This window comes from uncultured Umboniibacter sp., assembly GCF_947497555.1.
Taxonomy (GTDB): Bacteria; Pseudomonadota; Gammaproteobacteria; order Pseudomonadales; family DSM-25080; genus Umboniibacter.
In genome coordinates this window covers 1-57,671 of record NZ_CANMGY010000011.1, presented here as the reverse complement: position 1 = coordinate 57,671, position 57,671 = coordinate 1, and the positions used below count along the sequence as shown (strand labels likewise).

46 protein-coding genes (1 of these 46 running past the window's edge) are annotated in these 57,671 nt (G+C 46.9%); 19 read left to right on the top strand and 27 right to left on the bottom strand.

Features of this window, described 5'->3' with window-relative positions:
- From Q0698_RS11770 to Q0698_RS11750, 5 genes are all read left to right on the top strand, one after another.
- Positions 1-908 carry the final stretch of a TonB-dependent receptor gene (locus Q0698_RS11770; RefSeq protein WP_298636839.1) on the top strand. 1,477 nt of this gene lie to the left of the window's left edge, so only the last 908 of its 2,385 coding nucleotides appear in the window; its start codon lies beyond the left edge, outside the window; the stop codon is at positions 906-908.
- 64 nt (positions 909-972) lie between these two features.
- Positions 973-1,773, top strand: a complete 801-nt coding sequence (locus Q0698_RS11765) for an SDR family oxidoreductase (RefSeq protein ID WP_298636838.1) — start codon at positions 973-975, stop codon at positions 1,771-1,773.
- A gap of 130 nt (positions 1,774-1,903) precedes the next feature.
- Entirely contained in the window at positions 1,904-2,893 is a 990-nt protein-coding gene (locus Q0698_RS11760) for an NADPH:quinone reductase (RefSeq protein ID WP_298636837.1), read from the top strand.
- Positions 2,894-2,897: 4 nt separating this feature from the next.
- On the top strand, positions 2,898-4,427 hold the full coding sequence (locus Q0698_RS11755) for a carboxylesterase family protein (protein ID WP_298636835.1): 1,530 nt from the start codon (positions 2,898-2,900) through the stop codon (positions 4,425-4,427).
- Positions 4,428-4,452: 25 nt separating this feature from the next.
- A complete protein-coding gene (locus Q0698_RS11750) occupies positions 4,453-6,036 on the top strand; it encodes a BCCT family transporter (protein ID WP_298636834.1) in 1,584 nt (527 codons plus the stop codon).
- A gap of 182 nt (positions 6,037-6,218) precedes the next feature.
- On the opposite strand, the gene rimI is transcribed toward Q0698_RS11750, so the two are convergent.
- The 4 genes from rimI to Q0698_RS11730 all read right to left on the bottom strand — a co-directional run bounded on the left by rimI (position 6,219) and on the right by Q0698_RS11730 (position 10,433).
- Entirely contained in the window at positions 6,219-6,689 is a 471-nt protein-coding gene (gene rimI, locus Q0698_RS11745) for a ribosomal protein S18-alanine N-acetyltransferase (protein WP_298636833.1), read from the bottom strand.
- On the bottom strand, positions 6,689-7,462 hold the full coding sequence (locus Q0698_RS11740; protein WP_298636832.1) for a hypothetical protein: 774 nt from the start codon (positions 7,460-7,462) through the stop codon (positions 6,689-6,691). The genes rimI and Q0698_RS11740 overlap by 1 nt, the downstream gene beginning before the upstream one ends.
- Positions 7,463-7,494: 32 nt before the next feature.
- Entirely contained in the window at positions 7,495-9,402 is a 1,908-nt protein-coding gene (gene glmS, locus Q0698_RS11735; RefSeq protein WP_298636831.1) for a glutamine--fructose-6-phosphate transaminase (isomerizing), read from the bottom strand.
- 71 nt (positions 9,403-9,473) lie between these two features.
- Complete coding sequence (locus Q0698_RS11730; protein WP_298636830.1) at positions 9,474-10,433, bottom strand: DHH family phosphoesterase; 960 nt, start codon at positions 10,431-10,433, stop codon at positions 9,474-9,476.
- 449 nt (positions 10,434-10,882) lie between these two features.
- On the opposite strand from Q0698_RS11730, the gene Q0698_RS11725 reads away from it, so the two are divergent.
- Positions 10,883-12,607 carry an SLC13 family permease gene (locus Q0698_RS11725; RefSeq protein ID WP_298636829.1) on the top strand — a complete coding sequence of 575 codons (1,725 nt, stop codon included), beginning with the start codon at positions 10,883-10,885 and terminating at the stop codon, positions 12,605-12,607.
- A gap of 163 nt (positions 12,608-12,770) precedes the next feature.
- Here the strand turns inward: Q0698_RS11725 and galE are convergent, their stop codons facing one another.
- Both galE and galU read right to left on the bottom strand, forming a co-directional pair.
- Complete coding sequence (gene galE / locus Q0698_RS11720) at positions 12,771-13,790, bottom strand: UDP-glucose 4-epimerase GalE (protein WP_298636828.1); 1,020 nt, start codon at positions 13,788-13,790, stop codon at positions 12,771-12,773.
- Between the two features lie 10 nt (positions 13,791-13,800).
- Positions 13,801-14,691, bottom strand: coding sequence for a UTP--glucose-1-phosphate uridylyltransferase GalU (gene galU, locus Q0698_RS11715; protein ID WP_298636827.1), 891 nt, complete (start codon positions 14,689-14,691; stop codon positions 13,801-13,803).
- Between the two features lie 230 nt (positions 14,692-14,921).
- Between galU and Q0698_RS11710 the strand changes: the two genes are divergently transcribed.
- Positions 14,922-16,400: a capsule assembly Wzi family protein gene (locus tag Q0698_RS11710; RefSeq protein WP_298636826.1), complete on the top strand. Its 1,479-nt coding sequence runs from the start codon at positions 14,922-14,924 to the stop codon at positions 16,398-16,400.
- Positions 16,397-16,921, top strand: a complete 525-nt coding sequence (locus Q0698_RS11705) for a hypothetical protein (RefSeq protein WP_298636825.1) — start codon at positions 16,397-16,399, stop codon at positions 16,919-16,921. Before Q0698_RS11710 ends, Q0698_RS11705 begins: the two co-directional genes overlap by 4 nt.
- Positions 16,922-17,091: 170 nt before the next feature.
- Here the strand turns inward: Q0698_RS11705 and Q0698_RS11700 are convergent, their stop codons facing one another.
- From Q0698_RS11700 to Q0698_RS11670, 7 genes are all read right to left on the bottom strand, one after another.
- Positions 17,092-18,126: a hypothetical protein gene (locus Q0698_RS11700; RefSeq protein WP_298636824.1), complete on the bottom strand. Its 1,035-nt coding sequence runs from the start codon at positions 18,124-18,126 to the stop codon at positions 17,092-17,094.
- Between the two features lie 60 nt (positions 18,127-18,186).
- The gene (gene cysC, locus Q0698_RS11695; RefSeq protein ID WP_298636823.1) at positions 18,187-18,786 is read right to left on the bottom strand and encodes an adenylyl-sulfate kinase; all 600 of its coding nucleotides are present in this window, start codon (positions 18,784-18,786) and stop codon (positions 18,187-18,189) included.
- 56 nt (positions 18,787-18,842) lie between these two features.
- Positions 18,843-19,901, bottom strand: a complete 1,059-nt coding sequence (locus Q0698_RS11690; RefSeq protein WP_298636822.1) for an MraY family glycosyltransferase — start codon at positions 19,899-19,901, stop codon at positions 18,843-18,845.
- 144 nt (positions 19,902-20,045) lie between these two features.
- Positions 20,046-21,458, bottom strand: a complete 1,413-nt coding sequence (cysN, locus tag Q0698_RS11685; RefSeq protein ID WP_298636820.1) for a sulfate adenylyltransferase subunit CysN — start codon at positions 21,456-21,458, stop codon at positions 20,046-20,048.
- A gap of 71 nt (positions 21,459-21,529) precedes the next feature.
- Positions 21,530-22,444 carry a sulfate adenylyltransferase subunit CysD gene (gene cysD, locus Q0698_RS11680; RefSeq protein ID WP_298636819.1) on the bottom strand — a complete coding sequence of 305 codons (915 nt, stop codon included), beginning with the start codon at positions 22,442-22,444 and terminating at the stop codon, positions 21,530-21,532.
- 165 nt (positions 22,445-22,609) lie between these two features.
- On the bottom strand, positions 22,610-23,521 hold the full coding sequence (locus tag Q0698_RS11675) for a glycosyltransferase family 2 protein (RefSeq protein ID WP_298636818.1): 912 nt from the start codon (positions 23,519-23,521) through the stop codon (positions 22,610-22,612).
- A gap of 4 nt (positions 23,522-23,525) precedes the next feature.
- Positions 23,526-24,251 (bottom strand): glycosyltransferase family 2 protein, encoded by a 726-nt coding sequence (locus Q0698_RS11670; protein ID WP_298636817.1) that lies wholly within the window; start codon positions 24,249-24,251, stop codon positions 23,526-23,528.
- Between the two features lie 630 nt (positions 24,252-24,881).
- Here Q0698_RS11670 and Q0698_RS13355 point away from each other — a divergent pair.
- Positions 24,882-26,090 (top strand): adenylyltransferase/cytidyltransferase family protein, encoded by a 1,209-nt coding sequence (locus Q0698_RS13355; RefSeq protein WP_366140340.1) that lies wholly within the window; start codon positions 24,882-24,884, stop codon positions 26,088-26,090.
- A gap of 126 nt (positions 26,091-26,216) precedes the next feature.
- On the opposite strand, the gene Q0698_RS11655 is transcribed toward Q0698_RS13355, so the two are convergent.
- From Q0698_RS11655 to Q0698_RS11600, 12 genes are all read right to left on the bottom strand, one after another.
- A complete protein-coding gene (locus Q0698_RS11655) occupies positions 26,217-27,953 on the bottom strand; it encodes a glycosyltransferase family 2 protein (protein ID WP_298636816.1) in 1,737 nt (578 codons plus the stop codon).
- A gap of 3 nt (positions 27,954-27,956) precedes the next feature.
- Positions 27,957-29,246: a hypothetical protein gene (locus Q0698_RS11650; RefSeq protein ID WP_298636815.1), complete on the bottom strand. Its 1,290-nt coding sequence runs from the start codon at positions 29,244-29,246 to the stop codon at positions 27,957-27,959.
- A gap of 1 nt (position 29,247) precedes the next feature.
- Positions 29,248-30,699: a glycosyltransferase gene (locus Q0698_RS11645; RefSeq protein WP_298636814.1), complete on the bottom strand. Its 1,452-nt coding sequence runs from the start codon at positions 30,697-30,699 to the stop codon at positions 29,248-29,250.
- Between the two features lie 52 nt (positions 30,700-30,751).
- Positions 30,752-31,858 (bottom strand): glycosyltransferase family 4 protein, encoded by a 1,107-nt coding sequence (locus tag Q0698_RS11640; protein ID WP_298636813.1) that lies wholly within the window; start codon positions 31,856-31,858, stop codon positions 30,752-30,754.
- Positions 31,855-32,916, bottom strand: a complete 1,062-nt coding sequence (locus Q0698_RS11635; RefSeq protein ID WP_298636812.1) for a hypothetical protein — start codon at positions 32,914-32,916, stop codon at positions 31,855-31,857. Before Q0698_RS11635 ends, Q0698_RS11640 begins: the two co-directional genes overlap by 4 nt.
- Positions 32,913-34,781, bottom strand: a complete 1,869-nt coding sequence (locus tag Q0698_RS11630; protein ID WP_298636811.1) for a glycosyltransferase — start codon at positions 34,779-34,781, stop codon at positions 32,913-32,915. The genes Q0698_RS11635 and Q0698_RS11630 overlap by 4 nt, the downstream gene beginning before the upstream one ends.
- 20 nt (positions 34,782-34,801) lie before the next feature.
- Positions 34,802-35,266 carry a hypothetical protein gene (locus tag Q0698_RS11625; protein WP_298636810.1) on the bottom strand — a complete coding sequence of 155 codons (465 nt, stop codon included), beginning with the start codon at positions 35,264-35,266 and terminating at the stop codon, positions 34,802-34,804.
- Between the two features lie 29 nt (positions 35,267-35,295).
- Entirely contained in the window at positions 35,296-35,748 is a 453-nt protein-coding gene (locus Q0698_RS11620; RefSeq protein WP_298636809.1) for a GDP-mannose mannosyl hydrolase, read from the bottom strand.
- A gap of 7 nt (positions 35,749-35,755) precedes the next feature.
- Positions 35,756-36,715, bottom strand: a complete 960-nt coding sequence (locus tag Q0698_RS11615) for a GDP-L-fucose synthase (RefSeq protein WP_298636808.1) — start codon at positions 36,713-36,715, stop codon at positions 35,756-35,758.
- A 65-nt stretch (positions 36,716-36,780) separates the two neighbouring features.
- Positions 36,781-37,896, bottom strand: coding sequence for a GDP-mannose 4,6-dehydratase (gene gmd, locus Q0698_RS11610; RefSeq protein WP_298636807.1), 1,116 nt, complete (start codon positions 37,894-37,896; stop codon positions 36,781-36,783).
- 148 nt (positions 37,897-38,044) lie between these two features.
- Positions 38,045-38,851: a hypothetical protein gene (locus Q0698_RS11605; RefSeq protein WP_298636805.1), complete on the bottom strand. Its 807-nt coding sequence runs from the start codon at positions 38,849-38,851 to the stop codon at positions 38,045-38,047.
- Between the two features lie 86 nt (positions 38,852-38,937).
- A complete protein-coding gene (locus Q0698_RS11600) occupies positions 38,938-40,362 on the bottom strand; it encodes a glycosyltransferase family 2 protein (protein WP_298636804.1) in 1,425 nt (474 codons plus the stop codon).
- Between the two features lie 204 nt (positions 40,363-40,566).
- On the opposite strand from Q0698_RS11600, the gene Q0698_RS11595 reads away from it, so the two are divergent.
- The 6 genes from Q0698_RS11595 to Q0698_RS11570 all read left to right on the top strand — a co-directional run bounded on the left by Q0698_RS11595 (position 40,567) and on the right by Q0698_RS11570 (position 50,207).
- Positions 40,567-41,490, top strand: coding sequence for a WcbI family polysaccharide biosynthesis putative acetyltransferase (locus Q0698_RS11595; RefSeq protein ID WP_298636803.1), 924 nt, complete (start codon positions 40,567-40,569; stop codon positions 41,488-41,490).
- A gap of 125 nt (positions 41,491-41,615) precedes the next feature.
- Complete coding sequence (locus tag Q0698_RS11590) at positions 41,616-42,944, top strand: hypothetical protein (protein ID WP_298636802.1); 1,329 nt, start codon at positions 41,616-41,618, stop codon at positions 42,942-42,944.
- A 261-nt stretch (positions 42,945-43,205) separates the two neighbouring features.
- Positions 43,206-44,033, top strand: coding sequence for a sulfotransferase (locus tag Q0698_RS11585; protein ID WP_298636801.1), 828 nt, complete (start codon positions 43,206-43,208; stop codon positions 44,031-44,033).
- Between the two features lie 135 nt (positions 44,034-44,168).
- Complete coding sequence (locus Q0698_RS11580; RefSeq protein ID WP_298636800.1) at positions 44,169-45,107, top strand: Hint domain-containing protein; 939 nt, start codon at positions 44,169-44,171, stop codon at positions 45,105-45,107.
- Between the two features lie 112 nt (positions 45,108-45,219).
- Complete coding sequence (locus Q0698_RS11575; protein WP_298636798.1) at positions 45,220-48,864, top strand: tetratricopeptide repeat protein; 3,645 nt, start codon at positions 45,220-45,222, stop codon at positions 48,862-48,864.
- A gap of 59 nt (positions 48,865-48,923) precedes the next feature.
- On the top strand, positions 48,924-50,207 hold the full coding sequence (locus tag Q0698_RS11570; protein ID WP_298636797.1) for an NDP-hexose 2,3-dehydratase family protein: 1,284 nt from the start codon (positions 48,924-48,926) through the stop codon (positions 50,205-50,207).
- A gap of 45 nt (positions 50,208-50,252) precedes the next feature.
- Here Q0698_RS11570 and Q0698_RS11565 read toward each other — a convergent pair whose 3' ends face one another.
- Both Q0698_RS11565 and Q0698_RS11560 read right to left on the bottom strand, forming a co-directional pair.
- Positions 50,253-51,377 carry a sulfotransferase gene (locus Q0698_RS11565; RefSeq protein WP_298636795.1) on the bottom strand — a complete coding sequence of 375 codons (1,125 nt, stop codon included), beginning with the start codon at positions 51,375-51,377 and terminating at the stop codon, positions 50,253-50,255.
- A 29-nt stretch (positions 51,378-51,406) separates the two neighbouring features.
- Positions 51,407-52,222, bottom strand: a complete 816-nt coding sequence (locus tag Q0698_RS11560; protein ID WP_366140338.1) for a nucleotide sugar dehydrogenase — start codon at positions 52,220-52,222, stop codon at positions 51,407-51,409.
- A 235-nt stretch (positions 52,223-52,457) separates the two neighbouring features.
- Here Q0698_RS11560 and Q0698_RS11555 point away from each other — a divergent pair, with 235 nt between their 5' ends.
- Genes Q0698_RS11555 through Q0698_RS11540 form a run of 4 tightly spaced genes read left to right on the top strand, consistent with a single transcriptional unit; the run spans position 52,458 to position 57,481 of the window.
- Positions 52,458-54,989: a hypothetical protein gene (locus Q0698_RS11555; protein ID WP_298636794.1), complete on the top strand. Its 2,532-nt coding sequence runs from the start codon at positions 52,458-52,460 to the stop codon at positions 54,987-54,989.
- Positions 54,976-55,611, top strand: a complete 636-nt coding sequence (locus Q0698_RS11550; protein WP_298636793.1) for a sulfotransferase family 2 domain-containing protein — start codon at positions 54,976-54,978, stop codon at positions 55,609-55,611. Before Q0698_RS11555 ends, Q0698_RS11550 begins: the two co-directional genes overlap by 14 nt.
- Before the next feature lie 5 nt (positions 55,612-55,616).
- A complete protein-coding gene (locus Q0698_RS11545; RefSeq protein WP_298636792.1) occupies positions 55,617-56,471 on the top strand; it encodes a capsular polysaccharide synthesis protein in 855 nt (284 codons plus the stop codon).
- Entirely contained in the window at positions 56,471-57,481 is a 1,011-nt protein-coding gene (locus tag Q0698_RS11540) for a hypothetical protein (protein WP_298636791.1), read from the top strand. The genes Q0698_RS11545 and Q0698_RS11540 overlap by 1 nt, the downstream gene beginning before the upstream one ends.
- Positions 57,482-57,671 lie beyond the last annotated feature (190 nt).

The following is a 57,671-nucleotide window of genomic DNA, read 5'->3' as shown; positions in this document are numbered from 1 at the left end:
CAACTATGGGTCTTCGCTACTTCGATACCGAAAGCTCATTATCGGGTGTTTCCGGCTACGGTGTTATCGCTCCGGGTTTCCCAATTATCAATGTTGATTCTTCAGTGAGCGATTCAGATGTACTGAAAAAATTCAATGTTGCGTATGACCTCACTGACAACGTCAACCTATTCGTAACTTGGTCTGAAGGCTATCGTCCTGGCGGTATCAACCGTGACGAGACGCCGATCGTCGAGCGTACCTATAAGGCGGATTTCCTGACTAACATGGAATTCGGTTGGAAGAGCTCTTGGGCTGGTAACACGGTTCGTTGGAACGGTGCTTTCTATAGCATGGACTGGGAAGATATGCAGTTCACTAAGTTCGATTCAAGCTTTGGCTCGCCAGTTGGCCTAACGCTTAATGTGGGCGAAGCGGAAATCCAAGGTCTTGAGACAGATTTAACCTGGATCCCAGTTGACGGCCTAACGCTTTCGGGTGCAATGGCTTACAACGACGCTTCCTTTGCTGAAGATTTTGTCATTGGCGGCAATTCTTCACCATCGGGCACGGCGCTTCCGCATGTTCCTGATGTGAAGTGGAATTTCGCTGCTCGTTACGAATTCCCAATGATGGGTTTTGAGTCTCACATACAGATGGCTTACGCCAATGTGGATCAAAGCTATAATGATATCTTTAAGTATGCCGGTGGTGACACCACTATGGATCAGCGTCAAATTCAGGCGGGTTATGACAACCTGAATCTAACCGCTGGTGTTGAAACCGATGCTTGGGGTGTTGAAGCCTTTATCAATAACGCAACGGATGAGCGTGCAGAAATCACACGTTTCACCAGCAGTTACGATACGTCGATTACCACTAACCGTCCTCGTACGATTGGTGTTCGCTTCAAGATGCGCTTTGAATAAGTCGAAAGACTGATCAAGGGCGCCGGTCCCGGCGCCCTTTTTACTACATTTTAGGAGTTCACATATGGAACCACGAGTACCGGGACTATCCGCTGGTAGTACGGTTTTTATCTCGGCGGGTGCCTCGGGCATCGGCTTGACTATGGCAAAGCGCTTTCTCGCTCAGGACTGCTTAGTCCACGTGTGCGACATTAATGAGCAAGGCGTAGCGGATTTTATCGCCTCACACCCTAATGCAACGGGTGACGTGGTTGACGTGAGCGACTATCAACAGGTTAAAACGATGTTCGAAGGTATCGCAACGCGCTTCGGTCATCTTGACGTACTGATCAATAATGCCGGGATCGCTGGGCCAACCGCATCGGTCGAAGACATGGACCCCGACGAATGGGATAAAACCATCGCCATTGACCTCAATAGTATTTTTTATGTTACTAAGGAAGCAACGCCTCTCATGAAAGCGAAAGGCGGCGCCATGATTAACATTGCCTCCAACGCGGCGCTGTTTGGCTTTCCCATGCGCGGACCCTATACCGCCGCCAAGTGGGCTGTTCTAGGCTTAACTAAAACTTGGGCTATGGAGCTCGGCGTTAACAAAATTCGCGTTAATGCTATTTGCCCTGGCAGTGTCAACGGTCCCCGCATTGAAGGTGTGATCGAACGCGATGCCGCCGGACGAGGCATGACCACAAACGAGATCCGCACGGTTTATCAGCGCCAGAGCTCAATGCGCTTGTTTGTCGAAGCCGACGACATTGCCAATACGGCGCTATTTTTAGCGAGCGACATGGGCAAGTCGATATCCGGACAATCTATTGCGGTAGACGGCCATACCGAAGGCCTCTCAAACTTCTTAGAGCCATAGTTTGCCGACGCTTAGCTAACTTTGCTAAGTCTGAGATAACGCTTTGGCTTTACAGAAAGCGAGAGCACCAATTTTTTAAGTACTGGGCGGCAACGTCAACGCCGCCAATGACACTATTTAGGAGCGACACATGAAAGCTGCATGGTTTGAATCATTTGGAACAGCTGCGGATACACTGATCATCGGTGAGCAGGAAAAGCCTACCCCCGGTGCTGGCGAAGTACTCGTCAAATTGGAATATACCTGCCCGAACCCGTCGGATGTGAAGAAGCGCGCTGGCGCCTTCCCAAACTTGCTTGATAATGGTCACGTTATTCCTAACTCAGATGGGTCGGGCGTTATTGAAGCAGTCGGCGAAGGTGTTGATGCCTCGCGCATTGGTGAGCGAGTGTTTGTATACCAAGGTCAGTACGGACGTCTACTCGGCACCGCCGCGGAGTACATTGCCATTGAGAGCAGCCGAGCCCCCACATTACCAGACGAAGCCCCAATGGAAGTGGGCGCACTGATTGGCATTCCTGTCATGACGGCCCACCGCTGTGTGCATGCCGACGGCGATGTCGCTGGCAAGACCATCCTCGTCACCGGCGGCGCTGGTCGCGTTGGTTACTACGCTATCCAGTGGGCCAAGGCAGCGGGCGCCAAGGTTGTGGCTACCGCTTCAAACCCCGCGGATGAAGCTACCTGTAAGGAAGTGGGCGCTGACTTGGTGGTGAATCACCGCGAAGCCAATTGGGGCGAAGCTGTGGTAACAGCCTTGGGTGGTGAGAAAGTTGATCGCGTTGTGGATGTGGAATTTGGTGCCAACCTTCCCGAGGTACTTAAGTGCCTCAAGATTAATGGTGTCATTGCCACCTACTCCTCTACACAAGTTAAAGAACCCCAGCTGCCGTTCATTCAGATGATGTTCATGGACCTAACGCTTCGCATGGTCATTGTTTACGCCATGCCTGAAGAAGCTAAGATGCACGCTATTGCCGATACTCAGCGAATGTTGAGCGAAGGTAAACTCAAGCACCGCATTGCCCATAACCTTCCGTTCAGTGAGATGGTTAAGTCTAACGAACTGATTGAGCAAGGTGGCTTCGGCGGCTGTGTGGTAGTTCAGGTGACCGCGTAATCGAATGATGTTGTTGCAGTCAGTTAAGCGCATCGCTGTCATCGCGGTGCTACCGAGTGTGCTCTTGGGTTGTGGGGACGAAGAACTTAACTCGGTTAGCACCGCGAGCGGCGGTACTTACACAGGTGTTGTGGAGGCTCAAACGCTGAGCTTCCGCGGCATTCCCTTCGCCAAGCCTCCGGTAGGAGAACTTCGTTGGCAGGCACCGCAGGCAATTAGCCTCAGCGGTCATTACAACGCCACAGAATTTTCCAGCGCCTGCGTTCAGAATGACGGTAATGCTAATTGGTATCAGAGTGTGGCAGACAATTTCGACGGCCCCGCCGGCGTTATCACGACTCCAACTATTAGCGAAGATTGCCTCTATCTCAATGTTTGGACGCCAAAGCCCATTTCGCCCGACGCTTCCCTGCCGGTGATGGTGTGGATTCACGGCGGTAGTAATGTTAACGGTTGGGGCTTTGAACCGAATTACCTCGGAACGGAATTTGCCAAACGCGGCGTAGTGTTAGTTTCCATTAACTACCGCTTGGGTATTTTTGGCTACTTCTCACACCCGGATATGAAGAGCTCGCAAATGGCGCAAAACAATTTCGCCCTGCTCGATCAAATTGCCGCCTTGGAATGGGTGAAGGGCAATATTGAAGCCTTTGGCGGGGACGTTAATAACGTAACTATTTTCGGTGAATCCGCTGGCGCTGCAAATGTAGGATCGCTGCTTGCGGTGCCACAGAGCGACGGCCTATTTCACCAAGCTATCAGTCAAAGCGGTGGTTTTCAGCTATTGGATAGCGCTACGCTGACAGATGCCTATACCCAGGGCGAATCCATTGCCGCAAAAGCCAGCACTAACCTAGAAGGTTTGCGAGCGCTCACACACGAAGAGATTTCCACCCTAGCTGCAGAAATTGGTGACTATTCGCCCGTGGCGGGCGGGCCTACGCTGCCGCTCACGGTGGCTGAAGCGGCAGACTCTGCTCAGCTTCGTAGCGTGCCACTCATGATTGGCACCAATCTAGACGAGTGGTTGATGTATTTGCCGGCTGAAGTCACTGAGCAGGACGTTGCTGAGTTTCGCGCAACCTACCTCGCTGATACAGCGTCAGAACAAGTTGATCTCGCTTTAGCAGGTTTAAGCCCTCGTCAGCAGCTAGACCGACTAACCACCGCTCAACAAATGCTTTGCCCGAGTTTGGAATTTGCCGACTATAACGCTAACGCCGCGCCTACCTACGTGTATCGCTTCGATCGTGCCCGCGAACATCCTAGCAATCAGATTGGCGCCTATCACGGGGCTGAAATTGCCTATGTGTTTAACACTCACGACGATTGGTTACCGACCTCTGCGGTGGATACTTCGCTTAGCGAAGCGATGATTCAGTACTGGGTGAACTTTGCCTACACCGACAATCCTAATGGCAATGTCTTAGCCGATTGGCCCCAGCTCAGCAGTGGCCATCAGGCTGTCTTCAATACATCAGTGGAGAGCGCAGTAATTCAGCGCGCAATCTGCGATAATTTACTTACAGAATAATGAAAGCATCCATTAGGAGGTTGCAGTGACTCAATCAACGCAAGCCGTATCCCGCGTCGATCGCCCTTTGTTTATCGCCACCTTGGCCGCTATTTTACTGGTGAGCATTCCCATTATCGGTTTCCATGAAACCGCTGGCGCCGTCATTAGTCAGCTCTTCACTTTGCTTACGCAGCACTTTGGTGTCTTCTATATCTGGTACGGCTGTGGTGCCGTCGTGATTCTAATTTGGTTAGCGTTTGGCAAGTATGGTGATATCAAACTCGGTGACGTTGAGCACGAACCTGAATTTTCCCTGTTCAGCTGGATCGGTATGCTCTTTAGTGCCGGTGTTGGCGCAGGGTTGCTGTATTGGGCGGTAATTGAGTGGGGTTTCTATATTGACTCCCCAGCCCGAGGTTTCGCGGCAAGAAGCACCGAGGCCATTGAGTACGCTGCCGCCTATGGAGTGTTCCATTGGGGTATCACGGGTTGGGCCATCTTCTGCCTACCCACGCTGGCCATTGCCTATCCCTACTATGTTCGCAAGATTCCCTACCTTCGCTTAAGTACAGCCTGTGTGGCGCATCTTCCAAATGGCGTTAACAGTAAGCGCGGACGATTTATTGACTTCATCTACATGATTAACCTGGTTGGCGGTTCTGGTACCTCACTAGGTCTTGCTACGCCTGTGATTGCAGCGAGTTTGGCGAGTATTTTTGGCATTACGCATGACTTTGCCCTGGAAGTTGCGGTGGTGGTGCTATGTGTTGCCATTTTCGGTACCAGTGCCTTCCTAGGCTTGAGCAAAGGCATTAAACGCCTTGCTGATTTGAACGTTTTCGCAGCCCTCGCATTACTATTTTTCGTGCTAGCCGTGGGCCCAACGCTGTTTATTCTCAAAATGGGAACCAATAGCGTTGGTTTGGTACTGCAGGAATTTATTCGCTTTAATACCTGGACAGATCCCGTTGAGAGCAGCGGTTTTGTAGAAAGTTGGACAGTATTCTATTGGGCTTGGTGGATTGCCTATGGGCCATTCGTCGGGATATTTGTGACCCGTATTTCCCGCGGTAGAACGATTCGCTCAGTAATTTTGAATATGTTGCTGTGGGGCTCGTTGGGTGCGGCACTGTTCTTCATTATCTTCGGCAACTATGCCATGTACTTGGATCTTAATAACATCCTGAATGTTACCGGTATTATGAGTGATCAATCTCCTGAAGCGGCCATTACTCAGGTCTTCCTCACTCTACCTGCCGGTGAATGGGCGCTCATTCTCTTCGCGTTGGTCGCTATTATTTTCGTTGCCACCACCTATGACTCGGCGTCCTATACGCTGGCTTCGGTGGCCACCGACCACCTCCATGCTGGCGCACACCCAGCACGCTGGCATCGCATTTTCTGGGCAGTTGGCGTTGGTATCTTACCCTGTGCACTGATGTTCATTGACGGCGGCATTCAGGTAATGCTCTCCACGACCATTGTAGCAAGTCTACCGCTGTTAGTTGTGGGTGTGATCATGACAAGCTCACTACTGAAAATGCTCCGCGAGGACTACCAACTCTACGGCTGCATGACGACTCCTGCCGCCCGCCAGCGCCACGCCGCAGCGCTAGACCGTAACTGATGCAATTAGGGGTCGGGTACATAACTAAATACTCGCCCCTAATGAACTCACTAGAAGATGAGGCCTATCCAATACTGCTAGGCTTTTAGGTGGTATTTTGAAGCTGATAACACTGTTATGTACCCGACCCCTAATTGCCTCTAATTGCCTAACGGCTGGTAACACTATTATGTACCCGACCCCTAATTGCAGTCATCCAGGCGGGTGAGGGCCATGATGATGGCGTCTTCGCGGCCTTTACGATCGCAGGGGTAATAGCTGTCGCGTACGCCCACTTCTACGAAGCCTAGCTTGTCATAAAGGTTGATCGCCGCGCGATTGGACTCGCGCACTTCCAGAAATTGCGTTTTCGCAGCGGGAAAATACTGCCAGGAACTGGTGATTAACTGCTCGGCTAAGCCACGGCGGCGAAAGGCCTTCGCCACGGCAATGTTCTGCAGGGTCATCTCATCCACTACACCATCGAACACCGCATAGGCAGCTAATTCGCTGAGGTTAGGAGACAACAGACCCAGCACAGTGGTGCGATTGCCGCTGAGGGCAGACATTATATTGGCGTCGGACCAGGGATGTGAGTGGGAACCCTGCTCAAGCTGTTTTAGCCGCTCAAAATAGGATTCATCTAGAACATGTAGCGTGAGCTTTTCAGCCATCAGGATAGCACGTGCGCTGCCAGCTGGTTGGCTAGCTTGAGTCGGTGTTCGGCGTCCTCAAACAGCGTGTCGAAGCTAGCTGCCGGGATAATATCCAACGAAGATAAAGCCAGAAGTTCATTAGCATCACTACCAAAACAGAGCACGAGCTTTGGCGCTCGCACATCCACAAAGCCATTCAAAATAGCTTGAATATGATCCCATCTATCGTGATTGCTGGCCGTACGGGGAAGTGTTTGCTGAATCAACTGACTATCAATTTCATCCTCACTGACATTCTCACGTCTAAAGCTGGGCGAGAGAATTCTTAGTGCATCATTGAGTAAGACTCGGTGCGGATACTGCAGACCTTTGACGCCATTTTGAATAGGCTGCTCCGCCACCAGCAACACATCGTCCACGCTCAACAGCGACAATGAAGGAATTTCGCGAACGCCTTCCGCGAGCACAGCCTCATCGGTACTGGCTACTGCTGCAGGCTCTTCAGCCGACTTAGCAGTCGGCTGTATAGATAACGATGCCTTCAGCGCGTCAATGGAAGCCGATACCGACTCAGTGCTCGCCGCCTTATTAACTGCTGTCGGTGCTGTGCCCAGCGCATTGCGCATTGCGGCCAAACCGGAGGCACCCTCTAACGCACGCTCCTTACAGGGCTGTTGCCCCTGCGGAACGAGACGGATGCTTGGCTTCGCCCCAGGCAATTGCTCACGTGGAACCCATGAGCGAATACCCATAGCCTCTAAGTACGAAAGTCTCGCTTTCTCATTGATCATGAGAACATTCTAACCTCTGCCTGAATCTCAGATTACTCAACCGTTACACTCTTCGCCAAGTTTCGAGGTTGATCAATATCAGTACCCTTAATCAACGCCACATAGTAGCTCAGTAATTGCAATGGGATATTGTAAACCAGCGGCGCCAAGGTATCCGAGACGCGGGGGACATCCATCATCATGATACCGTCACCACCCGCGAACTTGGCCTCAACGTCCTTAAATACCACCAACTCACCACCGCGCGCTCTAACCTCTTCCAAGTTACTGCGCAGCTTATCAAGGAGTTCATCATTGGGCGCCACCGCAACCACCGGCATATCTTCATCTACTAGCGCTAGTGGTCCGTGCTTGAGCTCTCCGGCCGCATAGGCCTCAGCATGAATATAGGAAATCTCTTTTATCTTAAGCGCTCCCTCCATGGCCACGGGATACTGCACACCTCTACCCAAAAACAAGGCATGCGCTTTATTAATAAAATGCGCGCTTAATTGCTCGACACCCGCCGCCATTTTAAGGGTTTCGCTAAGCACCGCGGGAAGCTTGTGCAGCTCATCGCACAAAGCGCTTTCCGACGCGGGGTCTAGGCCGCGGGATTTTGCTAGCTGCATGGTCACTAACAGTAAACTTACCAACTGAGCAGTGAAAGCCTTTGTTGACGCTACGCCTACCTCGGTCCCAGCGCGCGTCATAAATGCGGCATCACTCTCTCGGACAAGGCTGCTACCCGGCACATTACAAATGGTCAGACTACTCACAAAACCACGCTCTTTGGCAACACGCAATCCCGCCAAGGTATCAGCAGTCTCGCCACTCTGCGAGATAGTGATTAACATTGCATTCTGCGGCGAAGCAATTTTTCGATAGCGAAACTCACTGGCAATTTCTACATTACAGGGAATTCCAGCTAGCTCTTCAAGCCAATATCGTGCCACCAGACCTGCGTGATAACTCGTGCCACAGGCAATCAGAGTGATACTGTCAATACTCTTAAACAGCGCCTTAGTGTGATCATCGAAGGCTTCCGGCAACAGCCCCTGAGCGCCAATTCTACCCTCGAGAATCTTTTGCACGACACTAGGCTGCTCAAAGATTTCCTTCAGCATAAAATGACGATACTCACCCTTCGAGACCGCCGTATTGAATTCAGTATCCGGTGCTTGGTCTCTTAGAACATGCTCTCCGCGGTCATTATATATATCACAACCGAAGGCATTAATACGTGCGACATCACCTTCTTCCAAGTAGGTGAACTTTTGAGTTTCCGCAGCCAGCGCCAAGGGGTCTGATGCCACATAATTTTCGCCGTCTCCATGACCAATAACTAGCGGTGAGCCACTGCGTGCCACGACCATTTCTTCAGGCGTTTGTGCATCTACTACAACCATGCCGTATGCGCCATGAAGTAAACGACTTGCCCGCTGAACCACCTTCAACAGCGAAACGGGTTGACCGTTTACCGTCTGTTGTCCATCCGCTGACACGGGTCGTAATTCAACCTCGCCAGTCTCCAGGAGATAGTGGACTAAATGGGCAATAACTTCAGTATCCGTATCGGAACTAAAGCGGTAGCCATGACCTTCAAGTAATAATCTCAGCTCGGCGAAATTCTCAATAATGCCATTATGGACCACCGCTATACGCCCACTCATATGGGGATGTGCGTTCGCCTCAGTAGGCTTTCCGTGGGTTGCCCAACGAGTATGGGCAATGCCGAGTGTGCCGGAGACAGGATTAGCGCTGATTGAATCGGCAAGGTTTTGCACCTTGCCAACTGTGCGACGCCGTTGGAGTGAATCGATGCTCGAAGCCGGACTTGAGGCTCTATCGATCAACGCAACACCTGCGCTATCGTAGCCCCGATACTCCAGCTTGCGCAGGCCCTCCACTAACAGCGAGGTGACATCTCTCTGGGCAACCGCCCCCACTATTCCGCACATTTTTAATCTTTATCCTTAGGGTTAAAAATAACTCAATTTCAAATTCGATTGATGCTCAACAACAGCCGATACTAGGTGTAGTAACGCTCAACCACACTCAAGAAGTCCATCATCATTGCTTCGGGCAGCTTATTAACTCCCGCTGCAGCCGCGCGACCTCCGCCAGTTGGGAACTGACTGCAAATATCGCCTGCGCCTTGCTTATTATTCAGCGGAGCCCTGAGGCTAACCATTAATGTTCCATCTGAATTATCACTGAAAACGACATGGGCACGATTGGGCGCACTATTGGCTAATTCGTTACCAAATACACCACTAACACGCTTCGCCCAGGGCTTATGAGGCAATCTGAATGCTTCTACTATCTCTGTGTTGTAGCAAGCCTCAATATGATCAAGCTCAGCCATATCGGATTTATACGCAGTCTGAAGCTCATAAAAAACAGAATCCTGGTCTTCTCGTAACTCAAACGGGGATAGCGATGTAACCAGGCGCTTGAATAACTCCGCTGGGTGAAAGTGTAGGTCATCAATGCGCTCACCATAGCCATTGTAGTTCACCAGGGTACCTAGTTCCTTCAGAAACTGACGCTGCTCGTCATCGTATTCCGCTACGGTTGCGAGTTCATCAGCCCTAGCCACTAGGTTGTCACCATAGGCCGCTGCAATGGCCCATGCATGGTAGGTACCTTGCAAAATTTCATCCACAATTAACGCCGTACAGGTATTGGCATCTAAATTGATATGGGCAGAAAGCGATCCATGCGCCGGAATATGCCCCGAACGGTGATGATCAACATAGGTCACCTCGGCACCTAAATCCAACACACTGTCGAGTGCTTCGGCATTCTTTTCCATACTAATATCTAGTACCGTGATGGTATCGCCTAGATCCGGGGAAACCTGTTTGAGCAGGGAGATATCTCGCTTTACGCCGGTAATCAACACACTGTCAGTGGGGTGAGCCAAGCGCAGCTGTACTAGGGACAGAATACCGTCCGCGTCACCGTTAAATACGTCGTAATGAGCCAAAATAATACCTCTATTTTTATATGAAATTTAAATGTTTACCCACTCCCCAAGGGATATGAACTAAGCACTGTCAGCGAGCTTCGATAGCAGCTAGAACCCAGAGCAATTCAACAGGATGATTTACCGCCCATAGATGAGCGAGCCATTTCATAGGTCTCGCCACAGTCCAAGCCCGAATAGCACTAAAGTCACAGCACAAGATTAACTTATATCCGCAGAATTGGCGATGGTAATCATTTCTTTATCACGCAGAACTGGCAATGACCCTCACTAGCGAGGCCCGCCAAGATGGCTTCCAGAGTCAATCCAAAATAAGTACGGGTGGCAACCTGCGGAAGTCAGCGGTAACAATAAATTCATGTTCTACCGCCAGAATCAAAAACTAACGTTTCGCGGTTTCAGCAAATTCGTTTAAACTCGGAAATATAATATTAACTTTTGGCGTTTACATGGATCAACAGCTTCAGCTTGTGTGCATTATTGCACTCTTACTCTGTGGGATTATCTACGAGCAAAGACGAGCACCAGCTTTATTTATCTTGGGCGCGCTAGCCTGTTATGCGCTGACGCTTGTCAGCACCGATCGTTTTTTGGGCGTGCTGACTAACCAGGGGGTCATCACGCTTGCACTGCTACTCACCTGTTCTTTTGCCTTAGAAAGAACCGAACTCGTCACGATTGTCAGCCGAAAGTTATTCAGTCGTAAACCCAAACACATCAAAATAAGTTCGCTGAGTTTGACTGCTGTACTCTCAAGTATTCTCAGCAATACGGCGGTTGTGGCCGCCTTTCTAAGCCCTATCAAGCGCAATACTAAAGTCGCTCCCTCAAAGCTTCTTATCCCGTTAAGTTATATTTCCATTGCCGGCGGCACGCTAACCCTCGTGGGGACATCAACCAATCTGATCATTAACGCCCAGGTCATCGAGGTTGGCATGCCGAGTTTAGGCTTCTTCGATTTCACGCTTGTCGGGCTCGCGGCCCTGGCCGCGGTGTCATTGGCAATGATCGTAGTAAACCGACTGTTACCAACCGAATGGCCGAAGGGTGATGAAGAAGAACATTATTTCGTAGAAGCGCATGTTACTCCTAACTCGCCGTTAATTGGTAAGAGTGTTGAGGATGGTGGGCTACGCGCTTTGGAATATTTCTTCTTGGCGGAAATTATTCGTGGCGGGCGACTCATCACTCCGGTCCGTCCCTATCATCATATCCGCGAGGGAGACCTGCTGCTATTCTCCGGACAGGTGAGTCAGTTAGACTCTTTAGCGATTGTTGAGGGCATAGAAATCTTTGCTCATCGCGAAGGCTATCCTACCGCTAACCTTGTTGAAGTATTAATTCGCCCCAACTCCATTCTGGTGGGTAAGACGCTCAAACTAACTAAATTCAGATCGCGATTCGATGCGGCCGTTGTCGCAATTCGTCGTCAAGGTGAAACCATCTCCGGCCGTTTGGGGGATACAACTCTGCGAGCGGGTGACTTCCTGACGCTAGCGACGGGTGAGGACTTTAGGTCTCGACAGAACCTACTGAGAAACTTTTTCATACTCAGTGATGTGACCACTGAAAAGGTCATCAAAGGATGGCGTCAGTTCTTAACCTTTGGCGGATTCTTTACCGCACTCGGCTATTCAATTGTAACCAGTGAACCACTAATTAAACCGCTAATTTTCTACGTTACGGCGCTGCTACTCAGTCGTACCTTATCCACGAATGACATTAAACACCGCTTCCCGTTTGACCTAATCGCCATTGTGTTGGGGGCGCTGGTGATTGCCGCTGCCTTCTCTAGCACAGGTCTCAGCGAGACCATTGCCGCGGCGGCCCACACGGTATTACAGCATCAGGCGTTATGGGTTGCGCTCCTTGGCGTATATTTAATCACGCTTCTCACCACTGAACTAATCACTAATAACGCTGCCGCGGCAATGATGTTTCCCGTGGCAGTTGGTGTCGCCGAAGGGCTGGGTGCTAGCCATATGCCATTTATCATGGCCACGGCGTTCGCAGCCAGCGGTAGCTTCATTAGCCCCTTTGGCTATCAGACCAACTTAATGGTTTTCAACGCCGGACAATATAAGCTAAAACACTTCATGTATTGCGGCGTGCCTACTAGCATTTGCTATGGTACCGCGGTACTCATTACCATCCCCATGGTCTTCCCATATTAGATTGCCTGCGGCTCAGTCGCCGACTATGCCGGCCACTCAATATATGAAAATCGATACCTAACAATTAATCCAAGCTTGGAACACGTCGCTTAAATCGATAGCGACTGACAAAAAATGGGTAACCTAAGGCTGCCCATTTTAGAAACTGTGTGGTCATCTTTGGCTAGCTGGGAAGGTAGCCATTTGGATTGCCATGCTGCCAACGCCAAGTATCAATCATCATTCGCTCCAAACTGAGTTTAGCCTTCCAGCCTAACTCCTGTTCAGCTAAGCGAGAGTCAGCCCAAAAACCTTCCAAATCACCCTCTCGTCTTGGGACTATTTCGTACGGGATCTTAACGCCAGAGGCCGCTTCAAAGGCTGCTATCATTTCTAAAACACTGGTTCCGTTACCGGTTCCGAGGTTAAATGGTTTTGCCCCTTGATTGTTAGCCACCCAGTCCAATGCTTGGACATGGCCTACTGCAAGGTCTACAACATGCAAATAATCTCGTAAACAGGTGCCATCTGGCGTATTGTAATCACCGCCAAAAACACTCAGCTGTGAGCGCTTTCCTACCGCCACCTGAGCAATGAATGGCATCAGATTATTGGGAATTCCTTGCGGATCTTCACCAATCAAACCTGATTCATGTGCGCCAATGGGGTTAAAATAACGGAGCATCGCCACCGATAAAGCAGGATTAGCTTTGGCGCAGTCAAGCAGCATATTTTCGATAATCAACTTGGAAGAGCCATACGGGTTAGTCGTGCCTCCCGTAGCTTGATCTTCACGGTAGGGAACCTTAGCCGATGAACCGTAAACGGTTGCCGAGGAGCTAAACACTAGCTTACTAACCCCTGCCTTGTTCATAGCCGCTAATAACGCTAAGGTGCCGCTAACATTGTTGTGATAGTAGTCGATTGGCCGACTGACACTCTCCCCAACCGCTTTGAGCGCTGCAAAATGGATAACACTGTCTATGTTGTGACTGGCGAAGACCTGATCCAACCAGTTAGCATCACAAATATCACCCTCGATAAACGTCAGCTTTTTACCCGTAAGCGCCTCAACTCGACGTAGTGATTCCCTGTTACTATTGCAGAGGTTATCCACCACAACCACATCGAAGCCCGAATCAAGAAGTTCTACTGCGGTATGGGAGCCAATATAACCTGCTCCGCCTGTTACTAACACTGACATAAATTAACCTTTAGTTGGCGGCGTTGACCACAGATTCAATGGCCTCTTGATAGGCTTCATTTCGCATCGCGTAACTGACGAAGGCTTTGATGTAACCGCGTTTACTGCCGCAATCGTGGGCAACACCCTCCATATGGAAAGCCTCTACCGTTTCCTGCTCAATAATATGGTCTATCGCGTCAGTTAGCTGAATCTCATCTCCCGCGCCGGGAGGTGTGCGCTGAAGTTCACTCCAGACGGTTGGAGAAAGGACGTAACGCCCTACTACCGCAAGATTCGACGGAGCATTTTCAACCGCAGGCTTTTCAACCATACGCTTAATGACTGCCGTTTGACCTGCGGAGAACTGTTCGCCGTTACAGTCGACAATGCCGTAATTAGAGACTTGCTCTTTCGCCACGGGTTCAACCAAAATCTGTGAAGCTTGAGTTGCTTCGTAGCGCGCAACCATGGCTGCTAAATTAGAGGTTTTTAAGTCCGACGTATACTCATCCAAAATAACATCGGGGAGCACGACGGCAAAGGGGTGATCTCTAACAATAGGATGTGCACACAGTACCGCGTGTCCCAATCCCTTGGCGTGACCTTGGCGGACATGCAAAATCGTCACACCTTCCGGCGTAATGGCTTGCACCTCTTCAAGGAGCTGTCGTTTCACTCGCTTCTCAAGCGTAGCCTCCAATTCAAATGAGGTGTCAAAGTGATTCTCGATCGAATTCTTAGAGGAGTGAGTCACCAAAATGATTTGAGTAATACCTGCGGCGGCGCATTCATTCACAATGAACTGAATTAATGGCTTATCAACAATTGGCAACATTTCCTTTGGAATCGCCTTGGTGGCGGGTAACATTCGTGTCCCCAACCCGGCAACAGGTATAACGGCAGTAGTGACTTTGTGCATAGTAACTCATCTCTTTTATATCACGCTGAAGAACAGCTTAGAATTGTCTCTAGAGTTTAACCTAAGCTAAAATTCGTTACCATCTCTCAGCTTGGTTCCCGCTTATATTCATTCCCAAACAACGCACTGCTAGACGGCAATAGGTGGAACTCTCTATAATGATTTACCAGGCTGAATCAGCTGACTGAATACCCGTTCTGCCATAATAATTATCAATAGAGGCTACCCCTTTGATAAAACATGTTACTGCGTCATTACTCATACTTGCTCCACTAAGTGCCTGGGCGGGCTTGTACATCCCCAGCCAAGATACTCAGCTCAATGCTAGGATTGAACAAATGCTGCTTCTTGCAGGAGCTCCTACACTCAGCAAGCCCTATAACCTGGAGTTAGTTGAGCATTACTTGGAGAAGTCCCGTTATCGGCACCCACGCGTGTTCGCCAGTATTGAATCACAGCTTGAGCGCTATCGAGATAGCGTAGGTATTTCGGTAGCGAAGGTATCAACTTCCTATACAGACGTATCGTATGACAACGAGCTGATTGACCGCCTAGAGGCTAATCAATATGGCGAGCAGCTTTCGTCAGAATACAACGGCCACCTTGTCGGCTATGCCAAGCTAGGTGACTGGATGAGCATTTCCGCCGGGGCTAGTTACTACGAGGTTAATAGTAAAGGGGAAGAAGTCTCCGTTCCCAGTAACAGCTATGTCAGCTTTCATGCTTTTAACACCCAACTGGACATTGGCTATCGCGATAGCTGGATGTCGCCCTCATTTGATAGTGCGCTGCTTCTCTCCACAAACGCCGCCCCATCACTAGGGGTCACGTTGAGTAATGTTTTGCCCTATGAATCGCTTTGGAATTTGCGTTATGAGCTAGGTTTCAGGCAACTCAGTGAGTACGATGAAATTCTGTACGGCAACACGGTTGAAACGGGTGAGCCCGCTCTGGTTAGCACTCATTTGTCCTTAGAACCTGTTGATGGTTGGACGTTTGCCTTTAATCGGACGATGCAATTTGGCGGCGGTTCTCGCGAAATCACTGCGAAATCAATCCTTCAAGCTTTCTTCAACCCGGTGGATTACGATAATAATGGCGATGACGGCATTGAAGGCTGTGGCGCCACTGTTCAAAACACGTGTGAGTTTGGTAATCAACTTGCATCGGTTAGCACTCGTATGGACTTTAAGGGCTCTACCCCATTTTCCATCTACGGCGAATACGCCGGGGAAGATACGGCAACTGACAAAAATACCCGCTTAGGTAACTTAGCAATCACTGGCGGACTGATATTCCCTTCGCTCCCTGGGATTGGACGGGCGGCTAGCTCTACGCTGGGTATCGAAGTATCCAGCTGGCAAAATGGCTGGTACACCCATCACATCTACCAAGATGGCTATGTTAATCATGGTGCGGGAATGGGCCACTGGTTTAATAACAATCGCACTACCGCACGAGGCGTCTCGGGTCAATCCGCCACGATCCGAGCACAGTTTTTCCAAGGCCTAGACACTCAGTACACGGCCACTTTTCGATATATTAGCAATGACTCCGAATGGTCATCCTATGGTTACCAAGATGGTTACGAGCTAGATTTGGGGACCTCACTTCCCTGGAACAGCCACTACCTCGAAGCGCGCCTGTATCTGGGTAAGGATGTTTTCGACCAATCATTTGTTAAAGCTCAAATAGGAATCAGCTTATGAAGTATCTTGCACTCGGAGTATTTTGCTTAAGCGCTGCCTCACCCACCTTTGCAGCAACGAAGTGGTCCACAGGTATTGGCGCTACCGCGCTTTATCACTCTAATAATCTTGCCACCAATACCAGCGGCCGCGTTAGCCTTCAGGGGCACGTTGCCATGAAGACAGGCATCGAAACAACGTTAGGTATGGGGATTGAACTGCTTCCTGTTGGTATATCCGAGAATGATTTCAGCGAAATGCTAATCACCTGGCGTGTGGCGGAATTTACTCATTCCCTGTCAAATCGCTTCGCTATTCGAGGGTATGCCGGCGCTTCAAGATACGAACGCGAGGCCACCGGCCTAGGCTACACTGTCGGCTTTGGTGTTGACTACAAACTGCAACGCTTCAGTCGGTGGGATATCGGCGCGGAAGTTTCCTTTACGAGTACTGATGTTTCGTACGATACCGAGGCCATGACAGGGAGAAGTAAATTTGACGACTTTTCCTGGGCCAGTATCGTTTTAAGATATCGCTTCTAAACGTTAGCGCTCAGTGTTGGGTGGTGAGCACTAAGTGTTGAGCGTTAAGTGTTGAAACGTCCATCGCGTTACAAGATAGATTGCTGCACAAAGCTTCTAGCGTTGGGGCCGAATAAGGCAGCTATCAAGCTGATATGAGCATCTCAGATAAATAAAAGGTATGCGTCGGTTTACCTTTCAAGACTTGCCAGAAGACGCTGCTTGAGCTCATCACGGATCGCAGCAGAACTAAAGCTATCGTTGTATAGGTCCATATATTTGGAACTCTTCTCCAGAGAAATTGAAAATTTTCGTTCAATCGCTTTACCTTCACTATCGAGCTGCTCGGTTAAGTCATCAGCCAATGACTTACTTAAGAGTAACCCTTGGGAACATAGCTCCTCGTTGTGCACTAGCTTCTCAATAAACCCTGATTTACTTCCCGGAGCATTTTTCTTAGCCAGCTTCATTTGCTTAATCGCTTGATTCATTTTATCGCGGGGATTGGCAACATCATCACAGACGCCACTGGATAAAATTTTATTACGAATTAACAGTGCGAGCACCTGATAGCTATTCAACGAATCGTTCGGTGCCTTTGGGCGCTTCAATGAGCCAACATCAATAACTTCGCCCGTGATAGCCTCAAGCTGCTGGGCAATATCCATCACCACGTCACCGCCCAACAATTCTGCTCGATCATAGCGTTTACAGTGAATACGATCCCAACCGATGACATCAGCCCAACGCGCTAGATTTGAATAATATTTAGCGCTCGAAAAATGTGCGGCAATAAAGTCTTCCGCTTCCCCACTAAACCATTGTCGCCGAATCCACTCGCGATACTTACTATCGAGATACTCCTCAAACGGGCGCAGGTAGCAAATTAAGTAGACATCGAAGTGCGCTGCAATTAGATTTAAAAATTCTGGACGAGGAACGTCTGAACCAACAAGCCTTTCATGCGATATAAACACAGCATTTGAGCGCTTTGTCTCTCGTATCAACTGTCCCCAGTTATCAATGTTATTCCTGCGTCCCCAGAAAAGCTCCTGACTCAACCAAAAATGTCGAACACCCACTCCATTGCCGTGTTTTAGACCAGTATCGGGGTATAGGATGCCAGTGCTAGCGTGGATTGCTTGCCGGTTTAAATGGAAGAAATTCTGGATCGCCGTTGAACCCGTTTTGTAGGTTCCACCGTGAATAATTAGCTTCGGCTTCATAACTCCTCTACCTCTCACAGGTTGAAGTAAGTAAAGCTAATCGCCAATTCAACGTAATCATCAGGAAATATAATGACTCGCCTGAAGGTGATCAACAATTTGCGCTGCACACTCTTCAATAGAATAATCATTCGTTTTTACATGAATATCGGGATGAGTTGGCTCTTCGTAGGCTGAATCGATCCCAGTGAAGTTCGCAATTTCACCTGCACGAACCTTTTTATAGAGTCCTTTAGGATCACGACTTTCACAGACTTCTATAGGGGTATCAATAAATACTTCAATAAACTCGCCCTCTGGGAGCATTTCGGCCACGCGTTGGCGATCAACACGGAAGGGAGAAATAAAGGCCGTTAATACTAGCAATCCAGCATCGATAAATAACTTCGAGACTTCAGAGATTCTGCGAAGGTTCTCAATTCGGTCTTCGTCACTAAACCCCAAATCTTTATTCAAGCCATGGCGTACATTGTCACCATCAAGTAAGTAAGTACGCACCCCTCTTCGATGCAACTCCTGCTCAACTGCATTGGCAATAGTAGATTTTCCTGACCCGCTTAAGCCAGTAAACCAAAGTACAGCAGGCTTTAAACTATTCAGTGAACTACGATCGGACTTTGAAACCGATGACGAATGCCAAGTAACATTAGATGAGGACACAAAAAAACCTTACATTTGAGCGGCGCGTGAAGAGTGCACGCAGCCGCATGAAATACTTATGATTGAAAGAGCAGCCTAATATTTCGAGCTCGCCTTACGAATCGTGAAGCTCTAAAAAACACGAAGAAGTAAGCTAACGATAAAGCTAATAGCATATAGACACTTGCCCACGGTGCGACAGTTTTAACGAGTAAGCCACAACCTAAAAATAACAGGGCAATCATTACGATGACACACCACGTTGCTCGAACACTAAAACCGGCGAGAATCAAAAGATGGTGCAAGTGGCTGCGATCTGCAGCGAAGGCCGACTGACCCTTTACTAACCTGCGAACAATCACCATTAATGCATCGAGAATCGGTAGGAGGACGCAAAACAATGCCTCGACCCAACCAAACTTATAACTGCCGGCTTCCATTTGAAAATTGTACAGCAGCACTGCCGCAACAAAAAATCCAAGTAATGTACTCCCTGAGTCACCCAGGAATATTCGCCCTCGTTTCGTTACGCCGGTATTCTTCAGCCAAAATACGAAGGTTATTAGGAGCAATGCTTTGATAAACCATTCGAGAATATGTATGCCGGTGATTGATTGAAAGGCGAGCAAGCCCACTAGCGCTACCATCACCATACTTGCAGCAGCGCCGTCAATCCCATCAATAAAATTGAAGGCATTAATGATGGCAATAATAAAAATCAGTGAGAAAAGTGGCTCCAAGAAACCCGGAGATAGGTTAAGACTGAGATTTGGCGCTATTTGAATAATGAGGTCATAGTGCTTACCCGAAACAAATAGGAACAATGCACAGAATGCTATCTGCAAGGTCAGACGGGCTCGTGCGCCAGCCGTGTAAACGTCATCGTAAAGCCCTAAAAATAGCAGCGCGCCACCCGCAACCAGCAGGGGGAGCGGCGCCATCTGGTATTCGGGGAATAACGTAGTGATCCAGCAAACCATCCCAAATACCAACACTCCACCAATGGTAGGGGTTGGGTCTTCATGGCGCTTACGTGAGCAAGGATAATCGACTAGCTCAAATTTATGAGCGAGCGGACGCAGTAAGCTAGTAAGCAATAGCATGGGGACTACGGTAAATAAAATAAGTTCAATCATATAATTCTAAAAATCCATCCTTGTGACAACAAGCTAACACAAAATTTTCACTATCCATCCTATGCGCCTAGGCAACATAGGATAGATAAGTTGATGCGATGCTTACTGGGCGAATCCATTCGTCCTAAGCTGTCGTATAACTATTTAAGCGCGCGAGATATCTCGGGCGCCCCAATGTGGATAATGCTCTCGTATATATTTATTCAGTTCAAGTTCGGCGGCGGAATAAGAAACCCCGGCACGCGCGCCCTCTTCTGCCGAATCAACAATCATGCCGGCACCAACTGTATTGTTGGTCAAGCGGTCAATGATGATAAATGAACCCGTCTTTCTATTGTCGGCGTAGCGATCAAACTGAAGCGCTTCATCTAAATCAAACAGTACTCGACCAATCTCATTTAATTGCAGCGACTTGGCCTCGCTACTCGCTAGCGTATTCACATCTACTTTAAATTCAACAGCCCGCGCGTGGCCATTAACTTCGTGAGCGCCTACCTTGATGTAGTAGTCACGATCAACCTGAAGTTCCTTTTCATCCATCCACACAACATTGGCGTGGAAAGAACTAGAAGCCATTGGCTTCTGGTGAGGTCGAACCAACATATTACCGCGAGAACAATCAATTTCATCCTCTAGGGTAATTGTTACGGCCATACCCGCGCTCGCTTCTTCCAACTCACCATCGAAGGTCACAATTGACTCAATCTTCGATTCCTTTCCAGAAGGCAGGCTTGACACGGTATCGCCAACACGAATAGAGCCACTAGCTACTGTCCCCGCGAAACCACGGAAATCTAGATTCGGACGACAGACATACTGCACCGGAAATCTAAAATCGGAGAACGCCTCAACGGTGTTAACGTTAACGCTATTCAGCAAACGCATTAACGTAGCACCTGGGTACCAAGGCATACTCTCACTAGGGTTTACGACATTATCACCCTTAAGTGCAGACAAAGGTACAAAGCGTACGTCTTCAAAGCCTAATGATTCTGAAAACTCACGGTACTCAGCTTTAATTTTTTGATACTGCTCTTGATTGTAGTCAATCAAATCCATTTTGTTAATGGCAACAATAATATGTTTGATGCCCAGCTGGCTACAAATGAAGCTATGTCGGCGAGTCTGCGTTTGCACACCGTGACGTGCATCAACTAAAATCACGGCTAGGTCACAGGTGGATGCGCCGGTTGCCATATTACGCGTGTACTGCTCATGCCCAGGCGTATCAGCAATAATAAATTTGCGCTGCTCCGTCGAAAAATAGCGGTAGGCTACATCAATCGTAATACCTTGTTCACGCTCTGATTGAAGACCATCAACAAGCAAAGCCAAGTCAAAGTCTTCATCCGTGGTATTAAAACGTTTTGAATCGCTCTCGATAGCAGCCATTTGATCTTCGAAGATCATTTTGCTATCGAATAACAGACGACCAATCAATGTCGACTTACCATCATCGACACTTCCGCAGGTGATGAAGCGGAGCATATCTTTATTTTCGTGAACTTTAAGATATCCTTCGATATCAGTGGCGATTAAATCAGAGCTATGAGTCATTACAACGTCCTAAAATTTTATATTTTCCTAACCATTTACCGGCTAACAGTCGCTTTAGCTGTTAGCAACGATTAGAAGTAACCTTCCATTTTCTTCTTCTCCATTGAACCCGATGAATCGTGATCAATGGCGCGACCTTGTCGCTCGGAAGTGGTTGTTAATAACATTTCCTGAATAACCTCAGGCAACGTTGCAGCAGAAGATTCTACTGCACCCGTTAGGGGGTAGCAGCCAAGCGTTCTGAAACGTACGCTCTTCATTTCCGGCTTTTCGCCTTCATGTAGTGGCATTCTTTCATCGTCTACCATAATCAGCATGCCGTCACGCTCAACGACTGGACGCTCCTTCGAAAAATACAATGAAGGGATATCAATATTCTCGAGATAGATGTATTGCCAAATATCAAGCTCCGTCCAGTTTGACAGCGGGAATACTCGAATGCTTTCGCCTTTATTGATCTTCGCGTTATAGGTATCCCAAAGTTCTGGGCGTTGCACCTTTGGATTCCAACGGTGCTTGGCATCGCGGAACGAATAAACACGCTCCTTAGCTCGGGACTTCTCTTCATCGCGACGAGCGCCGCCAAAGGCAGCATCAAACCCATATTTATCAAGTGCTTGCTTAAGCCCCTGAGTTTTCCAGATATCAGTATGTGTTGAACTACCATGATCAAATGGATTAATACCCGCCTCAACGGCCTCAGGATTACTATGAACTAGCAAGTCACAGCCATACTCTTTCGCGACTCGATCACGGAATGCGATCATCTCTTGGAATTTCCAAGTGGTATCAACGTGCATGAGTGGGAACGGAATTTTGCCCGGGAAAAACGCTTTTCGAGCCAAATGGAGGAGAACAGAAGAGTCCTTACCCACGGAGTACAGCATGACGGGATTATCAAATTCAGCCGCTACTTCACGAAAAATAAAAATTGATTCGGCTTCTAGCTGCCTAAGATGCGTAATTCGCTCTTTAGATGACTGCATGGTTCTCCCCAGTTAAGCATTAAATTACAGTTAGGCGGATTTTATAGGAACTCGAGAAATGATACTAGTTCAGAGTTCACCATTTCACTGCCAAATAATACCTTTTGGCGCGTGAAGTAGCGTTCAGGGAGAAGATTCAGTCTAGGCCTTTGCAGTTAGTCCTGCCTACACACGACCAAGCAACACGACAACTGAAAAGAACAATCTGGCATACCATGAGGAGCGCAAAATCCCGCCGTTCAAAATAAAACGTAGGCGTTTAGTAAAACTCGCATTACTACGCAATAATTCAATGTGCTTCGTCGATTCGCCATATTGCTGACTCAGCGATTGGGCTTGATCAACCGAAGCCCAAAAGTTGTCAATTACTTTGCGCAGATAGCCTTTGCTCATTAACCGGGAGATCATACTGACATTCGGCGCGCCGACGGCATTGTTATCATGCTGTCGATAGAGCACCAGCGGCTGATCAACAAACTTCAGCTGTCCAAAACTACGCGCAACCAGCGCTAACCACCAATCATGCATACACGCTGAGGAAGGGACAGGGAGAGCCAGGTCAATGAGTTGACGATTGACTACCATTGTACAGCCCGAGACTACATTTTGCTGAGCGAGCTGATTAAGCGATGTCGCGCGCTCAGGAGAGATTGCACAATGAGTGAAGTAGGACGGGGATATTTCCCGCAATTCTTGATTCACAACCACGAGGTCGGAAAACAAAGCAGCTGGACTGTCTGGAGGCAAACTTTCAAGTTCGCGACGCATGACTACCAGCTTGCTAGGCAACCAAACATCGTCTTGATCTGCGAGACAAACCCAATGGGCCGACGTCAAGGACAAACCATAGGCAAAATTGCCGGTAGGACCTAAACCCCTTGCGTGAGCGTAAACTTCAAAACGCTCGTCAAGCGCCCGGTACCTTTCTAAAATTTGAACGGTTGCGTCTAACGAGCCGTCATCCACCACAATGACTCGCTCAACCAACTCATTAAAACCCTCAACCTCAAGAATAGAATCTAGCTGCGCTTTTAGAAATCGTTCGCCATTATAGGTAGCGATGACAATATCGAACACACCGCTATCCTCGATTAATTTTTGGTTCGGGCTTTACCCTAGTTAATACGGGCTTATCTCGCACTCCCGACAGTGAATAGCGAATGACGCTTCGAACATGCCAAAAAAAGTATTTCGTTAGGAAGCGCTTGCTATCTCTGCGCCTAAAGTGCACGCCTTTCGCTCGCTTACACAGGGCCACTAACACACCTTGTCGGCGAGCACGACGGCAGAGATCAATATCCTCACAGTACATGTAAAAACGCTCATCGAAGCCGCCCAGGCGTTGATACCACTCCGCACTCAATAAAATACAGGCCGCGCTGGCCCACACACGACCGGGTTCAAAATGATCTTTTTTCTTATTGATCATCGTGACACGGTGATTGAAGATATAGGTGCGAATGAAGTCCGAGAAGCGAGGATAAAAGCGGATATTATCGTCTTGGAATATATATTCTTTATCCAAATATAGATCCGCCGCAATAATAGAATCTGGCTTTTTCTCGGATTCTACCAACATTGCCTTCAGCGAGCTTGGCTTCAGCAGTACATCCGGATTCAGAACTAAAAAACGGTCATCGGGCTGCGGATCTAGGGTTTCCTGGTATAACCGGAAGTTGGCATTATTGTTATGAGCAAAGCCATACTCGCGCTCATTCGCCACATAAATAATACCGTATTTTTTACAGTAGCCTTCCAAATTCCTTACCGGATCATTGTCGCGACAAATTACTACCGTATTATCCATCGACGATAGTTTTTTTATTGATTCTAGGTTAATCAAAACGTCGTGGTGTCTGTGTGAGACGACTGAAACAATTGTTCTCAAAAGAATTTCCTATCTAACCGCAAATCCCTATCAGAACATCGTCAAACTGTTAGAACTTCAAGTTCTTTTAAAAAACTTGAAGTTAACCGAACACCTGAAACGGGGGAAGTTAGTTTAAGTTAGCATATCTCTCTGCGAAAATCAGTCAAATACATCAAAATGAACGCACTAAGTTGGAAACTGAGGCGCAGTGCAACCGACGTTTGCCTAGGTGGCACCAACATTCAAATAAAAAACTGTCAGAACTAGCGATTGCGCGCGCAGTTCTGGCATAATCAACAACGAGTATAAGGCTCTGGGTTTGAGTCGCTATACTTATTTTCATTCGTACCAGTAAGCACGCGTTGATATACCCAGCTTGGTAGACAAGTGCTAGTAAAGGCGCAACAAAGCAGCGCTCGAATATACAAAGTAGACTAATCAGACAATGTGAATAGGCGGATAAAGTTATCTGCCTAATTCGGCTTATTGTGGTGGCAGTAATTCAACCTCAGAGGTTGACACGTGACGACCAAGTAGCAAAAACCTAACCAGATAAGAGTAGCCATAATGAGTACAGAGAACCCTCTCGACAGTTTTATTGAAGATGTCATCCTGCCCAAGCGCATGATGCGAGGCTACTATCGTCTGCTGTATATTTTTCAGCATGTCATGAATCAATACGACATCGAATTCTTCGCCCATTCTGGCACCATGCTTGGCGCAGTGAGGCATAAGGGCATTATCCCCTGGGATGACGACCTTGACGTAATGATAGAGGAGAGCTTTGAGGACCTTTTAATTGAGGCATCCACGGAGTTAGAGCGCTACGGTATCATGCTTAAAGAAATGGAGCACGACCACCTCTATCAATTCAAGTGTAGTAACCCAAACGTTGTCGGAAATGGATACTACTTACAAATTGATGTCTTCATCGGCAAGCGTGAAGTCATCGGCGGTGATCTAGTCCTGCATTATAAGAGTCCTAAGTTTAAGCAGTGGTTTAGTAAGCGATTCATCAGAATTGAAGATCTGTACCCGCTCAAAACCTACGAATTTGGGCCCATCACTGTAAAGGGTGTTGGCAACCCAACCAACTACTTCAATAACAGTGGTTTTGATCTAGACACCGCTATTGTGGCAAGGCATCAGGGGTTTGATAAATTCCTACCGGTAATTGAGGCGCTGAAGCAGCAAGGTCTTTACCCTATTACCAACCACTATTCCCTTCATTACCGTCACAAGATTGCCCAGCGGTATGTTGCTCAACCTATCGAAAATTACTTGCTCCAGCGTGAGAGTAGAACGGTCATTACCTACGGCACTTTCGATCTTTTCCACGTTGGTCACGTGAGACTGTTAAAGCGCCTTAGAGCGCTTGGAGACCGTTTAATTGTCGGTGTTTCATCCGATGAATTTAACCTGAGTAAAGGTAAGAAATCTTTCTACTCCTTTGCAGAGCGCAAGGAAATCCTCGAAGCTACCGATTACGTAGACTCGGTGTTCGCGGAGAATGACTGGGAGCAAAAACGTGGTGACATCATTCGCTATAAGGCATCGATCTTCGGCATGGGTGACGACTGGTCAGGGGAGTTTGACTCACTGAAGGATATCTGTGATGTCGTATACCTACCTCGAACGGAGGAAGTTTCGACCACTGACATCAAAAACGCCCTCGCAAAAATATCTGAACAGGATGTCGAGCAACTCGAGTCTTCGCTTCATGCCGCACTGGAAGTGGTGAGCTCTCTTGCCAACTCAGTGAAGGGGCATCGCTAGCAGAAAGGCCTTTCTTAGAAAAAATCCTAATCAGGCTAAGGGATAATTCTTTAGCCTGATGAGTGTTCGTCGTTCACGCTGGACGCTAATTTAGTTCACACTTCTAGGCGACTAGAAGAATAGTTGTCAGGAATAACTGGTTCGAATACGAAAATCTTCACCGTTACGAGTTAGGTGAGGACTGTACATAGGATCATTATCAATAACCCCCTGCCATTTCTTAGTTAATAACGCCTTCTCATTATCGAACCGAGCTCTTTTTTCCGGAGTATCGTCTAAGCCACGACTCTTTGATTCATAGTGATACAATTCAGCGGAAGCGCAATAGACGTTTTGGTAACCTGCTTTGATAACCTGCAAACAAAAATCAACGTCATTATAAGCCACGGCGAATTCCTCATCTAACCCCCCTACAGACCAGAACACTTCCGTTTCCACGGCAAGGCAAGCGGCAGTCACTGCGCTCACCGAATGTGTTAAGTGCGAAAAATAGAAGTAGCCAGGCTCATCGGGCTCTATATAGCGATGGGAGTGGCCCGCATAACCACCCGGCCCAAGGCTCACCCCCGCGTGTTGAATGCTGCCATCGTGGTAGAGCAGCTTAGCCCCGACACAACCAACTTTAGGCATGGCGAGTATACCCAACATATCATCCAGCCACTCGGGTGAAATGACTTCAGTATCGTTATTAAGTAAAACCAACACCTCCCCGTTCGCAACTCGGGCGGCAAAGTTATTAATTCGTGAATAGTTAAATGGCAGGCTGTATTGAAGAACCTGAACTGCTTCATGGGTTCGTAGCACGTCCAGATAGGCTAATGTCTCTTCACAGGTCGAACCGTTATCAACCACAATTAGTTCAAAATTTTCGTAGCGAGTTTTTTCAAAAACACTTTCAACACATAGCTTCAAATCCGTGTAGTGGTCTCGTGTAGGGATCAAGATGCTAACCAACGGTTGGTCTGCTCGGCGATATTGATTATTCATAACGCCCAAGGAAGGCTGGTTTTTAGTGTTCTCCGCTGCCGACTGATTGGCTAGACGAAGCGCACTGGAGCGCGTGTTCGACGTAAGTAGTTGACTCGCAAGATCATCTTGGTTATGAAATAGCACACTGGTTACGTGATGTATCTGGCTTCTTAATTGATCATTATCCTCTAAGCGTTGAATAACCGCGACATCAAGTGGGAGCTTAGCTTCAATTAGCATACTCAGAAGGGCCTTAGCCTCACTGTCTGTACCTATTGCGACCACGCCACCTAGGTAATTAACTTGCCTGAGGAGAAATTCATTAAAATCGGTTTTAAAGAATGGTTTCTCTCGCCTATTACGCTTAGCTAATTGGTCCTCATCGGCATACGCTAGGCTAAAACCATGATCTCTTCTCGCCCTGGCGAATTCCATCAAAGCGGACTCACTTAACTTACCCGGCGCCGCTATCCAAACACAAACCCGCTGATTAGACTCAGCGATTTGCGACAGCGAACTAGAATTAACAACGTGAAGCGGCTGAGGCCCTTGAGGTGACTCCCATAACAGATCGCACTCACTGCTTCCGACTACTGACACACGACGTGGAAGTAACGTTTGCTGCTCAATGGAAGCTATGATTTGGCTACAATCTGAGTGCGCTAAACTACGAAGATCAATAATTACATCGATTTCTTCGCGCAATAAAGCTTCATCGATTGGCTGTACAAGGGTGGGCTCACAATACTTAACCCATAGTCGATATTCCGCCTTGGGAAAGAAGCCAGGAATCGTATGACGAAGATGATGAATAAGCCACGTGTATAAGCCGTGTATTAATGGGATTCGCTTTAAAATATTTACGGCTCGATCGCCCAATAATTGACGTATCATTAATTAAATTCCATTTCTCTTAACTATCAGTCTTTTTAACTTGCGACCCACTCGACGCGTGTATCGACTAAGCTTATCTCTACCACGAGCCTGAGGAAGTGGGTAGTATTTAAACAACAGCTTTCTAGCTTCTTTATGGTAACGATTACGACTGAGAATTTGTTCTAATGGCTTGCGCGCATTACGTAACTCAGCGTTAGCAAGATACGCCTTTGACTGTGCCAATAGAACCTCCGTCGATTCGCAATCTGGCCCCTGTTTTGCTACTGAGTCTACGTCCATCAAACCCAGAGCACGCGAAAAACCTTGCACGACGAAGCCCTTTAACGGTGAGCTCATGAACTCCCTCTGCAAGCGCTTATAAAGTGCTGCATCGTGTTTTTGTATTAGTCTACAGATGCTTCTAAAGTCCACATCAGCGCTGTCTTGCTCGCAGTATTTCATCGGCCTTTTTGTGGCGATAAACTCCGCCAGTGGTAAAAGCTGCGGCTGATTATAGCGCTCGACAAACTTTTTAAGTTCCGCAGCAAGATTGTTACTCAGTAACCGATGAGTCTGCTCGTTCAACAACGAGTAACCTTCAGCATCGGCTGCTATGGCTTGGCAAGCTCTATCCACTTCAACGGACAATTCGGGTGAACAGAAATAATTTGCCGCTCTCTTGAATTCTAGCGCTTCGAAGGAATAGGAGTGGTTCACCCCCCTATCTTCAACACTAACGTTAACGTCTATGGCGGAGAGAAAATCCGTCACGAGATTGCCGCCGGAGAATAATTCAGCACCGTAAGGACGCAGATCCAACTGCGGAAGCAATCCTTTATTGATTAACTCACCAACTTGCCTCAACACCCTAAATCGAACCGCGCGTTCAGTATCAATTGGTTTAAACTGGCCGTGGCGCTTAACACTTTGGTTATAGTTGGACTCGAATATTTCTATTTGATTTCGGACATAAAATACGAACCTTGCTTGCGGCAGTAATCTAGCGAGCTCGGGGATATGACGATAGAATCGCTCAGAGGAAAACACTAAACTACGGTAGTTTGACGCTTCAAACTGCGCGATTAAGCGCTGTATCTTGGCCGCATCAACCTTAAACTCACCTTGCTCGTCAATGCTGAGCAACTCGGCACGATTACCATCACTCACACCATTGCTGTCGATAGCATGGGCTGGATACCACACTCCAAATTCGGACTTAAGCAGGTCACGATGACTATTCAGCCAATACTGAATTGCTGAGGTACCGGTCTTGCCAGGCCCTACGTGAATATATATGGTTTTATTCACCATGCTAAAAGCTTACTCCCAACTCTCGAAGCCTTTTTAAATAGTGGCATCCTATGGAAGCTACATTGCGCCTATCGAATAGTTTGCTGGCTGCGTCTGCGGTGATTCTGGATCGCTGATTATCGCTAGCTTCGTACACGGCTAATAGCTTCTCCGAGGCGTCATCCAAGTCCGCATCAGCCCACAGCTGTCCTTCACTCTTCGGGTAATCCTCCACTGGGATTAGCTTATAACGAACCGCCCACGGGTAACCCTCCGGTATTAGATCACAGTGACCGGACCAATCCGTTACGACAACCGGGAGGCCCCGAAGAATCGCTTCCGCAACATTGCGCCCTAAACCTTCCGAACGAGCTAAGGATAAATAGCAATCCGCTCGGTCGAAAAGACTCTCCATTAACTTAGAAGAAAAATTAGCGGTGAGTAGCTGTATACGACCGTCGCCAGCGATAGCGTGAAGCATTTCCGTGCGATCGCTAACCTCAAGATTCATTGACTTAATACTTAACCGACAATTTGGGAACTGTCCCGAGGGAAAAGCTTGTCGAAAGGCGCGTATTGCACCCGATGGGTTTTTGCGACTTGCGCGTGACGCGCCATCAAAGATAGTTAGTACCGAAAAGTCGTCATCACATCGATTATTTAAACTAGCAGGAATTCGTGGCTGATCGAGGGGTGTCCCAAGATTGTAAACCCTGAGTCCGGCCTGTTTGAATGCCTCATAACAAAAGTCGGATATTGCCCACACTTCGCTAAACACATCCAGCGAATCACCTTCAGGCCAGTTTGGAAGCTCCCAAGGAAGAATCCCTATATTTAAACGCCCGTTATCGAACAGCGGTGCGCCACTCTTGCGGAGCCTCTCAACTTCTAGAGGGCTGATACAGAAAATTGAAGTACTGAAGGCTAATCGTCCCTCTATACCCCAAAAATCACTACTCTTTACGGAGTCACGATCACCAACATGATCTAATGCCACGCGAGAAACATTAATACCCTGCTGCGCTAAAGATTGCGCCACTAATCGAGCATCCTCACCCAAGCCACTGCTACTATTAAAGTAGCCGACGAGGTTAACGCCAGAGGTTAACATCCCGCCGAATTTACGCTTCGTGATTACTTTAAAGGTTCGTGATAGATCCGTGCTCTGAACATAACAATTTAGCAATTCGCCAAGGTTACTTTGGGCAATCAGCCGAAGCATTTCCCCAGACTTAACCGGTCGCGTTGGCTGCAACGGATGGAGAAAATTAAAAGCCAGCACGTCGATTTGCCTAACCCCAGTCACATTCAGCGACGGGGACTGCAAGAACATCTGCACCGCTGGCGTGACTAGATCGAATTGACCAGTCTTCGGAATCTGTCGAAAGAGGATTTCTGAAAGCGATTGCTCAGCGGGGAAGATTCTTCGTAGCGCGGCTAAGTCCTGCTGTAATTGCGAGTCATCGCTCATCATTTTACCCTCTTAGCCCTGGCGAAATGCGCCTGAAGTAACCTCACTTCAGAAATCAACGCGACATCACCGCTACCAATGACTCAATATTTACCAGCTGTTGATGACAGTAGTCCTGGTAAACACTCCGCGCCAAATTGGTTTCATCAACAAGACGTGGAGCAGAATACTCGTTGGCAAACTGAACCAAAGACGTTAAAGACTCAAACAGATGGCTCTCTGCCGTGGTATTGATTCCCACCATGGCATCCGGTGTTGCTAAGAGGGGCTTGCCATAGGATAGCGCCTCAACGGATTTAATCTTCAAACCCGTACCTCCCACCATGGGATTGACGATAATATCCATTTCTCGGTAAAAGTCATCAAGGCTATCTACAAAGCCCCAGTTTTCAAAGATACCGTCTTTGTTATTAATTGCGCGAGTAATCGAACCGGCGAGGCACCAACTAATATTTGTGTTATCAACTCCGTTTAAAGCTTTTTCTAATTCTTCGATGGAAGCCACATTAAATGGATTAGCGCTGCCCAAATAACCAATTCGCAATTGTTTCTCATTGCGCTGCGGCAGGAAAGTCGGCGGTATTACATGGCCGATTTCGATAACCTGGCGATGAGTAATGAGTTCGAAATAGGCCGCCTCCTCACTTTGAATAGCGAGTACGACATCTGCCCGACTCAGACCTTTACTCTCCAATTCTACCGTAGTATAGAACCAAACGGGCTCTAACCCTGCGGCTTTAGCAACAATATGACGATCACCGAAAACGTCATGGGTATCGATCACCTTCACCACACTGTCTGGAAGATAATCTAGCACTTTGGAAAACCAAACGTAGTTAACAATGCACGATCCGTAGTCATAGCGCTTTGAAAGTTCGGATACCTGAAAGCCTACTTTATCATCAAACCAGTCATCGATATCGTAATAGTCGTCATGGCTTGGAGCTGGAGCCGCGCGATTGGGTGAAATATAGTAAAACTCATCCCAAAACTCAGACATTTCTCGGCGTTGCAGATCAGTGAGGCCTTCCATGCCGTAGTAAACGAAGTGCAGAGGGAAACCAGAAGATTTTAGCCATTTAGCTAACGTGAAGATCCGCTGACTATTTCCCTGTAACTGAGGATGCGAGGGGATGGGCGAGACGATAAGAATAGGTTTCATTTACTATCCTCTAACGTCAATAGTGCCACGCTTTTTATGGCGATACCCACCCAACGGTCGTGGTCTTCCTGGTAACTCCAAGTTGGCAGAATAAATGTTATTGGAATAATCTCATTGGCGACTACGTCAATAGTCAGTTCAATGGATTTGTCATTAGGCTTATAAATAATGGGTGAGCGGCCCGCGACGATTGCTACGTGTTTATCCTTGAGATCGGAACCTACCTCGCCAACCTCAATTAACAGCTGGTAGCTTCCTGTTACCGGGGCAACCAAATATAAGGTATTCGCTTCATTGGGTTTAGCCCAATTCAGTCCATCACCACTATCAGGGTAGAAACCTAACCTCGGCATCGCACCTACGGGCAGGCTAGTTATTTCTTCTTTGAAGGAAGTTAGCCAGTTAACTGCCGGCGTGACATGAATCAGTGAGCGCGCCCCATGACTCTGCATCAGCGCTATATCCACAGAACCCTTCGGCACGGCAATGGCGAACGCAGACTCTGCAGCAGTTTGTGCCGCTATCGTGCCCCCGGCAACCGTTTCAAATGTTTCATTAAGCCAGTCGAATTGATTTGCAGTGTCTGACGTAACCAACGCAGCGGCCGTTGTAGTCAGCGTACATAAGATATTGTGAGCCGCGGCAAAGCTAAGCACTGCGTTCACCACAAAGCGATTCTGACCACCTAGATGGATTGCACTCGGGAGACGAAATTGCGGTAGTACCTGGGCAGGTGTTTTTACCTTCGCGCTTGTCAATCTACCAAGATATTCAGATGCTCCGGGCTTAAGCGACTCATGACGAAGTATCTGACCTTGAGCCTCTCCAAGGAATACCGACGATACCAAGCAAGCGCTGTTTGAACGGTAGTCATCGAAGACTTCTAAGGGAAGTTCCGACACTAGATCCTCGGTAAACACCAGCGTCGTGTTTTTAGTATGATTCAGCTGAAGGTAGGCGGAGCCAGGCGAGAATAGGTCACCAACGCACAAAAAGCTACCTGAGGGGACTAGGTGTTCGAAGACAACTTGGAACGCTCGTAATTGCTTGGAATTCAAACCCTATCCTCCAACGCATTTAGCGGACTATTGGAAAATTGACCCTTAAGCAATGCCACGGTTGCGCTAGTCAGCAACTGCGCCTTGACGGATTCCCCAGCCAAACTGGCCGTCATCCGGGAAATCACCCGTGCCGAAAGTAAAAACCTGTCTACCGATTGGAAACTGAGACTCTGACGATTACCCGAACTCAACGAGGATGACTGCAGTTCGAGTCCCGCCTCAGACACTAAGGTCGCTATTTCGGTTTGAAGCGGCAGGCCGGCTTCCGGCGATACGCTATAAATCACTAGCTGAAGCGAAGCACCTATTTCTAGCTGCCAATTGATAAATTTCAGCACGGCACTGCCATACTGAATAAAATCGGCAGCTTCAATGGCCATAAGTACTTGGTGATAACGCGATTGCTCATTGTCAGTTTCAGCCAATTCAGCCCATCGACAAAAATGAACATGCGGTAGATGAGACGCTAGAAGCTGCTCAGAGGCTTTACTGGGATTCACAACTAGCGTGGTCTCGCTGTTAAACAAACGCTGTGTTTGACCATTGCTTAATAACGAACACCAAGGGTCTTCCTCAACTAAACCATCTTTTAAGCTATTTGATAAATTAAGACTAGCGGTAATTCTGCATGTTAATTGAGATACCTGTGAAACCGCGCTTAAGTTAACGGCCTCTGTTGTGTTCTCTACCACCGAGAGGTAAGACTTAACCGTATCAGTAATTCGGTGTGATTCGTTAACCCAATCCTGCGCGGCCTGGCCAACCTTAAGCGCTTCATCTGGCATTTGAATTAGGCGCTGAAGTGCTGAGGCCAGTTGTTCATGAAACTCTTCATGATAATTGAGTTTGATTGCGCAGGACTCAGGGATCTCTGCGAATGGCCCAGTGTTTATGACTACACAGGCAAGCCCCATACCTAGAGCTCGAGTGAGCGTACCAGAGCTTTCACCGCCACTTGGATAACGTAAATTAACAATAAAGTCCGATGCGCCCAAGTACTGGTAAAATTCTGTTTCCGTTAAAAAGCCAGTAACTAAGACATCATTCTCTAAGCCCAGTGCTTTGATATCAGCGAAGACATCATACTCGTGTGGCTTACACTGTCCGGCCAGTACATAGAGTACCGCCTCACCCTGATCCTTTAGTGTTTTAACCGCCTCGAGGACAGCGCGAATTTGCTTCGCCTTGGCGATAAAGCCCATGGACGTAAAGATAGCTTTATTACGAGGCAACCCAAGTTCATCACGGTAGCTCAGCTTATTGGCAATATCATATTGATCAATCTCAGGCGCCAAGTGGTGGGGGATAACGGTCACTTCCCGCTGCCTGGCTGAAACAATTCGAGCGGCGTAATTTGAATGAACAATCACTCTATCCGCGTTATCAATGACACTGGCGTTAAGTAGTAGCTGTGAAGTGGAAAACGTACCTTTAAAGCCACGCTTCGTCGTCCCCTCACCCAGGCGCTGCCCCAACACTCCATAATCATGATGTAAAGCCATTGAATAGCTATCGTGGCGACCCTGTGCCAAGGTGGTCAAATCCATGAGGTGATGAAGGTTTAAATCATGAATGACGACTGTCCCCGGGGTAGACAGTAGTACCGGTAGCAAGTACACCGCATCACCATTATTGCCTACATGATATAGGTGCCTAAACCCTTCAAAATCATCTCTGGTATGAAGGTATTCAGCTAATCTATAAACCGAGACCCCATCTGGAGTAGGCGCCACTTCATCCTGATCATTCGGGACCACAATACGAAGTTCCGTAGCCGCCGCCAAGTAGGGTATCTGCTCGTAAAAATAATCGGCGATACCGTTAGGCTTAGGTGGCAGCGGACAAAAAACAACCAGTTTCATTGGGGCAAGCATAGAGTGCCTTATTGATTATTAACGATCTGTTCAACTTCGCGTAACATCCGTTCTGAGTGCAACGCTAGCAATGCTTCCATTCGCTGCTCCATCTCTACACAAATTGCGGCCGCTGCGCTATCCACGCGCGGCTTAATGACAATTGGCTGAATGTCCGCTTTCTTACCATCAACAACAACTGAAAAAATACGCGGGCGGACGTCAAATGCGCCCATGCGTGTTGGAAGACTAAAGCCGTATTGGCCATCGCCAATACCAGCCATTAAAACATCCTCTCGCAAAATATTTGCCGACGCTTCCGATACTACTACGCCCTCTTCTACCAACTGAACAACAGCTCGATGAGATGGATTTGCCAGCACCGCAACCCAACCCGAAATGCTTTCCTGAGTCACCTCATCAATATTCAGTGAAAACTGACCCGCTGCAGGCGCTGAGCGACCCAATAACTTTTTAATTACTCGCTTAGCCAAGTTTTTAATTCTTCCTAACATATCTCTTCTCACTTATTTTCAAAATACCATTTCGTGTGCTGATGCACCGAATCATCACTCAAAAGCTCCGCCGCTGAGTACCATTTGTATTGACTATGTTGCGCGACGGGAAGCGATTGAATTTCACAATTCAATTGGATCTTATAGGCCAGCACGACATAGTGCGTACTCACAGAAGGATCCGCAAAAGAGTCACTATAATGATGCTCATAGACGCCATGAAACACGGCCTCATCAATATTCATTGCCACTCCCAGCTCATTACTCACCAGGCGAGTAAACGCTTGGGGGATCTGCTCACCCTTTAGAATTCGACCGCCCGGAACAAACCAATAACCCTGTGCCGGCGCGTTTTCACGAAGGCCCAAAAGGAACGCTCCAGTCGAATCCTCTACCACCAAATCAATGGATACCAACGGCGTACCAGCGACGATTTGTCTAAATTCATTCAGAGGTAACATCTTCAGCTTAACCTCGGAAGTTATCCTGATTTGCCAGAAACCACTGATACGCATCCTGCAAACCGCTTTCTAAACTAATACCTGCGCGCCAGCCCAACGAAGCCAGCCGATCTACATTCATCAGTTTACGCGGAGCACCATCGGGCTTAGATGCATCGAAGCTAACAGCGCCAGTAAAACCAACCACCTTGGCAACAGTCTCCACCAATTCACGGATAGTGCAGTCCACACCAGTTCCCACATTGATATGACTCAGCATAGGTTCTGTATTCGCCTCGTAGGTTGAGCAATCCAGCTCCATGACATAGACCGATGCTGCCGCCATATCATCTACGTGAAGGAACTCACGCATCGGCTTGCCGCTACCCCAAGCAACCACTTCGCTATCACCATTTTCCTTCGCCTCATGGAAGCGACGCAACAGCGCAGGGATAACATGTGAATTTTCGGGATGAAAGTTATCGTGTGGGCCATACAGATTGGTTGGCATCACCGAGCGATAATCACGGCCATATTGACGGTTATAACTTTCACATAGCTTGATACCCGCAATTTTTGCGACGGCATAGGGCTCATTAGTAGGCTCTAAGGTGCCAGTTAGCAAAGCTGTCTCAGACATGGGCTGTTCGGCCAGCTTAGGATAGATACAACTGGACCCTAAGAACAAGAGCTTCTGCACGCCGCTTTGATGGGCGGAGTGAATAATATTGCACTCCATCATCAGGTTTTCGTATATAAACTCTGCTGGGTAGGTATTGTTAGCAATAATTCCACCCACCTTTGCTGCAGCCAAGTAGACTTCATCGAACTGCTGCGCTGAGAAAAACTCCGCGACCGCTGCCTGGGACGAAAGGTCCAACTCAGCGCGAGTGCGGGTAACAATTTCGATATTATCGCGCTGCGATAGGGTGCGAACAATGGCAGAACCTACCATTCCTCGATGGCCAGCTACAAAAACTTTTTTCATTTGAGTTCTCTCAATTGAGCCCGCGACTAACTACTAGCCGCGCACTGTTCACTGGATGGCGCTAATTATTCTTTAGAAACGGAAACGCTATAACCGTGATTCTTTAGGATTGCATGTTGCTTAGCGCTCTGAAGATCACTTTCAACCATCTCTGCACACATCTCTTCTACCGTAATCTCTGGCACCCAACCTAGCTTAGCTTTAGCCTTCGCTGGATCACCAAGTAGCGTTTCCACTTCAGCTGGGCGGAAGTATCGTGGATCTACTTTCACAATGACGTCACCCACGGCAACACCTGGGGCATTATCCCCGGTCACTGCTGTAACAGTCGCAATTTCATCCACGCCTTCACCGGAGAATTCAAGGGAAATGCCCGCTTCGGCCGCCGACATTCGGACAAATTCACGCACTGAGATTTGTTTACCGGTTGCAATAACGAAATCGTCGGGCTGATCCTGCTGAAGCATCATCCACTGCATACGGACGTAGTCCTTCGCATGACCCCAGTCACGGAGCGCATCCATATTGCCAAGGTAAAGACAGTTCTCAATACCCTGAGCAATGTTGGCGACGGCACGAGTAATCTTACGTGTTACGAACGTTTCACCGCGGCGCGGCGACTCATGATTAAACAAAATACCGTTACAGGCATACATACCATATGACTCACGATAATTGACAGTAATCCAGTAGGCGTACATTTTTGCGACGGCATAGGGTGAACGCGGATGGAAAGGAGTCGTTTCGGTTTGCGGAATTTCTCGCACTTCACCGTAAAGTTCAGAGGTTGATGCCTGATAGAACTTGGTCTTCTTTTCAAGACCTAGGAACCGAATTGCCTCAAGTAAACGTAAGGTACCCATTGCATCAACATCAGCCGTGTACTCGGGTGCCTCAAAGGAAACTGCCACGTGTGACTGAGCTCCCAAGTTGTAAACTTCGTCCGGCTGAACTTCCTTTAGAATACGCGTCAAGTTTGAGCTGTCGGTTAGATCACCGTAATGCAGCTTAAAGCGAGCATTTTTCTCATGGGGATCAGCGTAGATGTGGTCAACTCGCTGAGTATTAAATAAACTCGCACGGCGCTTAATGCCATGCACTTCATAACCTTTATCTAGTAGGAATTCAGCAAGATATGAACCATCCTGCCCCGTTACACCGGTAATCAACGCTTTTTTCATACAATACAAACCAATTAGCTCTAAAAAATAGCTGCTATTCTAACGTAAAAACACGTATAAATACCAAGCTAATTTCGGAAGCCAAGCACCCTGAGCAATTCAGTGGCTGAGTCACTCAGATTTCGACATTTAGTTGCTTACTCATTGATTATATTTTAGGCGCGCGAGTTACCATCTCCCAAAAGTTATCCTGCCCACCCCGTGTTGAATAAATACCCGGCGCTCGCATCATGTGATTATAGTTGGAGACGGTATTACTATAATCCGCTGCTTTATCTTGTTTTTTCAACTTGGTTTCTCCTACCGAAGTCACCGCCCCTAGCGAAACACCCAAACCAAATTCAGCAGCGCCTATCAAGAGAGCCTGAGCATGGCCATGATCAGCGGCTGAAAGCTCCTCGTAACGCACTAGCTGGCAGGGCTTTTCGGCCGCCGCTAACAATCCCTGCACTCGCTCAAACCAAACCGTCTGCTGACGAAACCAACCATTAAAGGGAGAGCCTTTAAACTCAACTGTTAGCGAGCTTGTATCTTGAGTATCCCAGCTATTAGAGACCGTTGCCTTAAGCAGCGATATATAGGACGGCAAAATGGCCCTATCGAGGGCAAAGCAACCAACTTCAGGACTGGACATTAACGTCTCTAGAACCGTTTTCGAAACATGATTATCGAACAGCTTGACCACTACCACTCGATCTTCACCTGCCTTGGCACCAAGGAAACTGAGCACTTTCAGTGCGTTCTCTCGAACCAACGTCGCCTGCTCACGGGGAGCCATGGTGTTCATCGAGCAACCAAAAATCTCGGCGAATTCGGCAGGCTTCAAGTTATAGGGAGCCTGTGAATTAAAGATTTCACCGCGATAATCGAAGGGACCACTCTTTGCGAGCAACTCACCAGCATAGCTACTCCCGGTGCGAGGCCGAGAAACCATCAATAAAATGCGCTTTTTCACAAAAAATCTCCTACAACTCAAATTTTCTGCACCCTAACAGGTCACAAACTGAGTCTCTAGTTAGTAGTTGTAAATATGGTATGTAGTTAGCAACTCAGCAACTCAGCAGGAGGCTGCAAATTAAAGTAATGATAGACTATCAGCAAATACTCACTCTGCTCATTGGCGAGTGATGTACTATTGAATGTGTTTAAAACTAATTGATGAACTCGCTCTATTTCGTCAATCTGAAGCTGACCTCGATCTATCTGGGAGACACTACGTGCGTGAACGCGCTGAACATTAAGAGGTGAAGTTTCCAGTTTAATTTTAGTTCCCTTGTGAAGTAAGAGGTTCACATACAGATACCAATCACCGGCTATCTTAAACTCCAAGAGATCATCGAGTGATCGTAATAATTCTCTTCTCAGGGAATCAGCGTGAAAAAGAAGCCCACTGACATTAAGCAGTTGATTTTCAACACTCAAACAGGATTCCACGAAGTCACTACCATCGAGGCTTTCACCCTGAACTGCTGCTTGACTCATTAGCTGCTTCATCGCAGGACGATAGCGAAAATTATAGTTTTTATGCTGAAGCTGACCTTCTCCATTTACCACCGAAGCGTTGCAAGCAGCAATGGTGAAATTTGTATCACCGGAAAGTAAAACTTCTAAAAAACGTTCATTCGCAGCATCATCAGCTTCGGCAATCCAAATAAACTCTCCTGTTGCGAGGCTCACCCCTTTTTGCCACTGTCGAAAGACCGAGCCACTATTCTCAGCGTTGCAGTCTAGTAGCCATTCACGCCTCGTCGCCCGCAAAATATCATTCGCCACCAACACACTGCTATCTGCGGAAGCGTCATCCAGAACAATTAACTCATAGATCGGATAGGTCTGGTCAACAATTGATTGAAGCCTCAGCGCCAAATATTCCGCGTAGTTATAACTTGGTACCACCACGGATACTCGTTTTAGCGAGGGAAATAATTGTTCCAGCGCTTCAAAAGGGTTCTTTGCTAGAACTTCCCAAGTATCGAAGTGCACTACGGAGTTTGACGCTAAGCTATTCAGCGTAATAGAAGCCTCATTCGTAGATAAGTTAACGCATGCTATCTCACCATGGATTTGCGCACTCGGTAACTCGCCCGAGATTTGCAAGCGCTGAAATGCAGAGAGACTCGTTACACTCAATTCACTTGCCGCCGTATGCGCGCTTACTCCCAACGCTCGCGATAAAATCAGAATGCTAACGCCTTGCCGACTTATCTCCAGAATACGGTTAATAAGGCTTTCATTGTGAATATCATCAATGACCAGCACAATTCGATAGGCGCCACTTCTAGCGAAGAAATTCCGAACGACCTCAGCAGTGTGTTCCCACTGCCACTGGAATAACGCACTAGGATAGCGACCTTCAAGCCAGCCATGCTGGAGGTAATGCGCTTCCGCCGACATCCCTGATGCTGCCACATCCTGATAATTGGCCAAATAGAATTGAGCGTCTACTAATTTTCTTTTATTCGACAACGTAAGCACTCCATCTGCTATTCGCGTAGTTTGATGTAGCGTATGATAATGTATTACTCAAACACAAACTTCATAACTTACATAGTACCAACAAGAATCGATGAGACTGAAAAACTGTATTGATATGCGGATGCGGGACGCTACTGGCTCTTTAAATAAGTCATACCCTGAGTTTGCGTTCAATCTAAATAGAGCGACGTGGCAATGATCGCACGTATTAGTCGCTTTGCTATCCGTAAGCTGTATCCCAACCTCAGACGCAGGCTTCAGCGAGGTTCAAAAACAACTAAGCTGATAATTATTGGCAACTGCCAAGCCGAGCCCTTAGCAAAAATACTACAGGCTAAAAATCCATTTATCCGGATTACCAAGGTAATTACTGCTCATACCTATAAACATGATCCTCAGCTAGACGCGCTCATCAGGAGGGTTGACCATATTATCACTCAGCCTCTTGCCGATAAATTTGGCAACATAGCTACCAATACGCTTAAACAAGCGCACCCCAATAAAGTCACTACTTTTTTAAATCTTCATTTTAATGGTTTTCACTCGGACTGGAGTTATTTAAACACCCCTAAAGGGCGACTCCATGGACCAATGGGTGAATATCATAATGTGACAATTGTAGAGGGCTTTCAGCAAGGACTCACTCAGGCGGAGACGCTAAAACGATTAAGCTCGAGAGAATACAATACCGCGCGTTACCAGCATGCAGCCAAAGCTTCGTTAGCTACCCTAAAAGAACGCGAGGCTTACGTAGACATTAAGATGACGGATGTGGTGGAGCGAGACCTTGTGAACAAACACTGCAGTTTCCACGCCTTCAATCATCCTAACAAGCAATTACTGAACGAAGAGGCGAATAGAATCCTTGAGCACCTTAGCATTGCAAATATGAGCACGGACACCCAAGGCGAGATACTTAATTTTACTGTCACCCGAGCCAATCCAATTAGCACAGAGGAGCCCACTGAAAATATTGGTTACCTGGTTAACATTAGCGAAGACGGCTTCAAACGAGGCAAAGGCAATACCCCAAGAGCGGACGCCGACCTAGTGACTGAATTTTATCGCATCTATGAGCAAAACAAAGCAGCAGTCATGAAGTTTAAGGCACTCTACTAGTTTTTTCGTGACGCTAGACAAACTTCGGGAGCAAAGGCGACTCGTAGAACAATAAACTCTTATACCTCAGACCATAGCTTATGCTAAATTACTCTCATATTAAGTCATTGTAGTTACCGATAAGTATGAAACGAGTAGTACTCCACAGTGGACCAGGGAAGACCGGCACTTCTGCCATTCAGCACTGGTTCAGCAACCACGCAGCAGAACTTAGCGGCGAAGGCTTTTGGTATCCTGAGCATCAGCTAGATTGCAATGGTATCAGCAGCGGTAATTTACTGCGCGTTATGAAGCGCGAAGACGACACGACCCTTCCCTGCGCCAAAGCTACACAGCAATTACTGGCGGAATTTGAAAACCGTGATGAACACACCCTACTTCTGAGTTCCGAGTTTTTTTTCAAGCACATTCAAGCGCTGAATGAGCTAATTCCTAACGCCGAATTTATTGTTTACGTTAGGAACCCTATTGATACCTTAGAATCCGGCTATAACCAGGGAATAAAGCGCCATGGTATTAAATACCCTTTCATGGTGGACCCAAGGATTGAATACGGTGTACTGAAAAACTTAGCTAAACTCCTTGATAGTTCAGACGGTATTCACTTGAATATTCGCCCCTTTCACACGAGTTTATTCCGTAACGGCTCAGTGGTGAATGATTTACTTGAAGTACTAGACCTGCCATTCGAAGACACAAGTAGTAAAGCCATTAATCCAGGCTACTCGCTCGAAGCGCTCGAATTTAAACGAATGTGTAATTACTTCGACATTGATGACATCAACCAATCACTGGATAGAGCACTACAGGCCTTCAACCAAGGGACTTCGAACTACTCGCTACTGGATGAATCCAAGCAGACCAAAATTCGCCGAAGATTACGTAATCAGTTAGCCGATTTTATAAAAACACGTAAACTGCAAGCTCTCAAGCCATTGCTTACCCTTGATAAAAAAATGGAACGTCCGCCATTTCATGATCAGCTATTACTGAATCATCAGTGCTTTGATGCCGTGGGCGAATATTTGCAAACAAGTGAACCCGAAACGTGGAAACTCCTAACGGATCGCCTGCAAAGTCACATACCAAGACTAGCGCCCTCGCCCTACTTTATGACGCTAACGGGTGTAGATCAAAGCTGTGTTAGCGGCAATGTTGATGCCGAGCTCCATGCTCTCTGCAAAAAGCTGAGCGGTTCGTCAAAGCTTGGCACTGCTGATATTGCCCGTGAGCTGGCGATATTCGAATTTGGCAGCGGGAATCAGGCGATGGCAGAGAAGTACCTAATGGTGGCGCTAAAGGAGCGACCGTGTGGGGACAAGATTGTAAGGTTGGTGAACGAGAAGTTTCTGTGTCAGCCGAATGGAAACCCGGGACAGAGCGATCCAGGGCAGTCCATTTGGGCGAGAATCACTAGGCTGGTTCAGATCTTAAAGAGAGACTCATCAAAATAATAAATGCACACACTATTCTCTAAGGGTATTCCAACAACAGATTAGCCTCACCATGAACATTGAGTGTTCAATTAAAACACTCATTGATCATTACCATCTAAATATATGTTAGCCATCCCCGCTCCTCACAAGTAAAGCATTCGATTGGGAATGTAGTGGCCTACCGAATTTGGTCACCTAGTTAGGAATGTTACAATTCATTGCGTTTCCTTTGGTAGGCTCTATATACTCATTTAACAAAGCATAAAATAGCGAATAACAATGAATCAGAAAATGCACTTTATTTCAGGCCTACCTCGATCAGGTTCAACGCTTACTGCAGCGTTGCTAAAGCAGAATCCCAGTATTCATGCGGCGATGAGCACACCCGTTTCTGGACTCGTTGACGGAATCATTTCACAGGTTTCTGCTGGATCTGAATTTGGCCCCATGGTTTCGCAGAAACAACGGCGAAAGCTTCTTACGGGCATCTTTGATAGTTTCTACGGGGACTACGAAGAAGAGGTTATTTTCGATACTAGTCGCAGCTGGACCGCAAAGCTTCCGTTAGCGCTTGAGTTATTTCCCGACGCTAAATTTCTCTGCCTAGTCCGAGACGTCTCCTGGATTGTCGACTCGATGGAAAGGCAGTACCGAAACAACCCATTTGAAAACACTCGAGTTTTTAGCAATCCTCAGCAACGAGCAACCGTCTACTCTCGCACTGAAGCGATGACCGACCCCAATGGTTTGGTTGGCTATGCCTGGAATGCACTTCGAGAGGCCTGTTACTCTGAACACGCCGAGCGACTCATGCTAGTTGACTATGATTTGCTGGTTGCACGCCCCAAAGAGGTTATGAAGTTAATTTACGAATTCTTCGAACTTCCCAGCTTTGAGCATAATTTTTCCGATGTGGAATACGATGCACCCGAATTTGATTCACAGTTAGGTATGGATGGCTTACACCGTGTTCATAAAGAAGTCGCTCCACGGACGAGAGAGACCATTTTGCCGCCAGATGTATTTGGGAAGTACAACAACATGGCATTTTGGCGCACGCTAAAGCACTCTAAAGCTCACTGTGTGGTACCTGAGAAGGGCACTTGAACCTTAACTAAGTGCGCTAGCTAGACCAAGCAATTTATATTAGTAGCACTTTAAAATTGTTGAAAACGTAGGTCTTAATGCTAGGATGTACATTATACTGATCACTTTTGATGAAGCTTATTTAGGAAGAACATAATGCCTAGACAGCAGTTTAACTTCTTTACCCAGTTGAATTCTTCAGGAGATACAGTCTACTCAGACTCTAATGACGTAAGCTTTCTTCCAGCTTACGCTGAGGATGGCGCAGATGGAAATGCGAATGACGAAGTCGCTATCGGTGATTATCTTACATTTGAGTTTGGGGGTAGTCCGTATGCAGCACAGATAATAGGTTGGACTGAATATGGCATAATCCTTCAACCCTATTCAGGGGATCCAGTCTTATTTTCAACCAAATCCTACACCAGCGGGACTAGCCTAACTGTCGAAACGTTGTTGGCGTACCCCTTTTGCTTTTTACAGGGCACTGAAATCCTCACCATCAGCGGCGCTAAAAAGATTGAAGACCTTACCTTTGGCGACACGGTCCTTACTCATGACGGACGCGAACAAGCGATTCGATGGGTAGGAACACAAACCGTTGAAAACAACATTAAAACGTCATCACACCATGCCCCGGTAAAGATCGCTCATGGAGCATTAGGTAAAGATATCCCAAGCAAAGATCTTTTCGTCACGGGCTCTCACGCCATTTATCTCGACGGTCAACTTATTAATGCGAGTGTATTAGTAAATGGCTCAACGATTACGCAGGTATCGTTGAGAGATATGCCGGATACCTTCACCTATTATCACATTGAAACTGAAGCGCACGAGGCGATTATTGCCAATGGGTTGGCGGCGGAAACCTTTGTTGATGCACCCGACAGAAAAGCCTTCGATAACTATACCGAGTACGTAGACACCTATGGCGCGGAACGAATCATTCCGGAAATGGATGTCCCGCGTATTACCGCAGTGAGACATTTACCTGAAGACTTACGTGTTTCATTGGGTATCAAAGTCGAGGAAACGGATTGGGCGGCGCTTGTTGCCAACGAGTCAGCGGCCTTGACGCTTAAGCAGGCAGGCTAAAAGCACGCTCGATGACTTGATTTCGCCCCTCAATAGAGGGAGTATATTGAGTCAACGATGAGAGGGTACTAATAATGGTAGCCATTTATCGCCTTAGGTAATAGACAAGGCAATGAGCCGAATGAACTCCGAAGGCCCTGTAAAAGCGCTATCAATTGACGAGCAGCTAACACAATACAAGCAGCTTGGTCAGCATAACCAGATCATCCAACTACTGGAGCCTCTTCCAAATGAAACCCTGCCTGTTCATCAAGCTATCGCGCTAGCAGGCGCTTGGCTGGCCACACAGCAATTCGACAAAGCTCAATCTCTTTATACAAAGTTAATGACGCAGGCACCGGATAACCAATGGGTTATGTTAGGCCTATTGAGATCGCATGAACATGACTTTAGCCATCAACAGCGTCTTAAGAAGGTTGGGGAATTTCTTCAGCAAAAGCCTAATAATGAGCATCTCGTTGCCTTAAAGCTTAGATACTTCCGCTTGGCGAATCGCGCATTGGAAGCACTCGCATATATTGAGAGCCTACCCAATGATGTCAAATCCTCGCTACCCGTCGCCATTGAGCAGGCTTCACTTCAGAGGTTTCAGGGTGATAGCCTAGCGGCACGTGAAACTTATAAAAGCTTAATTGCCGAACACCCTAAACATAAGCCTAGTTATATGGGCTTATTAGACGTAGAGATTACCCTACAGCGCTTTGCAAAAACTATCGATTTGTGTGATGAAGCACTGAAGCAATTCCCTGACGACCCACAGATTCAACTCAGAAAGGCGCAGTGCCTACTAAGGTTGAAGGAATACCATAAGTCTCTCCAAATATATGATTCCATCCCAGGTAACCAATGGGCTGTGTTAGGTTCCGTGGAATGCCTACAAGCACTTAATCCGGAACAAGCTAGTGAATATTTAGCACAGAACTTTGACGATCTTTCGGCTAGCAAGGAGCTGGGCGTAAGAAATACATTATCTCGACTTGCGTCAAAGGATACTAATCCAGATATTCAACTGGTTTGGATTGAATGGTTTCTCAAGGACAACTCAAGTGCTGCAATTGCAAACCTGCTAAGCGCCATTGCTCTGCTTCAAGAACTGGGGCGCTTAGATGATTGTCTGCAATTGATCCAGCAAGCTGCCAAGCAACCTCTTAACAATCCCAAAGTTGCCCTACGTATCATCGAAACATGCTCGAAGCTTACCGATGAAGAGACGACAAACAATCTGCTCGAGGACTTGTTAGCCCAGCAAGATGATGGAACTCGACATGCGATCGAGGCGCTGTTGCGATTCAAGTCAGAGGGTGCACTAGCAACACTCGATCATTTAGATTTGACCAAAACGAACTATGATCCGCTCATTTTCTTCGACGTCTATCATTCGGCCGGCCAGCTAGCACAACTTTATGACCATGCACAAAGGCGCAGCACTCTCACCACTTCGCAGCATGCTCGATGTTTAATTAAGCTTGGGCACGCTGACGAGGCGCTTGCCCTTCTTGAGTCCCTCATTGAGCAAACCCCTGAAGAAATAGAATTGGCAAGTGAGGCCTACTACTTGCTGGGGCGTTATGATGAGTGTCTGTCTGCGCTAGATAAAATTTATAGCTACCATTTCCGCCTTCACTTAGAATTTCGAGCGATCGCTTGTATCGTAGAAATGGGCATAGACGAAAGTCCACTTCAGAGACGCTTTCTTGACAGAATTGCTGAACGCTTAAAGACACCACGCGCTAATACCTTGCATACCAGAGTCTTAAAGGAATTTAGGGCTAAGTCTGCTAATAGTGTCAGTTTTAGCGAAGCAGTTCGGGCGGTTTTAACGCTTTATCAAGCCAACGTCAATTCCACATCAAATACGCCACCCCCGTCTTCAGAGGAAATTCCAAGGAACATCGTTCAATATTGGAACGCGCTTAAGATACCCAACTACATCCAAGATGTTACACGCACGTGGGAAGGTCAACCCGATTTCGATTACCAATTGTTTAATATTTTTAGTGCTAAACAATTCATTCGTGCCCATTTTTCGAAGCGCGTCGTTGCCGCTTTCACTCTCTGTCAACACGCTGCTGAGCAGGCAGACCTTTTTCGGCTTTGTTACCTTGTCGCTAAGGGCGGGTGGTATGCAGATGTCGACGACATGCTGACTGGCGATTTAGCAACTATCTACGCCGACTTACCCCAGACCGCAGGACTCGTTCTCCTCAAGGATCCCTATGGCGTTGGCAACAACATAATTGGCGCAAAGCCCAACCACCCAGTTTTGATCGCTGCTCTCGAAAGAGCGATTTCCTTCTTGTTGCAACGAAACCAAGATATCATTTGGATGAAAACAGGACCTGGATTACTTATACAGTGCCTCGGTGAGTACTTACTGTGGTTAGAGAAGCACAAGCAAGATAGCGATGTTACAATTCTCTCTCCTCAGCAGGTTATCCCAACAATCAAAACCCATACTTCGCTACCCTATAAAAGCGGCAAGATGAACTGGACTAAGTTCATCAGTCCAGGTACCGAGCGAATCGACAACCAACCAAAAGGCAAGCTCGCCGGACTAGCGAGAAGCCGTGCCGAGCAAAGTGTCAATAACGGGGAGATGGAGAAAAAATCGCCCCAAACAACGGCTGTTGATAATGAAACGATTAATCGTAGCGTTGAGCTTAATCATATAAAGACGTTTACAAACATTAATATTGTCCCCTACATAGAGCTTTTGACCTTACATCGAGGTGGGCCAGTATGGCCCGACGAAGAATGGAGCGATGATAGTGAAGTTCGGCACCGACAGACTGAAAAAGCGGCAGACGCTAAACCGACCTCAGTTGATGCCGAACTGATCGTTGAAGAAAGGCTATTTTGGTGTGGGGCAATACAACGCCACTTTGGACATCAAATTGCCGACTTCTCATCTCGTATCCTAGATTATAAGGGAATGGATGGTAAGTATTGCTTCGCAGTTCATCCGAGAGATAAAATAGATGGCTATGAAAAAACACCAAGATTCTTTAAAGAAATAGTTGAACATCTTGGTGTAAGCAAAGATAACATCTTTATCGTTACTCACCCTATTCTCGCGAGAGAGCTACTTGTTGCACCCCAGAATGAAATGTTAGGCGGGGAAGCACCATCTGATGACTACATTGAAAAGCTAAGCCGTAATTACCCCGCAACTGAACGTAATAATACTGAAGGCATCTACTATATTTCACGAGCTGCTATGAAGACTGGGCGAATTGCCGGCGAAAGCTACTTCGAGCATTTATTTGGACTTAATGGTGTTAAGGTAATTAGGCCGGAGACCATATCATTGGCAGAGCAGCTACGGATATATTCAACGGCAAGAATACTAGTCTTCGCCGAGGGATCCGCACTCCACACACTTCGGTTGCTAGGCAAAATTCATGCTGATGTATTCATATTGCGAAGAAGAACTGATTGCATGATTTCTCTAAGCTCCATAGCAAAGAGAGTCTTAAACATTAAGGTTATTAATCTAGGGGACGTTGTATACGGCCTCAATAGTTCGTTTAACGAGGTACCTTGGCTGGGCATCTGCGTTCCGGAGTCAAACTCGATATCAGAGATATTCAAGCATATCGGTAAGGATTTGAAATCAGTTGATGTTGGCTTTTTTAAGTCATGTATTGCTAATGATGTACATGAGTGGGTGATCCACGAACAGGCATCAAACAGAGACTCTGAGCAATCAAGACAACTCATTGATAGCAAAATTAATGATATTTTAAACAAAACGTAGAGCTTCCCCTCTCGTTTTTAAAATCAGGTAATGAATACCTAAAATTCATATAAAAAACCATGAAATTAAATATTGAAGTAGCCGAATCATTAACAGAGTTAAAAGAATTTCTTGCCAATACCATCCTGAAGTCAAACTTTGAGTTATCCCAACTTAGACTGTCAGACCAAGATGAATGGGGCTTGTTTGATGGTGCTTTGTCCCATAAAAACCAAGGTTTTTTCCACGTTAACGGGCTTAAGCATACCAAGACAGAAGAAGAACACCTTGTCTTGTTTCAGCCTCAAAGTGCACTCACTGGGCTAACACTGTGTCGGCACAACAAGACCGCCTACGTGCTCCTACAAGCGCGAATTGAACCAGGAAACACCAATATCGGTCAGTATGGGCCCACAATTCAGTCTACCCCCGCGAACTATCTAAGCCTTCATGGTGGATCGCCAACCCCTTACATACAAATGTTTAACACCTTCAACTCTCAAGTTAGGGTAATTGAAAATAGTATGCAGCTGGATATTGGGAAACGATATTTCCAAAAAAGTAAGTCTCACATATATGTAGAAACGAAGGGACTTGCCGAAACCGATCAAAACATGATTTGGGCGTCATTTCCTGCTATTACCGAAGCCATGGTTGAAGATAATTTTCTAAATGCGGACCTTCGTTCGCTATTGGCGATATTCAACTGGGACGGATTCCTTCACTATTCAGAGCAAAGTCTCTGCTCCGAACCGTCGATGGATTTTTTATCTCAACTCATTACTGGCAAGCAGCTTAAACCTCAGCAGTGGGACCTAATACCCGTTACGCAGCTTACAAGATGGAAAGTAACTGAAAGTGGCATAGAGGATATAGATAATTCAGGAGTGTCTATCTGCTTACATAGAACGGTATGCCAAGGTAGGGAAGTTAAGAGCTGGGTTCAGCCTCTTATGAGAGCTTCTAACCAAGGTTTAGTTCGCTTGCTTATGCGGAATTTCGACGGCGAGATACAGTTTTTGCTCTCACTAAAAGGAGAATTCGGAATAAGCGGCGAACAAACTATCTTACCATCATATGTTACGTATCCGGGAGAAAGCCTTGAAGATAAAGCATTGCCGATTGGCGCAACCATAAGATCGGAGATACTCCAGTCTGACGAAGGCGGACGTTTTTTGCAGCATGAAAGTCTTTATCAAGTAATTCAAATAAATTCTGAGTACAACCTTGAAGACGATCAGTATTGGGTTAACGCATACACCCTGAAAAAAATACTGTCCACATCCAATCAAGTTAGCTTTCAATTACGATGCGTAGTTTCTCTAATTCTGCCAATACTTAACCCGGTTACATTTGAACTGTAAACTGACTGACCTATGCTCTGCAATGATGTAATCCCTGACCTTTCGCTAGGTCTTATTATCGGCCCGAGCACGTTGTGCTCTAATCACGTCGTCTCGATCGGCTATTTTCACTCGCAGCTCCTTTATTAATGCTGCATGAGCTTTAATATCCGTTTCCTTAAGGTCAATCTTAGCTCTAAGTCGCTCCAATAATTCATTAGTCTTGAGCTTATTGTCCTTCAACTTAGCAATGAACTCTTCACGCTTGTCCACACTCTCTCGCAAGGTAAGATTTGCCAGACGCTGTTTCGCAAGTGAGGCCGTTAGACTGGCGGACTTACGCCTCTCGTTAATATAGTTTTGTAGCAATATATTACGCTCTTCATTCTCAAATTCGCAATCCCTTCCCCATAACTTGGTAGCGAAACTGAAATCTACCTGCGCTTGGCTGTTATTCACAAGCTTATCTAGACAGCGCACTAGTTCCTTTTGAGACTTGGTCAATAGCGCGTCGGGATCAAGCAATGCGGAACTGCTCCGACGAAGGCTAACATCAATGACTTTAGCGGCGTTAAACACCCGTTCTTCACTACTGCTGTCATTAATAAAGATATCCATTCTACGAATTTCGTCAACGGGTGATTCGAGGAGCTGCTTATAGTCAACAAAATGAATGGGGAGATCAACGGATTGGGCCAACGCCATACCCACATAACGTTCCCAAAGATCAAGACTGTACTCAAGCTCCATCCCGTTACGTTTTTTAAGACTGACGGCAATTTCCATTGGATCGCGATGGATAAAAATGATCTTTGGCGAATTACATGCCCCCAACCAATAGGGAAGGGTCAGGCACATTCGTGGCTCTTTGATCACAATAGGCAGGCTACCTTCGGATCTTATCTCCCTGAGAGCCGAAGCGCATGAGCGCTCTAACTCGGCCTTAGTCTCAGTAGCGGGCGGCTTGCAGAAATAGCGAGAGACTGCATTCCATTCACTCTCATGGGAATTGAGAATGGCATCATTACAATCCCTAACATCTCGACGCTCCCAAAAACCTCTGGGATTTTCACTATTTGCCCCTATGCTCTTATCGAGACTGCCGAAACAACACCCTAACTGCGTTAAAATTTCAGTTGTAAGTGAAGACCCGCTTCGATGCATGCCTAAAACGATAATTTCATCATGCATAGTATGACCTCGGTTTAGCCGTAATTTATTTAATCATTACCGAACAAGTCGCGCGTATAAACCTTGTGCTCAACATCCTGTAATTCCTCGAACATCCGATTCGAAATAATCATATCGCACTCCGCTTTAAAGGTCTGCAAATCTCTTTCTACTCGCGAATGAAAGAAATGACTTTCCTCTAACACCGGCTCATAAACTACTACCTCAATGCCCTTAGCTTTCAAGCGCTTCATAATTCCCTGAATGCTAGAAGCCCGATAGTTATCTGAGCCGGATTTCATAATGAGGCGGTAAACGCCGACTGTTTTTGGATTTCGTTTTAAAATTGACTCCGCAATGAAATCCTTGCGAGTCCTATTAGCATCAACAATAGCACTAACAATATTGTTAGGCACATCTTGATAATTAGCAAGCAATTGCTTGGTGTCTTTGGGAAGGCAGTAGCCACCATAGCCAAAGGAAGGGTTACAATAATGCCCACCGATACGAGGATCTAGCGTTACACCCTCTATGATCTGGCGTACATCCAAATCATGAGTTTCTGCGTAGGTGTCTAGCTCATTAAAGTACGCTACTCTCATTGCCAGATAGGTGTTCGAGAAAAGTTTCACGGCTTCGGCTTCCGTGGAATTGGTAAACAGAACATCAATATCCTGCTTGTGTGCCCCTGCAATAAGAAGATCCGCAAAAACACGAGCCCGTTCGCTTATTTCTCCGACAATGATTCGAGAAGGGTTCAGATTATCGCGTAAGGCACTGCCTTCGCGTAAAAATTCAGGCCTTATCAGACAAAGACTACCGTTGTGAATCAATTTTGCGGGCTGTATGGCCGTAGATGGTTTCAAAGACATCGATTTTATAGAATCAAGTAGTTTTAGGTGGTTGAGGGGGCAAACGTGACCCTAATAATAAGGATCGGAATATTATCATGCTCCTTAGGAGTTACTTAAAGTCCGACTATGGCGTTCGTTAAAACTGTGGCATATTATGTCGTTTTTCAAATTCGAAGTTTAGTAGGATAGTATTCCCGAGACACCAGTAAATATCCAACCAATAAGATCAACGAATAGAGGCTAATTCATGAATAAGGTCATTAACTGCGACGAGGAAGGAAGCGGTTCTGAAGTTACTACTATTCAGCATTGGGGCAGCTACCTTGAGAATGAAATCTCGAAGTTCTGCAAGGATTACGCCCTGGAGAATACATTAGGGGAAACGGGTGATTTCTATAACAACATTCTCACTAATTGGCTCACCGAAGTAGCGCAGTTTCAGGAAGTCTACAAAGGAACGAGCCAGAAAATCCTACCCAAATATGGCGACAGCGACGACTTCAATGATGTACGAGTGAGTCAGCTAGCTTTATCTAGAATCAAGCCTGGAATTCGCACCAAGGCTGAAGGAGTATGGGAATCACTAAGTAAGAAGCATGCTTGGTTGCCTGCCAAATTTGAAATTACGCCGTTTCTGGTAGTTCCTACTAATGAAATCCCTATCGCCACGGAAGTAATGCGATACAATGGGCATAGGAACTTATTTGAGTGGATGACTGCAACAACGCATTCTGAGTCAGAGTTTGGCAGGAATGTAGTCGACGTAAACTGGGCTTTAATTGATCACGCTGATTTTTGTAAAGAGCTACCCAAAGTCATCTCTACATTTTCCTTTAGCTCGATTGATACTTTATCCAAGCAACTATCACAACACTCTTACCATGAGCTCGCACTAGCAGTGAGACTCGCCGCGCACGAAATATATCCGCTGAATATTTTCAATTTATGTGGTCTGTCTCAAGCCTACGCCCACCTAGATGATCCTAAGACTGCACATCAATTCATCAATCAAGCAAAGCGTATTTCTTCACAGCACACTTATATAGCTTATAGCGAAGCTATTACCCTTTACCTGTCTGGAAAGTTCCAGCAAGCGCTAATTAAGGTTGATGAAGCTACTCAGCTATCTCCTAACGGATTATCTGCATGGATACTGAAGCTTAGACTAGCTACGTTGCATAGACTCAATCGGCAAGATCAAATCCAGGAGTTAAATGAGACTATCTCCCACTTCGGACTTGAGCGTTGGTACCTTGAAGACGTTGATGGTTTTCTGCGTCCGCCTAATTCAGAAAAAGCTAAGCTGACGCACAGAGTAACGCTTGATGAGGGTTTTAAGCAGTATCCCAGTCGCACATTTTTATTCGAAGTTTGCTCCCGACTGAAGATGACCACTCGAGCAAAACCTGAAGAACTCGTTCTGGCGAATCTAGATAAACAAAAGGATCTCATAGACCATCTTTTGGATTCGCCCGATAAGACACGCCTTAATCAAGCAATATGGAGATTCATGCTTTATTGCGGAGAGCACGGCAAGAATGGGCTAGCAGAGCTTGCCTCTATACTACCTAATCGATACTTTCATGTCATATCACGTATCTTTTGCGGCGCCGACTCTCGATGCATACCCTGGGCTTCTTACTCAGAATATGAAAATCTTAGTCAGCAAGACATCATTACCCTAAACAGTGGTGCGCGACTCTCCAACCATCGACTAGTTACCGAGGACCTAGAAGATTCAATCACAGAGCTTAAAATTGTTCGCGCACACTATAACCGAGCACAGCTCACTCGACCTAGCTATCAGTGGCAGCGAACCCTGTACCTCCATATCGGAATGCCTAAATGCGCCTCGTCCTCACTACAGCACTTCCTCGCAAAGAATCGCTATTTTTTGGAAAAAAACGGTATCGGCTACCGCCGCTTCAACCTTCCGCGGGCTTTAGGCGTCAAATCTGCCAACGGTAACGGATCAGCATTGGCTCGAATACTCAAACCGACGTTAACAACCGATATAAAATTTCACGCTTACATTAGCAACGAACTCGAAGAGCAAATTAAGGACTATATGGGAGGCCATTCCTCCGCAATCATTTCTGATGAGGCATTTAATCATTCGTGTCCCATAAGAGCACAAATCTTTGTGCAGAAGTTGGCGAGCCTTGGCGTGGAGGTTAAAGGCATTGCATGTGTTCGTGAGCCCGTCTCTTTTATAAAGTCGTGGTTTATTCAAAGAAATAGGCGCAGAAAAACTGTAAAGCTGTTCTCTGAATTCTTGGGGCGCTATCTACTGCAGTCCGCTCTAAGTGTCTATAAATGGGCCAGTTGTATTAACTTAAAAGTCATTGACATCAACGACGGTGAGGTGGAAAGGCGTTGCTTTGAAGCCTGGGGCATCACTGAAGTATTCAATCAATGTATGCCTTCTGTTCACAGAGTAAATCGAACCTATCTGGACCTCGCCGCAATATGCAGCCTACACGCTAGAAGGGATGAACTTGATCATTTGCCGAGTTGGGTCCAAGAATATGAAAGACTCGAGTCGCTTCAGAGAGAGTCAAGAACATTTCCAATAGGTGGCGAATTAGGAAGTCTACTACAAGATAAATCGTCTGCTCTCGAGGATATTTATCAAAAGTTTAATCAAGACTTTGGCGTATCGCTTGCGTTCAACCTGCCCTCCAGTTTCGAGTTCGACGTTACCGACTTTAAAACCAAAGTTGCTCAGTGCAGTTCAAGCTCCGTGTTAGAAAAGGAAGATAACTATGCCGGTATCTAGAGAATTGGGAGCGGTCTTTATCCATATTCCAAAATGTGCTGGAACTAGCATTGAGTCCGCCTTAGGTATGCATGGCGACGTCCAAACGGTGGGAGTTACTCGATACACTAACCAAGAGAGTAATTACGAGCATCTGTTCGGAAACGGCTTGCAGCACATGCCAGCGCAAGATGTGAGAGCCTACCTAACTGATACCGTCTATGACAAGCTATTTAGCTTTTCATTTGTCCGGAATCCATGGGATAGACTTATTGCCCATTTAGCATGGCGAAACGGGAAATGGGCCGAAGCGAAAGCCCTAGACATTGCCGAAGTAGGCCAGTTCATTGACGAGCTTGAAAGTAAGCCCACCATGCTTTTAAAGGGACATTTAGCGCCTCAGTACAGTTTTCTTACTGACTCATTCGGAAATATCGACTGTGATTTTATAGGTAGCTATGAGCTTCTAAATCAAGACTGGGATTTGGTTTGCGACATACTGAAAATTAAAGCCGCCTTACCGAAGAGAATGGCTTCCAATAGGCAACACTATACTACTTATTATACAGACGATGAGGCCGAGCGAGTCGCAAAGATTTACGAAAAAGATATTAAAATATTCGATTACGAGTACGGCAGGTAAACAATATGAATCAAACTTTATGGGCTTTCTGGCATGACGGAGAAGAGAATGCTCCCCCGTATATCCAAGCCTGCCTAAAAACTTGGCGTGATAAGAATCCCGAGTGGTTCCTCGAAGTTCTAACCTACGACACTATCTCGTCGTTTTTACCGCTTGATAACTTAATCGGTGACCATTGGACGGAGATTCCAGTCCAAGCGTTCACTGATCTAATTCGAATCAATCTTATTGCAAAATATGGCGGAGTATGGATAGATGCCACATGTATCTGCAAAACTCCGCTGGACTATTGGCTTCCTCGGTTAATGCAGGGTGGTTTTTTTGCATTTGACCGCCCTGGACCGGGACGTGAAATCTCGAGTTGGTTTCTATCGGGCTCGGAAGATTCATATATCGTCAACCGGTGGAAATCCCACTGCAATAACTTCTGGACTAGCTTAAAAGGTACTGAAGTTCGACACAAAGTTAAAGAAATTTACCCAGGACTTAGCTGGGATTCCCCCCCATGGATGGACCCTAGCTACTGGAGCGACTACCACCAAGTAGTTCCCTACTTCTGGTTCCATTTTGGCTTTGGCTTTCTAGTCGCTAGCGATAAAAGATTCGCGGCACAGTGGAGCAATATTCCAAAGATCTCAGCGGACCTACCTCATTTTTATGCTCGCGGTGGTTATGCTGACAAAGATAATGAGGAAATGGAAGCAGAATGGATTCATGGCATCAGCCCGCTTTATAAGACGGCATTCAAAAAAATGTCACCGCAATACGACGCTTCCAACCCTATGCACTTTTTATACGAAAAAATTTCGGGTAGTCAGCATCCAGACTTAGCTTACTCGGCAGCTGAGATGGTACGTTGATGCGAATATTAATAATTGGGACATCCCATAGTGTTGTAGGGCAATTTGGAGGCTATATTGATGCGTTAAAAAAGCATCACTTTATTGAGACTATGAACCTTGGTGGTGCTTGCCACTACTGGCACATCTCTTGCCTACTGAAAGTTATGGATAGGATAGCTACCTTTGACTTAGTGCTCATTGATCACCTTTACAATCCGGCTTACAACAAATGTAAGGATTATTCGGACAAGGAATTAGCCGATTTCTATCTATTAATAAGTGCTATACCCACGAACGTGGCAATACTTCAGTGGCCTCACCCTCGGAAGAACGCAGACCAGGATCTCAACATTTATCAACAGCGAAGCAGAGGGTATCAAACTAAGTATGATATTTCGGTAATCAACTTCGCTGCCTTCTCACTTCGCCCCAATCAGTTTGAAGGCGTGCATCTAGCCAAAGCGGCATCATATATTTTGGGAGAGTGGTTATCCCAAGTATTAGTAGCTATGAACCTTAGACAAGTCCAAGGAGGAAGCTACTCTTCCGGCTATCAAATCCACCTTCCTCTAGGAAATTTATCTCGACAAAGTAGCTCGTTGATTGAAGTCGACTATTTTGAGCTATCTCCCGGTATCGCAGACCAGCCCCTTCCGCCTAGCGGATCGGTTCTCGGGGTTTGCTGGGTAGACTCGGGGGGACTTTCCAAGTTTTCCATCAATGACGAGCCCTACTATGTCTTCGGTAAGGATCAATTTGTCCGCTATGATGCATTTATTGAACCGCCGTCGATAACTAAAGGTAGTGCACTAGCCTTAAACGAATCATCAAAAGGTAAGCTAGTGTGTAAGCCACGCGGGCTACAAAAGCTAGCCAACGAAGAAGTGAAGACTACCGCATTCCGCCTTGTTGAACTACTCATCAAGACCGGACCGCTTGTTGCACAAGCCGCTTCGCGCTCACAGCTAATCATGTGTACGAATGATGAGCTTTTTGAGTATTATAACAAGCGGATTTTCTCGGAGTGACTGTAATCCCCCCGAAAAAAGACAGCGGTTTTAAATAGAGAATTCCATTGAAATGAAGGAAAGGAGTTTTCTATGAGAAAGTCACGTTTTACCGATAGTCAAATCGAGGGGAATGATAAGGCCTGAGTTTTCTAGACACCTTCTAGGCGCTTAAAATAATCGGTTTCGAAAGCCTTCGGCGACATCCGAT

Coding starts and splice junctions, on each gene's coding strand:
- Q0698_RS11570 (WP_298636797.1), top strand. CDS start 48,924: ATGAAATTAAATATTGAAGTAGCCGAATCATTAACAGAGTTAAAAGAA.
- Q0698_RS11590 (WP_298636802.1), top strand. CDS start 41,616: ATGAAACGAGTAGTACTCCACAGTGGACCAGGGAAGACCGGCACTTCT.
- Q0698_RS11630 (WP_298636811.1), bottom strand. CDS start 34,781: ATGAAACTGGTTGTTTTTTGTCCGCTGCCACCTAAGCCTAACGGTATC.
- Q0698_RS11725 (WP_298636829.1), top strand. CDS start 10,883: ATGGATCAACAGCTTCAGCTTGTGTGCATTATTGCACTCTTACTCTGT.
- Q0698_RS11575 (WP_298636798.1), top strand. CDS start 45,220: ATGAGCCGAATGAACTCCGAAGGCCCTGTAAAAGCGCTATCAATTGAC.
- Q0698_RS11555 (WP_298636794.1), top strand. CDS start 52,458: ATGAATAAGGTCATTAACTGCGACGAGGAAGGAAGCGGTTCTGAAGTT.
- Q0698_RS11700 (WP_298636824.1), bottom strand. CDS start 18,126: ATGAAGCCGAAGCTAATTATTCACGGTGGAACCTACAAAACGGGTTCA.
- Q0698_RS11540 (WP_298636791.1), top strand. CDS start 56,471: ATGCGAATATTAATAATTGGGACATCCCATAGTGTTGTAGGGCAATTT.
- glmS (WP_298636831.1), bottom strand. CDS start 9,402: ATGTGCGGAATAGTGGGGGCGGTTGCCCAGAGAGATGTCACCTCGCTG.
- Q0698_RS11655 (WP_298636816.1), bottom strand. CDS start 27,953: ATGATACGTCAATTATTGGGCGATCGAGCCGTAAATATTTTAAAGCGA.
- Q0698_RS11640 (WP_298636813.1), bottom strand. CDS start 31,858: ATGAAACCTATTCTTATCGTCTCGCCCATCCCCTCGCATCCTCAGTTA.
- Q0698_RS11690 (WP_298636822.1), bottom strand. CDS start 19,901: ATGATTGAACTTATTTTATTTACCGTAGTCCCCATGCTATTGCTTACT.
- Q0698_RS11550 (WP_298636793.1), top strand. CDS start 54,976: ATGCCGGTATCTAGAGAATTGGGAGCGGTCTTTATCCATATTCCAAAA.
- Q0698_RS11620 (WP_298636809.1), bottom strand. CDS start 35,748: ATGTTACCTCTGAATGAATTTAGACAAATCGTCGCTGGTACGCCGTTG.
- Q0698_RS11705 (WP_298636825.1), top strand. CDS start 16,397: ATGAAGTATCTTGCACTCGGAGTATTTTGCTTAAGCGCTGCCTCACCC.
- Q0698_RS11565 (WP_298636795.1), bottom strand. CDS start 51,377: ATGCATGATGAAATTATCGTTTTAGGCATGCATCGAAGCGGGTCTTCA.
- galU (WP_298636827.1), bottom strand. CDS start 14,691: ATGCACAAAGTCACTACTGCCGTTATACCTGTTGCCGGGTTGGGGACA.
- Q0698_RS11740 (WP_298636832.1), bottom strand. CDS start 7,462: ATGATCAATGAGAAAGCGAGACTTTCGTACTTAGAGGCTATGGGTATT.
- cysN (WP_298636820.1), bottom strand. CDS start 21,458: ATGACTCATAGCTCTGATTTAATCGCCACTGATATCGAAGGATATCTT.
- Q0698_RS11670 (WP_298636817.1), bottom strand. CDS start 24,251: ATGGATAATACGGTAGTAATTTGTCGCGACAATGATCCGGTAAGGAAT.
- Q0698_RS11765 (WP_298636838.1), top strand. CDS start 973: ATGGAACCACGAGTACCGGGACTATCCGCTGGTAGTACGGTTTTTATC.
- galE (WP_298636828.1), bottom strand. CDS start 13,790: ATGTCAGTGTTAGTAACAGGCGGAGCAGGTTATATTGGCTCCCATACC.
- Q0698_RS11760 (WP_298636837.1), top strand. CDS start 1,904: ATGAAAGCTGCATGGTTTGAATCATTTGGAACAGCTGCGGATACACTG.
- Q0698_RS11650 (WP_298636815.1), bottom strand. CDS start 29,246: ATGGTGAATAAAACCATATATATTCACGTAGGGCCTGGCAAGACCGGT.
- Q0698_RS13355 (WP_366140340.1), top strand. CDS start 24,882: ATGAGTACAGAGAACCCTCTCGACAGTTTTATTGAAGATGTCATCCTG.
- Q0698_RS11755 (WP_298636835.1), top strand. CDS start 2,898: ATGATGTTGTTGCAGTCAGTTAAGCGCATCGCTGTCATCGCGGTGCTA.
- Q0698_RS11580 (WP_298636800.1), top strand. CDS start 44,169: ATGCCTAGACAGCAGTTTAACTTCTTTACCCAGTTGAATTCTTCAGGA.
- Q0698_RS11645 (WP_298636814.1), bottom strand. CDS start 30,699: ATGATGAGCGATGACTCGCAATTACAGCAGGACTTAGCCGCGCTACGA.
- Q0698_RS11585 (WP_298636801.1), top strand. CDS start 43,206: ATGAATCAGAAAATGCACTTTATTTCAGGCCTACCTCGATCAGGTTCA.
- rimI (WP_298636833.1), bottom strand. CDS start 6,689: ATGGCTGAAAAGCTCACGCTACATGTTCTAGATGAATCCTATTTTGAG.
- gmd (WP_298636807.1), bottom strand. CDS start 37,896: ATGAAAAAAGCGTTGATTACCGGTGTAACGGGGCAGGATGGTTCATAT.
- Q0698_RS11595 (WP_298636803.1), top strand. CDS start 40,567: ATGATCGCACGTATTAGTCGCTTTGCTATCCGTAAGCTGTATCCCAAC.
- Q0698_RS11545 (WP_298636792.1), top strand. CDS start 55,617: ATGAATCAAACTTTATGGGCTTTCTGGCATGACGGAGAAGAGAATGCT.
- cysD (WP_298636819.1), bottom strand. CDS start 22,444: ATGCAGTCATCTAAAGAGCGAATTACGCATCTTAGGCAGCTAGAAGCC.
- Q0698_RS11615 (WP_298636808.1), bottom strand. CDS start 36,715: ATGAAAAAAGTTTTTGTAGCTGGCCATCGAGGAATGGTAGGTTCTGCC.